The organism is Catenulispora pinistramenti (genome assembly GCF_018274385.1).
GTDB lineage: Bacteria > Actinomycetota > Actinomycetes > Streptomycetales > Catenulisporaceae > Catenulispora > Catenulispora pinistramenti.
On sequence record NZ_JAAFYZ010000041.1, the window covers coordinates 1 to 55819 of the forward strand.

General features: G+C 71.7%; 52 protein-coding genes and 1 pseudogene (1 of these 53 cut by a window edge). 17 read left to right on the forward strand and 36 right to left on the reverse strand.

Annotation, left to right across the window (positions count from 1 at the left end):
* The coding region (locus KGQ19_RS14515; protein ID WP_212009653.1) for a hypothetical protein at positions 1 to 423 on the reverse strand (423 nt) is incomplete at its 3' end.
* A 140-nt stretch (positions 424 to 563) separates the two neighbouring features.
* Here KGQ19_RS14515 and KGQ19_RS14520 point away from each other — a divergent pair.
* The gene (locus tag KGQ19_RS14520; RefSeq protein ID WP_212009654.1) at positions 564 to 1577 is read left to right on the forward strand and encodes an alpha/beta fold hydrolase; all 1014 of its coding nucleotides are present in this window, start codon (positions 564 to 566) and stop codon (positions 1575 to 1577) included.
* Between the two features lie 52 nt (positions 1578 to 1629).
* On the opposite strand, the gene KGQ19_RS14525 is transcribed toward KGQ19_RS14520, so the two are convergent.
* Positions 1630 to 2373: an SDR family oxidoreductase gene (locus KGQ19_RS14525; protein ID WP_212009655.1), complete on the reverse strand. Its 744-nt coding sequence runs from the start codon at positions 2371 to 2373 to the stop codon at positions 1630 to 1632.
* A 92-nt stretch (positions 2374 to 2465) separates the two neighbouring features.
* Between KGQ19_RS14525 and KGQ19_RS14530 the strand changes: the two genes are divergently transcribed.
* Positions 2466 to 3347: a LysR family transcriptional regulator gene (locus KGQ19_RS14530; protein WP_212009656.1), complete on the forward strand. Its 882-nt coding sequence runs from the start codon at positions 2466 to 2468 to the stop codon at positions 3345 to 3347.
* A 138-nt stretch (positions 3348 to 3485) separates the two neighbouring features.
* Here the strand turns inward: KGQ19_RS14530 and KGQ19_RS14535 are convergent, their stop codons facing one another.
* The 6 genes from KGQ19_RS14535 to KGQ19_RS14560 all read right to left on the reverse strand — a co-directional run bounded on the left by KGQ19_RS14535 (position 3486) and on the right by KGQ19_RS14560 (position 10216).
* Positions 3486 to 4457, reverse strand: coding sequence for a carbohydrate kinase family protein (locus KGQ19_RS14535; RefSeq protein WP_212009657.1), 972 nt, complete (start codon positions 4455 to 4457; stop codon positions 3486 to 3488).
* Between the two features lie 142 nt (positions 4458 to 4599).
* Complete coding sequence (gene melA, locus KGQ19_RS14540) at positions 4600 to 5928, reverse strand: alpha-galactosidase (protein ID WP_212009658.1); 1329 nt, start codon at positions 5926 to 5928, stop codon at positions 4600 to 4602.
* A 13-nt stretch (positions 5929 to 5941) separates the two neighbouring features.
* Positions 5942 to 6922 carry an SIS domain-containing protein gene (locus KGQ19_RS14545; RefSeq protein ID WP_230418651.1) on the reverse strand — a complete coding sequence of 327 codons (981 nt, stop codon included), beginning with the start codon at positions 6920 to 6922 and terminating at the stop codon, positions 5942 to 5944.
* A gap of 113 nt (positions 6923 to 7035) precedes the next feature.
* Positions 7036 to 7851: a carbohydrate ABC transporter permease gene (locus KGQ19_RS14550; protein ID WP_212009659.1), complete on the reverse strand. Its 816-nt coding sequence runs from the start codon at positions 7849 to 7851 to the stop codon at positions 7036 to 7038.
* Entirely contained in the window at positions 7851 to 8861 is a 1011-nt protein-coding gene (locus KGQ19_RS14555; RefSeq protein ID WP_212009660.1) for a carbohydrate ABC transporter permease, read from the reverse strand. Before KGQ19_RS14555 ends, KGQ19_RS14550 begins: the two co-directional genes overlap by 1 nt.
* Before the next feature lie 11 nt (positions 8862 to 8872).
* On the reverse strand, positions 8873 to 10216 hold the full coding sequence (locus KGQ19_RS14560; RefSeq protein WP_212009661.1) for an ABC transporter substrate-binding protein: 1344 nt from the start codon (positions 10214 to 10216) through the stop codon (positions 8873 to 8875).
* Between the two features lie 422 nt (positions 10217 to 10638).
* On the opposite strand from KGQ19_RS14560, the gene KGQ19_RS14565 reads away from it, so the two are divergent.
* Positions 10639 to 11454 carry a DeoR/GlpR family DNA-binding transcription regulator gene (locus KGQ19_RS14565; protein ID WP_230418652.1) on the forward strand — a complete coding sequence of 272 codons (816 nt, stop codon included), beginning with the start codon at positions 10639 to 10641 and terminating at the stop codon, positions 11452 to 11454.
* A gap of 207 nt (positions 11455 to 11661) precedes the next feature.
* On the opposite strand, the gene KGQ19_RS14570 is transcribed toward KGQ19_RS14565, so the two are convergent.
* Positions 11662 to 13083 (reverse strand): right-handed parallel beta-helix repeat-containing protein, encoded by a 1422-nt coding sequence (locus KGQ19_RS14570; protein WP_212009662.1) that lies wholly within the window; start codon positions 13081 to 13083, stop codon positions 11662 to 11664.
* Between the two features lie 180 nt (positions 13084 to 13263).
* Here KGQ19_RS14570 and KGQ19_RS14575 point away from each other — a divergent pair, with 180 nt between their 5' ends.
* Together KGQ19_RS14575 and KGQ19_RS14580 are read left to right on the forward strand one after the other, a co-directional pair.
* Positions 13264 to 14169 carry an endo alpha-1,4 polygalactosaminidase gene (locus KGQ19_RS14575; RefSeq protein ID WP_212009663.1) on the forward strand — a complete coding sequence of 302 codons (906 nt, stop codon included), beginning with the start codon at positions 13264 to 13266 and terminating at the stop codon, positions 14167 to 14169.
* A 144-nt stretch (positions 14170 to 14313) separates the two neighbouring features.
* Positions 14314 to 15636: a cation:proton antiporter domain-containing protein gene (locus KGQ19_RS14580; protein WP_212009664.1), complete on the forward strand. Its 1323-nt coding sequence runs from the start codon at positions 14314 to 14316 to the stop codon at positions 15634 to 15636.
* Positions 15637 to 15647: 11 nt separating this feature from the next.
* Here KGQ19_RS14580 and KGQ19_RS14585 read toward each other — a convergent pair whose 3' ends face one another.
* Positions 15648 to 16337 carry an SDR family oxidoreductase gene (locus KGQ19_RS14585; protein WP_212009665.1) on the reverse strand — a complete coding sequence of 230 codons (690 nt, stop codon included), beginning with the start codon at positions 16335 to 16337 and terminating at the stop codon, positions 15648 to 15650.
* 166 nt (positions 16338 to 16503) lie between these two features.
* Here KGQ19_RS14585 and KGQ19_RS14590 point away from each other — a divergent pair, with 166 nt between their 5' ends.
* Both KGQ19_RS14590 and KGQ19_RS14595 read left to right on the forward strand, forming a co-directional pair.
* Complete coding sequence (locus KGQ19_RS14590) at positions 16504 to 16971, forward strand: winged helix-turn-helix transcriptional regulator (protein WP_212009666.1); 468 nt, start codon at positions 16504 to 16506, stop codon at positions 16969 to 16971.
* Between the two features lie 111 nt (positions 16972 to 17082).
* On the forward strand, positions 17083 to 17568 hold the full coding sequence (locus KGQ19_RS14595) for a luciferase domain-containing protein (RefSeq protein ID WP_212009667.1): 486 nt from the start codon (positions 17083 to 17085) through the stop codon (positions 17566 to 17568).
* Here KGQ19_RS14595 and KGQ19_RS14600 read toward each other — a convergent pair.
* The gene (locus tag KGQ19_RS14600; protein ID WP_212009668.1) at positions 17562 to 18551 is read right to left on the reverse strand and encodes a hypothetical protein; all 990 of its coding nucleotides are present in this window, start codon (positions 18549 to 18551) and stop codon (positions 17562 to 17564) included. The two genes, KGQ19_RS14595 and KGQ19_RS14600, sit on opposite strands and share 7 nt — an antisense overlap.
* 60 nt (positions 18552 to 18611) lie before the next feature.
* Here KGQ19_RS14600 and KGQ19_RS14605 point away from each other — a divergent pair, with 60 nt between their 5' ends.
* Positions 18612 to 19805: an MFS transporter gene (locus tag KGQ19_RS14605; protein ID WP_212009669.1), complete on the forward strand. Its 1194-nt coding sequence runs from the start codon at positions 18612 to 18614 to the stop codon at positions 19803 to 19805.
* 9 nt (positions 19806 to 19814) lie between these two features.
* Positions 19815 to 20156: a ribosomal protein L7/L12 gene (locus KGQ19_RS14610; protein ID WP_212009670.1), complete on the forward strand. Its 342-nt coding sequence runs from the start codon at positions 19815 to 19817 to the stop codon at positions 20154 to 20156.
* Positions 20157 to 20200: 44 nt separating this feature from the next.
* On the opposite strand, the gene KGQ19_RS14615 is transcribed toward KGQ19_RS14610, so the two are convergent.
* From KGQ19_RS14615 to KGQ19_RS14640, 6 genes and pseudogenes are all read right to left on the reverse strand, one after another.
* Positions 20201 to 21046 carry an ACT domain-containing protein gene (locus KGQ19_RS14615; RefSeq protein WP_212009671.1) on the reverse strand — a complete coding sequence of 282 codons (846 nt, stop codon included), beginning with the start codon at positions 21044 to 21046 and terminating at the stop codon, positions 20201 to 20203.
* A gap of 109 nt (positions 21047 to 21155) precedes the next feature.
* Positions 21156 to 21764, reverse strand: a complete 609-nt coding sequence (locus KGQ19_RS14620; RefSeq protein WP_212009672.1) for a GNAT family N-acetyltransferase — start codon at positions 21762 to 21764, stop codon at positions 21156 to 21158.
* A 123-nt stretch (positions 21765 to 21887) separates the two neighbouring features.
* The gene (locus KGQ19_RS14625; protein ID WP_212009673.1) at positions 21888 to 22610 is read right to left on the reverse strand and encodes a GGDEF domain-containing protein; all 723 of its coding nucleotides are present in this window, start codon (positions 22608 to 22610) and stop codon (positions 21888 to 21890) included.
* An 18-nt stretch (positions 22611 to 22628) separates the two neighbouring features.
* Positions 22629 to 22805 (reverse strand): annotated as a pseudogene (locus KGQ19_RS14630) (DUF5999 family protein); the annotation flags it as partial.
* A 205-nt stretch (positions 22806 to 23010) separates the two neighbouring features.
* On the reverse strand, positions 23011 to 26001 hold the full coding sequence (locus tag KGQ19_RS51875; RefSeq protein ID WP_212009675.1) for an ATP-binding protein: 2991 nt from the start codon (positions 25999 to 26001) through the stop codon (positions 23011 to 23013).
* Positions 26002 to 26097: 96 nt separating this feature from the next.
* Positions 26098 to 26700 carry a sugar O-acetyltransferase gene (locus KGQ19_RS14640; RefSeq protein WP_212009676.1) on the reverse strand — a complete coding sequence of 201 codons (603 nt, stop codon included), beginning with the start codon at positions 26698 to 26700 and terminating at the stop codon, positions 26098 to 26100.
* 131 nt (positions 26701 to 26831) lie between these two features.
* On the opposite strand from KGQ19_RS14640, the gene KGQ19_RS14645 reads away from it, so the two are divergent.
* A complete protein-coding gene (locus tag KGQ19_RS14645) occupies positions 26832 to 28127 on the forward strand; it encodes a S53 family peptidase (RefSeq protein ID WP_212009677.1) in 1296 nt (431 codons plus the stop codon).
* 92 nt (positions 28128 to 28219) lie between these two features.
* On the opposite strand, the gene KGQ19_RS14650 is transcribed toward KGQ19_RS14645, so the two are convergent.
* Both KGQ19_RS14650 and KGQ19_RS14655 read right to left on the reverse strand, forming a co-directional pair.
* A complete protein-coding gene (locus KGQ19_RS14650; RefSeq protein ID WP_212009678.1) occupies positions 28220 to 28768 on the reverse strand; it encodes an AAA family ATPase in 549 nt (182 codons plus the stop codon).
* A gap of 24 nt (positions 28769 to 28792) precedes the next feature.
* Positions 28793 to 29668 (reverse strand): LysR family transcriptional regulator, encoded by an 876-nt coding sequence (locus KGQ19_RS14655; RefSeq protein ID WP_230418653.1) that lies wholly within the window; start codon positions 29666 to 29668, stop codon positions 28793 to 28795.
* Positions 29669 to 29762: 94 nt separating this feature from the next.
* Between KGQ19_RS14655 and KGQ19_RS14660 the strand changes: the two genes are divergently transcribed.
* Positions 29763 to 31016: an MFS transporter gene (locus KGQ19_RS14660; protein ID WP_307856422.1), complete on the forward strand. Its 1254-nt coding sequence runs from the start codon at positions 29763 to 29765 to the stop codon at positions 31014 to 31016.
* Here KGQ19_RS14660 and KGQ19_RS14665 read toward each other — a convergent pair.
* The 16 genes from KGQ19_RS14665 to uraD all read right to left on the reverse strand — a co-directional run bounded on the left by KGQ19_RS14665 (position 30922) and on the right by uraD (position 48738).
* Positions 30922 to 32505: a uracil-xanthine permease family protein gene (locus KGQ19_RS14665; RefSeq protein WP_212009679.1), complete on the reverse strand. Its 1584-nt coding sequence runs from the start codon at positions 32503 to 32505 to the stop codon at positions 30922 to 30924. The two genes, KGQ19_RS14660 and KGQ19_RS14665, sit on opposite strands and share 95 nt — an antisense overlap.
* 383 nt (positions 32506 to 32888) lie before the next feature.
* Positions 32889 to 33938, reverse strand: coding sequence for an allantoicase (gene alc, locus KGQ19_RS14670; RefSeq protein WP_212009680.1), 1050 nt, complete (start codon positions 33936 to 33938; stop codon positions 32889 to 32891).
* Positions 33935 to 35278 (reverse strand): allantoinase AllB, encoded by a 1344-nt coding sequence (allB, locus tag KGQ19_RS14675; protein WP_212009681.1) that lies wholly within the window; start codon positions 35276 to 35278, stop codon positions 33935 to 33937. The genes alc and allB overlap by 4 nt, the downstream gene beginning before the upstream one ends.
* Entirely contained in the window at positions 35275 to 36597 is a 1323-nt protein-coding gene (locus KGQ19_RS14680) for a glycerate kinase (protein WP_438801865.1), read from the reverse strand. Before KGQ19_RS14680 ends, allB begins: the two co-directional genes overlap by 4 nt.
* A 26-nt stretch (positions 36598 to 36623) precedes the next feature.
* Complete coding sequence (gene gcl / locus KGQ19_RS14685) at positions 36624 to 38345, reverse strand: glyoxylate carboligase (protein WP_368862100.1); 1722 nt, start codon at positions 38343 to 38345, stop codon at positions 36624 to 36626.
* An 11-nt stretch (positions 38346 to 38356) separates the two neighbouring features.
* Positions 38357 to 39262: a 2-hydroxy-3-oxopropionate reductase gene (locus KGQ19_RS14690; protein ID WP_230418654.1), complete on the reverse strand. Its 906-nt coding sequence runs from the start codon at positions 39260 to 39262 to the stop codon at positions 38357 to 38359.
* Positions 39259 to 40086 (reverse strand): hydroxypyruvate isomerase family protein, encoded by an 828-nt coding sequence (locus KGQ19_RS14695; protein ID WP_212009685.1) that lies wholly within the window; start codon positions 40084 to 40086, stop codon positions 39259 to 39261. Before KGQ19_RS14695 ends, KGQ19_RS14690 begins: the two co-directional genes overlap by 4 nt.
* Complete coding sequence (locus KGQ19_RS14700; RefSeq protein WP_212009686.1) at positions 40083 to 40472, reverse strand: allophanate hydrolase-related protein; 390 nt, start codon at positions 40470 to 40472, stop codon at positions 40083 to 40085. Before KGQ19_RS14700 ends, KGQ19_RS14695 begins: the two co-directional genes overlap by 4 nt.
* Complete coding sequence (locus tag KGQ19_RS14705; protein ID WP_212009687.1) at positions 40469 to 41776, reverse strand: XdhC family protein; 1308 nt, start codon at positions 41774 to 41776, stop codon at positions 40469 to 40471. Before KGQ19_RS14705 ends, KGQ19_RS14700 begins: the two co-directional genes overlap by 4 nt.
* Positions 41769 to 44108 (reverse strand): xanthine dehydrogenase subunit D, encoded by a 2340-nt coding sequence (gene pucD / locus KGQ19_RS14710; RefSeq protein ID WP_212009688.1) that lies wholly within the window; start codon positions 44106 to 44108, stop codon positions 41769 to 41771. The genes KGQ19_RS14705 and pucD overlap by 8 nt, the downstream gene beginning before the upstream one ends.
* Before the next feature lie 55 nt (positions 44109 to 44163).
* Entirely contained in the window at positions 44164 to 45531 is a 1368-nt protein-coding gene (locus tag KGQ19_RS14715; RefSeq protein ID WP_212009689.1) for an 8-oxoguanine deaminase, read from the reverse strand.
* Complete coding sequence (locus tag KGQ19_RS14720; RefSeq protein ID WP_212009690.1) at positions 45528 to 46001, reverse strand: (2Fe-2S)-binding protein; 474 nt, start codon at positions 45999 to 46001, stop codon at positions 45528 to 45530. Before KGQ19_RS14720 ends, KGQ19_RS14715 begins: the two co-directional genes overlap by 4 nt.
* Positions 45998 to 46870 carry an FAD binding domain-containing protein gene (locus KGQ19_RS51880; protein WP_212009691.1) on the reverse strand — a complete coding sequence of 291 codons (873 nt, stop codon included), beginning with the start codon at positions 46868 to 46870 and terminating at the stop codon, positions 45998 to 46000. The genes KGQ19_RS14720 and KGQ19_RS51880 overlap by 4 nt, the downstream gene beginning before the upstream one ends.
* A 75-nt stretch (positions 46871 to 46945) precedes the next feature.
* Complete coding sequence (pucL, locus tag KGQ19_RS14730; RefSeq protein ID WP_212009692.1) at positions 46946 to 47809, reverse strand: factor-independent urate hydroxylase; 864 nt, start codon at positions 47807 to 47809, stop codon at positions 46946 to 46948.
* Positions 47810 to 47812: 3 nt separating this feature from the next.
* The gene (gene uraH, locus KGQ19_RS14735) at positions 47813 to 48142 is read right to left on the reverse strand and encodes a hydroxyisourate hydrolase (RefSeq protein WP_212009693.1); all 330 of its coding nucleotides are present in this window, start codon (positions 48140 to 48142) and stop codon (positions 47813 to 47815) included.
* Positions 48139 to 48738, reverse strand: coding sequence for a 2-oxo-4-hydroxy-4-carboxy-5-ureidoimidazoline decarboxylase (gene uraD / locus KGQ19_RS14740; RefSeq protein WP_212009694.1), 600 nt, complete (start codon positions 48736 to 48738; stop codon positions 48139 to 48141). Before uraD ends, uraH begins: the two co-directional genes overlap by 4 nt.
* A 232-nt stretch (positions 48739 to 48970) precedes the next feature.
* On the opposite strand from uraD, the gene KGQ19_RS14745 reads away from it, so the two are divergent.
* Genes KGQ19_RS14745 through KGQ19_RS14765 form a run of 5 tightly spaced genes read left to right on the forward strand, consistent with a single transcriptional unit; the run spans position 48971 to position 53842 of the window.
* Positions 48971 to 50602 carry a PucR family transcriptional regulator gene (locus tag KGQ19_RS14745; RefSeq protein ID WP_212009695.1) on the forward strand — a complete coding sequence of 544 codons (1632 nt, stop codon included), beginning with the start codon at positions 48971 to 48973 and terminating at the stop codon, positions 50600 to 50602.
* Between the two features lie 12 nt (positions 50603 to 50614).
* The gene (locus KGQ19_RS14750; RefSeq protein WP_212009696.1) at positions 50615 to 51208 is read left to right on the forward strand and encodes a nucleotidyltransferase family protein; all 594 of its coding nucleotides are present in this window, start codon (positions 50615 to 50617) and stop codon (positions 51206 to 51208) included.
* Positions 51209 to 51238: 30 nt separating this feature from the next.
* Positions 51239 to 51757: a hypothetical protein gene (locus KGQ19_RS14755; RefSeq protein ID WP_212009697.1), complete on the forward strand. Its 519-nt coding sequence runs from the start codon at positions 51239 to 51241 to the stop codon at positions 51755 to 51757.
* A gap of 31 nt (positions 51758 to 51788) precedes the next feature.
* The gene (locus tag KGQ19_RS14760) at positions 51789 to 53147 is read left to right on the forward strand and encodes a YVTN family beta-propeller repeat protein (RefSeq protein WP_212009698.1); all 1359 of its coding nucleotides are present in this window, start codon (positions 51789 to 51791) and stop codon (positions 53145 to 53147) included.
* A 44-nt stretch (positions 53148 to 53191) separates the two neighbouring features.
* Positions 53192 to 53842 (forward strand): nucleotidyltransferase domain-containing protein, encoded by a 651-nt coding sequence (locus KGQ19_RS14765; protein WP_212009699.1) that lies wholly within the window; start codon positions 53192 to 53194, stop codon positions 53840 to 53842.
* A gap of 68 nt (positions 53843 to 53910) precedes the next feature.
* On the opposite strand, the gene KGQ19_RS51050 is transcribed toward KGQ19_RS14765, so the two are convergent.
* The gene (locus tag KGQ19_RS51050; protein WP_212009700.1) at positions 53911 to 54636 is read right to left on the reverse strand and encodes a TetR/AcrR family transcriptional regulator; all 726 of its coding nucleotides are present in this window, start codon (positions 54634 to 54636) and stop codon (positions 53911 to 53913) included.
* A gap of 140 nt (positions 54637 to 54776) precedes the next feature.
* On the opposite strand from KGQ19_RS51050, the gene KGQ19_RS14775 reads away from it, so the two are divergent.
* A protein-coding gene (locus tag KGQ19_RS14775; protein WP_212009701.1) for an MFS transporter crosses the window boundary here: on the forward strand, positions 54777 to 55819 show its 5' portion. 226 nt of this gene lie beyond the right edge of the window; the window shows 1043 of its 1269 coding nt (coding positions 1-1043); it begins with the start codon at positions 54777 to 54779; its stop codon lies beyond the right edge, outside the window.

The window sequence follows — 55819 nt, forward strand, 5'->3', positions numbered from 1 at the left end:
GGGATGGGGCGACGTCGATGGCATGCCGCTCGGCGACTCTCCGCGCGCCAGCTCCATGCTCCCCAACTCCCCGATCGCCGCTACCGTCGCCCCGCTCTGCGCGCAGACCCAGACCGCGGCGCCTGCCGCGACCGTCGCGGTCAGCGGGTGCGTGTTCGGGTGTGTCGGGCAGTGGGGCCAGACCGCCGGCGCGCCCGCCGACCAGAGTGCTTCAACCGCCCAATCCTGCACTTGGTCCGCGAGGTGGGCCAGGGGTTCTGGGCTCGGGCCGCCGAGCCAGCTGACGCCCTGGCCCGAGCCGTCGGGTGCGTAGAGCACGGTCCCAAGCTCCGCGTCCACGCGTATCTTCGGCAGCACCGCGTGCTGGGCACGCAGGTCGTGCAGGATCGTCTCCAGTGCCTCGGTGAATTCCGGGTCGTTCACGGGGCTCCGATCGCGCGGTGTCGGCTGGGCCTGGGGTCTTGCCGGAACGGCAAGGGCGTTTGGCGGGGCGCGGGCCAGGCGCGCATGATCGCCATCGTACGGGGCGCACCGCGTTCCGAGTCGTCCAGGAGGCAGAGGCCATGACCAGCGCGCGCCACGACCAGCCGGGCCAGCACGACCAACACGACCAACACCACCGGACCGTCACCACACCTGCGGGCCGGCGCATCCACCTGGTCGAACAAGGCACCGGGCCGCTGGTCCTGCTGATCCACGGCTTCCCAGAAGGCTGGTACTCCTGGCGGCGCCAGTTGCCGGTGCTGGCTGAGGCGGGGTACCGGGCCGTGGCGCTCGATGTCGTCGGCTACGGCCGGTCGTCGAAGCCCGCGGACCCGGCGGCGTACCGCATGGTCGAGTTGGTCGAGGACAACGCGGCGGTGGTGGCGGCGCTCGGCGAGCGCCGGGCGGTCGTGGTCGGGCACGACTGGGGTGCGACCATCGCGGCGAACACCGCGTTGCTGCGGCCCGACGTGTTCCGCGCGGTCGGACTGCTCAGCGTCCCCTATGCCCCGCGCGGCGGTCCGCGGCCGAGCGAGGTCTTCGCGCGGATGGGCGGCGATGATGAGTTCTACGTCAGCTACTTCCAGGAGCCGGGCCGCGCCGAGGCGGAGATCGAACCCGACGTCCGTGGCTGGCTTGCCGGCTTCTACGCCGCCTTGTCCGCCGAGACCATGCCCGCGCCCGACGCGCCGTCCCCGTACTTCGTGCCCCGAGACGGCGGGCGGCTCCGCGACCGGTTCCCCGCCGACCGCGTCCCGTCCTGGCTGGCCGAAGCCGACCTCGACGTCTACGCCGCGGAGTTCGAGCGCACCGGCATGACCGGCGCGCTCAACCGCTATCGCGCGATGGACCGCGACTGGGAGGACCTGGCCGTCGTGGACGGCGCGCCGATCCCGCAGCCGTCGCTGTTCATCGGTGGCGCGAAGGATGCCTCGCTGACCTGGCTGGCCGGGGCGATCGAGGCGTTCCCCACGACGCTCCCCGCCCTGAGCGCGACGCACATCCTGGACGGCGTCGGCCACTGGCTCCAGCAGGAGCGGCCCGATGAAGTCAACACGCTGATCATCGACTGGCTCGCGAGACTCGCTGACTGAACAGCGGCGACGATAGCGGTTACCGGCGGACAGCGACGCCGCCGGGAAGTGCTCAGAGCTGCGAAGCGCCGCCGTCCACCACAAGCTCGGCGCCGGTCGTGTACGTGGCGTCGAAGGCCAGGAAGGCGAAGGCCTTGGCGATCTCGATGGGCTCGCCGAAGCGCAGCATCGGGTTGTTCACCCGCATCTGCTCCTCCGCCTCCGCCCGGGCCGCCTCCGGCAGCACCTTGCCCAGGATGCCGGTGGAGATCGGCCCGGGGCTGATGGCGTTGACCCGGATCCCCCGCGGCAGCAGCTCACGGGCCATGCTGCGGGTCAGGGAACGCACCGCGGCCTTGGTGGCGGAATAGGTGCTGATCATCTCCAGCCCCTTGACGTTCGCGATCGAGGTGGTCAGCACCACGCCGCCGCCTTCGCGCAGCAGCGGCGCGAGCTTCTGCACGGTGAAGTACGCGCCCTTGACGTTCGTCGCGAACAGCTCGTCGTGCACCGCCTCGGTCGCCGCCTCGAACGGCACGAACCGGGTGATGCCGGCGTTCACGAACAGCGCGTCCAGCGTCCCGAACTCCGCCTTCGCCCGGTCGGCGAGCAGGTCGAGATCGTTCACGTCGGCGACGTCGCCGGCCACCGTCACCGCGGTGTCCCCGAGCTGTTCCCGGGCGGCGGCGAGCGCTTCCGGCCGCCGACCGGTGATCATCACCCGCGCTCCCCCGGCGACCAGCAGCTGGGCGGTGACCAGACCGAAGCCGCTGCTGCCGCCGGTGATGACCACGTTCTTGTGTGCGTATTCGTTCATGATCCGAGTCAACGGCACGCCCCCGGGGACCGTCCAAGACCTGTTCAGGATGGGGTCATGCGGCCCCGGCATGACCGACGTACGCTGGTCGGGTGGATCTCGACCTGCGGCTGGTGCGGTACTTCACCGTCGTGGCCGAGCACGGCGGGCTCGGCAAGGCGGCCGGCGCGCTGCACGTCGCGCAGCCCGCGCTGAGCCGGCAGATGCAGCGGCTGGAGCACCAGGTCGGCGCGCGCCTGTTCGAGCGCACGCCGCAAGGTGTCAGCCTGACGCAGGCCGGTCAGGAGTTCCTGCCCTACGCGCAAACCCTGCTGCGCACAGCGGAACGCGGCCTGTTGGCAGCCCGAACCGCACCCGCGGGCACGATCGTGATCGGGCACCTGGGCGACCTCGTGATCACCCCGGCGGTACGGGAGCTGCGCCGGCTGCACCCCGGCGCCCTGATCCGCACCCGGCATCTGGACTGGCGAGAGCTGGACGCGCTGTCCGAGCACCGTGTGGACGCGCTGGTGACGCGCTTGCCGTTGCCGATACCAGCGCCGATGGTCGCTGACCGGCTCCGTGTGACAGAGCTCTACGACGAGCCGCGGGTAGCGGTGCTGCCGGTCGGGCATCGGCTGGCCGCCAAGGACACGATCGCCGTCACCGACCTCGTGGACGAAGACCTGGTCGCGTGCGAACACACGCCGACGATCTGGGGTGTGAGCCGGAACGCGGCCGGGCCGATCGTGCCGCCGAGCGCCGAGGACGGTTACGAGGACAAGCTCGAACTCGTCGCGAGCGGTGACGCCGTCGCGATTCTGCCGGCCGGGGACCGACGCATCGCTTTACGGAGCGAGGTGGTGGCGGTCCCGGTCAGCGGTATCGAGCCGTGCCGGGTGGTGGCCGTGACGCACGCCGATGATGACTCGGTGCTGGCGGACGCGTTCCATCGGGTCCTGGCGCGAACGCTCCGGGACCCGATGGGGCTTTGAGTCGCGGGCCTCGTTGGTCTGGTTCTGCTCCTCCATGTACACGGGATTACGGTGCGCTAGGCAAGAACCGACACGCTATGCGGGAAATGGTTCATCTAGTCGCGCGGCACTACTGGAAGCAAGACATTTGCGATGAACTCAGGGAACGCCGGGCACGATCGCCGAGCCTGCCGGGTCCGCCGAGCCCGCCGAGCCCGCCGCGTAGGCGACCGCTTGCTCCCACGACGGTTGCGCGGCCGTGCCGCCGACCTCCCGCGTGGACAACGCCCCGCACGCGCAGCCGATAGCGAGTGCCTGGTCCAGGTCGTCGCCGTTCAGCACCGCGGCCAGGAATCCGGCGTCGAAGCTGTCGCCGGCGCCAACTGTGTCGACCGGGACGAGCGGGGTGAGGCGCGCGTTGTGGAGTTCGGTGCCGGTGCGGGCCGTCGCTCCGTCCCGACCGCGTTTGACGACCGGTGTGACAACGCCCGCTTTGACGAAGCCGGCCAGCGCTGCGTCCACGGTCGCGGTGCCGGTCAGGGCCAGGGCTTCGGCCTCGTTGGGGAGGACGTAGTCGCAGGCTTCGAGCAGGCCGGGGGTCAGGTGCCAGTGGCCGGACGGGTCGTGGTTGGTGTCCAGGGAGCAGGTGGCATCGGCGGTGCGGAACAAGTCGGGCAGGCGGGCGGCGAGGATCGGTTGGAGGAAGTAGGACGCGGCGTGGATGTGCCGGGCCGGGGGTAGCTGCCGCGGGTCGAAGGCGGCCGGGTCGAACGCGGCCAGGCAGCCGGGGGCGGTGAGGATGGCGCGGTCGCCGTCGGGGCCGTCGAGGCAGATGGTCAGCGCGGTGGGCAGGTCGGGGTGGCGGGTGACGGCGGCGATGTCGACGCCGGCCGAGGTCAGCACGTCGAGGACGAAGTCACCGGCGCCGTCGCGGCCCACGACGGCGGCCAGCGCGGTGGACAGGCCCAGGCGCGCGGCGCCGTGCGCGACGATGGCCGCGGACCCGCCCAGGGCCAGCGCGCCGGACGACACCAGGGTCTCGGCCTGGCCGTAGGGCGGGACCGGCGGGGCGCCGGCGAGCAGGACGTCGGGGTTCGCGTCGCCGACGACCAGGAGGTCGAAGGTGGTCACCGCGGTCCTCGCACGGACCCGAGATCCGGATCGCCCAGGCCGCCGCGCACGACCGCCATCAGATCCCAATCACTCAGGCCGCCACACACGACCGCCATCAGATCCGGATCGCCCACGCCGCCGCCCCCGGCTGCCATCCCCCTCACCGAGCGCCGCCCGCGGTCAACGGACTGCGCCGCAGCGGCTCCGGCAACACCTCGCGGTGCGCCTCGACCATCGCGTCGCACAACGTCCAGATCTGCTCGACGGTCAGCGCCGCGGCCGTTGCCGGGTCGGCCATCGCCGCGTGCCGGATGTGCCGCGGATCGCCCTCCACCGCCGCGGCGACCACCAGGTCGACCACGTTCAGGAAGTGCCGGTTCGGCGCCGCCAGCTGCACCGGTAGTTCCCCGACGTAGTGCGGGTGCACGCCCAGCCGGTCCAGGGTGGCCGGGACCTCGACCGCCGCGCCCGCGGGCAGGTTGGTGATCAGGCCGGTGTTGGCCGTGTTCACCTGGATCGTGCGCTGGGTGCCGGTGACCAGGCTGTGGATCACTTGCGGGGCGTACTCCGCGGCGTCGCTCTCCCACCCGTCGGCCGGCGCGGCACCCTCGGCCACCGCGGCCCGCAGCGCCGCGTACTCGGCCAGGTTCTCGGCGCTGATGGCCACGTAGTCGCCGACCGGGATCCGCAGCCGGGCGATCTCGCTGTCGTGCCCGAGGTACCAGGGCACGTATTCGGACGAGTGCTCGCTGGTCTCGGTCGGGTAGTAGCCCAGCCGCCGGTACATGTCGACGCGCACCCGGCGCGCCAGGTCCGGCCGGGCCGCGATCGCGGCGTCCAGCTCCGGGTACAGGTCCCGGCCCAGATGCTGCCAGCGCAGGATCCAGGCCTGGTGGTTGACGCCGGCGGACAGGACGTCGACCTCGTCGTGCGGGACGCCGATGATCTCGCAGAGCCCGCGCACTGTCCAGTACACCGAGTGGCACAGGCCCGCGACCTTCAACCGCGGCGCGATCCGGCTCAGGTACTGGATGTTCATGGCCATCGGGTTGGTGTAGTTCAGCAGCCAGGCGTCCGGGCAGACTTCGGCCATGTCCGCCGCCAGGGCTTGCAGCACCGGGAAGGTGCGCAGGGCCCGGAAGATGCCGCCGACGCCGAGGGTGTCGGCGATGGTCTGCCGCACGCCGGCGGCGGCCGGGACCTCGAAGTCGGTGACGGTGGCCCGGTGGCCGCCGACCGCGATCATGTTGACCACGACGTCGGCGCCGGCCAAGGCGGCGCGGCGGTCGGTGGTGGCGGTGACCGTCGGCTTGGCGCCGAGGGTCTGCGCGGCGCGGTCGGCCAGGGCGGCGGCGACCTGGAGGCGCTCGGGGTCGATGTCGTGCAGCGCGATGGCCACGCCGGACAGCTCGGGGAAGGAAAGGATGTCGTGCAGCAGCTGCCGGGTGAAGACCACCGAGCCGGCGCCGACGAAGGCGATGCGGAACACGCGGGATTCTCTTTCAGGATCGGGCGGCGGAGGAGGAAGCCGGGGACGCGGAAACCGAGGGCGACGAAGCCCGGGATGAGGAGTCCTGGGATGAGGAGGCCTGGGCCGCGGCGGCGTCGTGCGGGCGCAGGATCACCGAGCGGGTCAGGTGCCGCGGGGCGTCGGGGTCCAGGCCACGGGCCGCGGCCAGTTCCAGGGCCAGGCGCTGCGCCTGGATCAGCGAGGCGAGCGGGTCAAGGTCCTGCCGGACCCACAGCCCGCCGGTGACGCCGACCTGCTCGGCCAGGCCCTCGGGCGCGGCGCCGAACATCCAGACCGCCGACTGCTCGTCGGTGATCGCGATCGGGCCGTGCCGGTAGTCCATGGCCGGGTACGACTCGGACCACGCCAGGGCCGCCTCCCGCATCTTCAGCGCGGCCTCGGCGGCCAGGCCGGTGGTCCAGCCCGCGCCCAGGAACGTGAACTGGACGCGGTCGGCGGCCCCGGCCGGAAGCGGCTCGCTGACCGCCCGCTGAGCGTCGGCGATGGCGCCGGACAGGTCTTCGCCGAGATGCGCGCGCAGCAAGGCCAGCGTGGTGGTCGCGAACCGGGTCTGGACCACCGAGCGCTCGTCGGCGAAGTCCAGCACGACCGACGTGTCGGCGAGCGCCGGCGCCGGCGAGTCGGCCACGCCGGTGATCAGCGTGGTCGGCACCGTGGCGGCGGCCAGGACGTCCAGGATCTCGGTGGTGGTGCCGGACCGGCTCAGGGCCAGTACCCGGTCGTAGGCGCGGCCGGCGGGCAGTTCGGAGGCGGTGAAGGCGTCGGTCTCCCCGGCTCCGGCGGCCTCGCGCAGGCCGGCGTAGGCCTGGGCCATGAACCAGGAGGTGCCGCAGCCGACGACGGCGACGCGCTCGCCGGGCTCGGGCAGGCCGGCCGCCGACGGGGCCAGGTCGGCGGCCCGCTGCCAGCTGCGCGGCTGGTCGGCCAGTTCGGCGGTGACGAAGGAAGGCATGGGACTGGGACTCCGTTCGAGCAAGGTTTCTGGTTCGAGCAGGGTGTTCGTTTCGAGCAGGGCATCTGTTTCGAGCAGGGCGTCTGTTTCCAGCGCGGTGTCTGTTCGCCGGTTCAGCCTTTGAGCCCGGACATGCTCATCGTCTGGACGAACTGCCGCTGGGCGATGAGGAAGCCGATGATCAGCGGCGCGGTCGCCACGACGTTGCAGGCCATCAGCTCCTGCCAGTCGATGTGGTGCGCGCCCTGGAAGTTGACCAGGCCGAGCTGGATGGTGAACTTCGACGGGTCGTTGATCGCGATCAGCGGCCACAGCAGGTCGTTCCAGGAGTTGAGCAGCGTGAACACCGCCAGCGTGGCCAATGCCGGCCGGGCCAGCGGCAGCACGATGCGGAAGAAGACGCCGAAGGTCGTCAGGCCGTCGATGCGTCCGGCCTCCTCCAGGTCCTTGGGCAGCGACAGGAAGAACTGCCGCATCAGGAACACACCGAAGGCCGAGGTCAGGAACGGCACGAAGGCCGCGCCGAGGGTGTCGATCAGGCCCAGGTGCGAGAACATGAAGTAGGTCGGGATCATCAGCATCTGGGTCGGGATCATGATCGTGGCGACCAGCGTCACGAAGGCCACGGTCCGGCCGCGGAAGGACAGCCGGGCATAGGCGTAGCCGCCCAGCGAGCACAGCACCAGGTGGCTGACGATCGCGATGCCGGAGACGATCGCCGAGTTCAGCATCCACCGCCCGACCGGGGCGTCCCGGAACAGCCGCACGTAGCCGCTGATGTGCAGCGCGGACGGGATGAAGCGCGGCGGGAAGCGGTTGATGTCGGCGTTGGAGGTGAACGAGGCCAGGAGCATCTGCACCAGCGGCAGCAGGAACACCAGGGACAGCGGCATCAGGAGCAGGTGCCAGCGGCTGAATTTCCGGCTCATCAGAAGGCCTCGATCTTGCTGCGCCGGGCGTAGGCGAACAGCCCGAGGGTGATGATCAGGGTGCCGCCGAACAGCGTGTAGGCGACGGCGGACCCGTATCCGTAGCGGGACAGGTTGAACGCCTGGTTGTAGATGAAGTACACGATGGTCTGGCTGGCCCCGAGCGGGCCGCCGTGGGTGGTGGTCAGCACCAGCTCGAAGATCTGCAGGACCGAGATCGTCTCCCAGACGCCGACGAACACGGTGACCGGGGCCAGGCTGGGCAGGATCACGTGCCGGAACTGCTGCCAGCGGTTGGCGCCGTCGATCCGGGCCGCCTCCAGGCAGTCGGTCGGGATGTCCTGGAGCGCGGCGAGATAGACGATGACGGAGAACGCCAGGTCGGTCCACAGGTAGATCAGGGCGATGACCCACATCACCTCGTGCCGGTCGGCCAGGAAGCCCTGCTGCGGCAGGTGCAGGACCCGCAGCAGGTTGTTCGCCAGGCCGAACTGCTGGTCGAAGACGAAGTTGGCGAGGATGCCGGTGGCCGCGGCCGAGACCACCAGCGGGACGAACAGCGCGGTCCGGTAGAAGGAGATGAAGCGGATCTTCCGGTTCAGCGCGATCGCCAGGAACATGCCGAGGCACAGGACGACCGGGACGTACAGGACGGTGAACAGGACCGTGTGGTTCACCGCCGACTTGAAGTCTGCGTCCTTGAGCAGCAGGCGGTAGTTGTCCCAGCCGATCTGGCGGGCCGGGGTCAGACCGTTCCAGTGCTCGCGGGAGATCAGGAACGCCCAGGCCGCCGGGAACAGGGTCAGGGCCAGGATGATCAGGGTCGCCGGGGCGGCGAAGGACCAGCCGGTGAGGTTGGCGACGACGCGCCGGCGGCGCGCGGTCCACTTGGGTTTGGCCGCCGGGGCGGACTTGTCAGCGGACCCATCCGGCATGCCGGGACGGTCGCGCCGCCGGACGACGCCGGCGCCGGACTTCTCGTGATCGGAGATCAGGATTCCGTGTTTCATCGGCGCGACCCTCAATCCGCTTGAGCCAGCGCGACGTCGGCGGCCTTCGCCGCGTCCTTCAGCGCCGATTGCGGATCGCCTTGGCCTTGGAGCACCTTGGCGATCGCCTGGCCGACGGCTTGGGACAGGCCGACGTAGCCGGGGACCGTGGGCCGGGCCGTGGTGGCGTTCTTCAGGTTGTCGAAGAGCGTCTGCGCGCCCGGGTACTGCTTGGCGTAGTCCTGGAACTCCTGGCTGTCGGACTCGCTGCTGCGCAGCGGCAGGTTGCCGGTGGCCAGGTTGAACTTGGGGTCGACCTGGGCCGAGGTCAGCCACTGCGCGAACTGGTAGGACCAGTAGGCGCGGTCGGCGTCGTGGTGGTCGTACAGGGTCCAGATGTCCGGGCCGGAGATGGTCTGGTGGTTGGTGCCGTCGAAGGACGGCAGGTAGGTGACGCCGTAGTCCAGGTTCGCGGCGACGTTGTCCGAGAGCTGCCACGGACCGCTCATGATCATGCCGATCAGGCCGGACTTGAACAGGTCGGCGTACTTCTGGTCGTCCTGCGAGAGGTACACGGACTTGTCGTCCACGGCCATCTGCCGCAGGAACGTCAGCGCCGCCACCCCGGCCGGGGAGTCGAACTCGGACTTGGTGCCGTCGGAGTTCACGACCGTGCCGCCCTTCTGCCACAGCAGCGGCCAGAAGTGCCAGGTGGTGTCCTCGGTGCCGGAGACGGAGTAGGCGGTGCCGTAGACGTTCTTCGCCGGGTCGGTGAGCTTCTTGGCCGCGGCCCGGAAGTCGTCCCAGGTCCAGGTGTTGGTCGGCGGGGCCACCCCGGCGGCGGCGAACAGCTTCTTGTTGTACATCAGCGCCAGGTTGTCCACGACCGCCGGGAAGCCGATGACGTGGCCGTTGGGGGTGGCGGTCTGGCGGGCGGCCGGCGGGAACTCGTCCCACTTCACCGCCGGGTCCTTGACCTTGTCGGTGAGGTCCAGGGTGCGGCCGGACAGCTGCATCTGGGTGGCCCAGCTGCCGAAGTTGTAGGAGATGTCCGGGTAGGTGCCGCTGGTGAAGGCGGCGGTCAGCTTGGGCAGCAGCTGGTCGGTGGTCGGCGCGCCGGGCGAGATGTCGATGGTGACGTTCGGGTGCGCGTCGTGGAACTGCTTGGCCAGCCCCTCCAGCAGCTTCTCCGGGGCGACGTCCTGCCCGGTCCACACGGTGATGGTGACGGCTTTCGCCGGGTCCGCGGGCGCCTTGGAGGAGGACGACGAGGACGACGAGCAGGCGGACGTCAGCGCCAGCGCGGCGACGGTGAGGGCCGCTGCGGCCGGGCGCAGGACGGCGCCCGCCGTTCTTGCGCCGTTTCTTGGATGCACGGGAAGACCTCCAAGACGAGGGAGAAGGAGATGGGGGGTGGGGGTCATTCAAGGCCCGCGCACACCGAACTCACAAGATCCGCGCAGGTTTCGCTCACCACCGGTGCGCGAAGACGCGCGGATCCGGGCGGCGGCAAGTGCTTGGCAGCGTCCGGGGGCACGCGTAGCATCAGGGGGCGTCGCAGTGGAAAGGCGACGTCAGAGGTACGCCCATCCGGTATGCCGGCGCCCGCCGCGAGTCCGGACCGAGTCGCCAGGACCGCGCACGACGCGTGCGGTTTCCGAGGCGGGGTCGTGCCCACCAGCACTGTGGAGCTCACCGTGAGCCTCATCGATGCCCGCTCGTTGATCCATCCCCGGCTATCAGTCAGTCGGCGATCAGTCAGTCCCGGACCGCGTTCGTTCGGGTAGCGGATCCGGCGATGACTGAGTCTCAATTGCAGAACACGCACACACCGACCATGCACCGCTCCGACCGCGTCACGGCGATCCTGGACCGGCTGGCCTACGGCGGCACCGTGGACGTGGCCACGGCCGCGCGCGAACTCGGCGTCTCGGTGGCGACCATCCGCCGCGACCTGACGCTGCTGGACGACCAGAACCTGCTGGTCCGCACGCGCGGCGGCGCCGTGGGCCGGGACATCGCCTACGAACTCCCGGTCCGCTACCGCGACAACCACGGCCGCGCCGCCAAACAGGCCATCGCCCGCATGGCACTGCGCGCCCTGGCCCCGGGCCGCCACGTGGTCGCCGTCAACGGCGGCACCACGACCAGCGAGGTGGCCCGCCTACTGGCGACCCGCACGGAGCTGACGGTGGTCACCAACGCCCTGAACATCGCCGGCATCCTGGTCAACCGCCCGAAGGTGAAACTGGTGGTCACCGGCGGCGTGGCCCGCTCCAACTCCTACGAGATGGTCGGCCCCTGGGCCGAGACCATCGTGGGCCGCTTCAACGTCGACACCGCCTTCATCGGCATCGACGGCATCAGCGCCGCCAGCGGGCTGTCCACCCACGACGAGGTCGAGGCACACACCAACGCGGTCATCATCGGCCGCGCGCAACGCGTCGTGGTGGTCGCGGACGGATCGAAGATCGGGCGCACGCACCTGGCGCACGTGGTCGGCCTGGACGCGATCGACCAGCTGGTGACCGACTCGAGCGCGGACCCGGCGGAGTTGCAGGCCATCGCGGCTCAGGGGGTGGCGGTGCGGATCGCTGAACCGGCGCGGCGGTGAGGTAGCGCGGCGGTGAGGCGGCGGTGCGGATAGCTGAACCGGCGCGGCGGTGAGAGGGCAATACTTCAAGCGCGGCGGCAGGTGGCGAGGCGGCCTGTGCGGCGCGCGATAGCAGGTAGCTGATGATCGGCGATCAGCTGGCTGCGATCGGTCGCCAGCCCTGTTTCAGGGCTGGCGACCGATCGACCTTCGCCGTCGCCGTCCCGCTCAGCAGCTAGCGCTGAACTCGCTGTGCGCGTCCAATCCGGTCGCCGCCCGGTAGGCCGCGAAGCCGGTGTACGTCTTCGCCTGCCAGCCCCACCGCGCCGTGGTGGCAGTCGCCGCGGCGGCCGAGTAGCGGTTGCTGTCGACCGTGTCGCCCTTGCCCGAGGTGGAGCGCGCGACCGTGCCGATCAGCAGCGTGCCGGGGCCGGCGGCGCAGATGGTGTTGCCGGTGATCGTGTTGCCGCTTTCGTGGAACTGGATCAGGAACTCCGGTGAGCCGTCGTGGTCGGTGTTGTTGTCGCGCAGCATGTTGTCGGTGAACGTGTTCGCGGACGAGGTGCCGGTCTGGACGCCGCCGCAGTCCTGTTGGCCGTCGCAGTAGCCGCCGGTGGTGATGCCGACGTAGCGGCTTTCGGTGACCGTGTTGTGGTCGACGTTCACGTGGTCGGCGGCGCCGCGGGCGTTCTCGGCGGCCACCTCGATGCCGATGTCGTCGGCGTGCGCGGTGTTGCCGGTGATGGCGATGCGGGTGCCGCCGTCGACGTAGAGGCCGTCGGCGCAGTTACACCAGCCGCTGGCCGACCAGTAGGCCGGGTTGCCGGCGGACTTGATGTTCTCGACCACGTTTCCGCTGATCACGCCGTTGCGGGCGCGGTTGAGATCGGTGTAGCGGTAGGCGGGCGGCAGGGTCTGCTCGTAGCCGATGGCGTCGATGCCGATGTTGTTGTCGTCGTGGATCCGGTTGCCGGTGATACGCCAGCCGTCGACGTTGCCGTTGACCACGACCGACTCGCTGGCGCCGAGGACGAGGTGGTCCACCTCGTTGTCCGCGATATTCAGGGTGCTGATGGACCGCTTCGGGTTGTCGCCGTACGCGGCGATCCCGTGCGCGTTCATCTCCATGCTGCCCAACGTGCCGTTGTCGTTGCCCATGGCGTGCACGTGGTTGCCGCTGACGGTGACGCCGGCATCGCCGCCGTGCACGTAGATGCCGATCGGCATCGCGGTGATGTCGCTGGTGCGGTAGCCGGTGATGTCCAGGCCGTGGACGGTGACCGAGGTGCTGTCGGCGATGTCGACCATCGCGGAGCGGCCGCCGGTCGGGACGGCCAGCTTGGACCCGTCCAGGACGGGGTGCTCGCCGGGAGCGGCGGTGACGGTGATGTCGGTGACGCCGTGCAGGCTGATCCGCTGCGCATACGTACCGCCGCGCACGACGACCGCACCGCCGCCGGAGGAAGACAGCGCGGTGATCGCATGCTGGATGGTGGCGAACGGCGCGCCTTCGGTACCGGCCGCGGAGTCGGATCCGTTGGCGGCGACGTAGTACGTGGAGGTGCCGGCCGCGTGTGCGGTCGCCGACAGCAAGACGGCTGCCGGGCCGAGCGCGCAAAGGGCCGCGAGGGCCAGGGCTGGTGGCTTCATACCGCCCAGAGCGTGCGGTCCGGGCCTGGCGGAGTCAACGAAAACTCAACCGGATTGAGCGATTCGGCCCAGTCGCTCACCGCCGCTGCGTGTTTCCCGCGCTCACCTCGACGCTGCGCGACGGCCGCTGCTAAGAATCGGCCCGAACACGAGAACGCCCCCACTTCTCGAGGAGGAATCATGTCCCTGACTCCATCCGCCAAGCGCCTCGCGGCGGCGGCTGCCGGCCTGGCCCTGGCCGCCGTCACGACCGCCGTCCTGGCCCCGTCGGCCGGCGCCGCGCCGTCCACGGTCAGGCCGGCGGCGAGCGCCACGCCGGCCCTGCCGAGCCCGGTCTCCTGTTCCGACTGCTGGCAGCCGGACGTGCAGACGTCCTGGAACTGGGTCATCTCGACGGTGCCGACCGCGCCCTACCGCAATGTCCAGATGTACGACGTGGACGGCTTCAACAACACCGCCGCGAACGTCTCCGCCCTGCACGCGGCCGGTATCAAGGCCGTCTGCTACCTGTCCGCCGGCACCTATGAGAACTGGCGCCCGGACGCCTCGCAGTTCCCGTCCTCGGTCCTGGGCAGCGGCAACGGCTGGCCGGGCGAGAAGTGGCTGGACATCCGCGAGATCCAGAAGTCGAATAGCGTGCTGCGCACGATCATGGACGCCCGGCTGGACATGTGCCAGCAGAAGGGCTTCGACATGGTCGAGCTGGACAACGTCGACGGCTACGCCAACAGCACCGGCTTCCCGCTGACCGCCGCCGACCAGCTCTACTTCAACGCGACCCTGGCCGACGACGCCCACTCCCGGGGCCTGAGCGTGCTGCAGAAGAACGACAACGAGCAGATCCCGCAGCTCCTGCCCTACTTCGACGGCGCTCTGAACGAGCAGTGCAACCAGTACAAGGAGTGCACCACCGCGCAGAACGGCGACTACGGCTACGACCAGTACGTCGCCGCCGGCAAGCCGGTGTTCCAGGCCGAGTACAACCTGGCGACGTCGAAGTTCTGCTCCGCCGACAACTCGAACGACTTCAACGGCGTGCGGTTCGACCTCAACCTGGACGACAAGACGTTCGAACCCTGCCGCTGAGGCAGGGCGAAGGCAGACTCAAGGTCCACTGGCGCTAGGTAGGGCAAGGCAGCGTTAAGGCTGGAGGTAAGGCTGGAGCCAAGGACACGCTCGCATTCCCTTACCTCCGCCCGAATCCGCACCTTATGTCAGTAATCTCACGGTATGCTGCCCCTGATCGTCTCCAGCCTGGCCGTGATGCTGGCCTGGACCTTCGCCGCCCGTCGCCTGGCCCGCTGGCACATCTCCGGCCCGCTGGTCATGGTGGCGGGCGGCGTCGTCGCGGGCCTGATCGTCGGGGACGGCTTCGCCTCGAAGCTGGACACCCACATCGCCGAGCGGGTCGTCGAGCTGGTGCTGGCCGTGCTGTTGTTCGTCGACGCCACCGTGGTCCGCGACGGGTTCCTGGCCGGCGAGCGGGGCGCGGTGCTGCGGCTGCTGTGCGTGGCACTGCCGTTGATGGTGGCGGCGGCGTTCGTCGTCGGGGTGCCGCTGCTGCCGACGCCGTCGTGGGCGGTGGTGTTCGTCATCGCCTGCGTGGTGATGCCGCTGGACTTCGCCAGCGCGCCGCACCTGCTCAAGGACCGCGACCTGCCGCTGTGGGTGCGGCACGTCCTGGCGATCGAGAGCGGCTACAACGACGGCCTGTTCTCCCCCGCGTTCGCCTTCGGCATCCTGGTGATCGGTGAATCAGGGCACGGCGGCGCGCCGACCACCGCGCTGCGGCAGGCCTTCCCGGCCGCGGCCTACGCGGTGCTGGTCGGCGTCGGGTTCGGCGCCGTCACCGGCCTGGCCCTGCGCCAGGCCGAGCGGGTGCGCTGGTCGAGCTCGGAGTCGGTGGGGATCGCGGCGCTGCTGCTGCCGATCGTGACGTACTCGATCGCGGTGGCGGTGGGCGGCAACGGCTTCGTGGCGGCGTTCCTCGCGGGCATCGCCTACAAGCTGGGCCGGGCCGGGCTGCGACGTTCGGACGACGCCGACGTCACCGACACGGACACCGGCACCGGCAACAGCTCCGGGACCGGAACCGGCACCACCAACACCACCACCGGCATCTCCGAACACGAATTCGCCACCGTAGAGGCGCTGGGCACCGTCGCGTCGCTGATCGTGTGGTTCGTGTTCGGCGCGGTCGCGGTCCTGGTGTGCCGGACCGGCGTGCCCGGTTCGGTGATCCTCTACGGCGTGCTGGTGCTGACGGTGGTGCGCATGGTCCCGGTGTATCTCGCGATGTTGGGCACCAGCGCGTCGTGGCTGGACCGCACGCTGCTCGGCCTGGTCGGGCCGCGCGGCACCACCTCGATCGTGTTCGGCCTGCTCGCCTTCAACGCCATCCGCGACGAGGACGCGGACCTGGCGTTGAGCACGATGACGATCGTGCTGGTCGGGAGCCTGGTGTTACACGGGGTGGCGGTGCCGGTGGCTGCCCAGCGGCTCCGCAAGAGTACGGTCAGCTCCCCGGACGGCGACGAACCAGCGCCAGCGTAGGGGTTCCCCGGTCAGCCGAGCCGGCCGGTGGTCAGACCGGCCAGTCCGGCCCGGACCGACTCGGTGGCCTCGTCGGCGAAGACCTCGCTCGCCCCGGCTTCGAGCGCGTCCAGGACGCGGCGGACGATGTCGCCGGGTGCTGATTTGTCGACGCCCTTCAGCTCGGCGATCATCGGGGTGTCGACGTAGGCGAAGTGCGCGCCGAGGACCTGCGTGCCCTGGCCGTCCAGTTCCAGGCGCAGGGAGTTGGTCACGCCCCAGAACGCGGCCTTGCTGGAGCTGTAGGCGCCGGGCCAGGACAGCCAGCTCATCACCGAGTGGATGTCGACGACGGCGCCGCCGCCGTTGGCCGCCAGGAGCGGGGCGAAGGCCCGGACCAACGCGAGCGGGCCGAAGACGTTCGTCTCGTAGGTCTGACGGATCGCGGCCATGTCCTCGGCGAGCAGCGAGCGCGGGCCGCTGATCCCGGCGTTGTTGACGAGCACGGTGACGTCGCGCGCCGCGGCCGCCGCGGCTTCGATGGCGGCCGGGTCGACGACGTCCAGCCGCAGCGGGACCACGCGCGAGTCCGACCAGTCGTGGTCGCGGCGGGCGGCGGCGTAAACCTTGGCGGCCCCGCGGGCCAGCGCCTGGGCGACGAACTCCTGGCCCAGACCACCGGTCGCACCGGTCACCAGGACCACACTGTTCTCAAGCTTCATGACGGCCTCCTGTGGCCCTCGGCCTGCGACGCAGGCGTTTCCACACGTGCTGGGGGCACGCACCCCGCCGATACTCCAGTGATACTTCGGTAGACTGAAGCCAGCTGGTACCCGCCAGCATCTGACTTCAGTGGACTGAAGTCAACTCGAGGGAGGCCGAGCCGTCATGGAACTGCACCCGCCGCTGGACGACCGCACCACCTGGTCCCCGATCGGCGACTGCCCGGTCGAGAAGGCGATGGGGGTGATCGGCTCCCGCAACTCGATGCTGATCATGCGCGAGGCCTTCTACGGCACCACCCGCTTCGACGACTTCGCCCAGCGCGTCGGCATGGCCCCGGCCACGACCTCGGCGAACCTCAAGGCGCTGGCCGAAGCCGGCCTGCTGGCCCGCCGCCCCTACCGCGACCCCGGCGGCCGTGCACGCGAGGAGTACCTGATCACCGAGTCCGGCCGCGACCTGATGCCCGCGCTGATCGCGCTGTTCCGCTGGGGCCAGAAGCACGCGGGCGGTCCGGCGACGCTGGACCTGGCCCATGTCGGGTGCGGGCAGAGCGTAGAGGTGTCGGTGACGTGCCGGGAGCACCACGAGGTGGGCTTCGAGGAGGTCGAGCTGATAGATCGGGGCGATTAATCCGACCGTGGAACAGCCGCGCGTGCCGGATACTCCGCCGCGATGCCGCCACGAGCACACCGCGTGGAAATCAGTGGTGCCGACTTCAGGTCGGCCAATACGTTCGCTGCCATGCTGTCCACTGCGCGCCCGGGCGAGCGCCCGGCAACCTCCGACGACGGTCCGCACCGCCAGGTGGACCAGCGATCGAGCCCTGATCTTTGGGGCCGGCTGGTCGCGCGGACCTTCGCCTTGCCCGATGTCGTCGAGGGCCACAGCCAGGTCTCACCGGCCTCGTCCAGAGCGGTCTTCCTGACTGACCGCCACGAGGAACGCGCTCCGGAGACGTCGCTGGCGCCCGGAAAGCGTCTGGAGCCGGTGCACCTGCACGGCGTCGAGGACACCAGCGTCCACCTGGTGCTTCCACCAGAGCGCGGCCGGGAACTGGAGAGTCTCGGGTGGGCCGAAGCCCATCAGTATGCCGACTTCGGGACCGAGTTCATGCTCTACGGCCCTCGTTCCGCCGACGAACTGGACGCCGTGGTCTCGGTCATCGCCGAGAGCCTGGCCTTCGCACGCGGGCCGGCGCTGACCGATTTCCCCCGCCCGCCTCAGTAGTCATCTTCCCGACTCCCCCGCGAAGCGCTCTCCACAAGCACGTCTCCGGCGGCGGTCCGGTAGTAGAGCACTGATCTGCCCGAGCGCCGGCGCCGGACCAGGTCCGCGTCCAGCAGAACCTTGAGATGGCGGCCGACCGAGCCCAGTGGCTGGCCGGTCAGCGTCACCAGGTGGGTGGTGCTCTTCGGCGCCGTCAGCAGCAGCAGGATCGTCGCGCGGTTCGGGCCGAGCAGGCGGGCCAGCGGCTGTGGGGCGGTGGTCGTGCCGACGTCCGCGAGCGCGCCGGTGCACGGGTAGATGATCGCGTAGCGGGGGGTGGTGTCCCAGGTGACCCAGCCTCGGCCGGGGGTCACCGGGGCGAAGTAGAGGCGGGCGCCGGTGGTTTGGCGGGGTGGGAAGTCGTGGAGGTTGATCTGCAGGCGGCCGTCGCCGAGCCAGCGCATGCCGGGGCGCATGTCGTTCAGGGCCGCGGCCCAGCCCGCCTGGCTGAGGTGGGCGGTGCGGGAGACGATGTCCGCTTCCATCAGCCGGCGGCGGCGCTCCCAGGTCGGCGCGACGGTGTGGGTCCAGACCCAGGCCAGGACGTCGGCGAGGCGGTCGGCGAGGTCCTGGCGGTCCAGGCCCGCCGGGAGCGGGCCGCCGGAGGAGACGGCCAGCTGCTCGCGGGCCGCGTCGGGCGGGGTGCCGCGGACGATGTCCAGCTCCTGCTCGAACGTCCGGTCGCCGATCGGCACCGGCGCCAGCAGGTCCGCGATCCAGTGCGTGCGGGCGCCCATCGCCGCGTCCAGGAGCGGGCCGGTCAGCGGGTCGGCCTCGACCATGGCGCGGTAGGCGGCGCGGTGTACGTCGAACCAGGCCTTCTCCGCCGGGTGGGAGGTGGTCGCCCGGTAGAGGGTGTGCAGGCATGCGTGGGCCTCGGACAGCGGCGAGACCACGAAGCGGCCGCTCGCCAGCGTGTCGGTGTCGACCAGCCACCAGCCCATGGTTTCGCCTCCACGCGAAACTGTACCGGCGGTGGCCCGGGCGCTCACACACTGACGGGCATGCGGACCTACCGGCAGCTCTTCGCGACCCCCGAGTTCCAACCCCTGTTCCTCACCAGCCTGGCCCAGATCGCCGCCCAGACGGTCAGCGGCCTGGCGCTGAGCACGCTCGTCTACGCCGCCACCGGCTCCCCGCTGCTGTCCGCGCTGAGCATGTTCGGCCCCAGCCTGGCGCAGGTGATCGGGGCGACCGCGCTGATGTCGGCCGCGGACCTGATCCCGCCGCGCGCGGCGATGTCCGGGCTGGCGCTGGTCTTCGCGGTCGCGACCGCCGCGCAGGCGATCCCGGGGCTGCCGATCGCGGCGTCGTTCGGCATCCTGTTCGTGATCGGCGTCCTGGCCTCGGTCGGCGGCGGCGTGCGCTACGGGCTGCTCAACGAGATCGTGCCGAAGCAGGGATACCTGATCGGCCGCTCGGTGCTGAACATGGCGGTCGGCACGATGCAGATCTGCGGCTACGGGCTCGGCGGCGCGCTGCTGGCCGCGTTGTCGCCGCGCGCCACGCTGCTGGTCGGCGCGGGTCTGTACCTGGCCGCGGCCGTCGTCGCCCGGTTCGGGCTCAGCGGACGGCCGCAGCGGGCGACCGGACGTCCGTCGGTCACCCAGACCTGGCGGAACAACGCGGCCCTGTGGGCCTCGGCGCCGCGCCGCTACGTCTTCCTCGCGCTGTGGGTCCCCAACGGGCTGATCGTGGGCTGCGAATCGTTGTTCGTCTCGCTGTCGCCACGCCACGCCGGGGTGCTGTTCGCCAGTGCCGCGTTCGGGATGCTGCTCGGCGACATCACGACCGGCCGGTTCCTGCCCGCGCGCTGGCGGCGGGTCCTCGGCGCTCCGCTGCGGCTGCTGCTCGCGGTGCCGTACCTGGTGTTCGCGCTGCACCCGGGGATACCGGTGGCCGCGGTGGCCGTGATGCTCGCGTCGATCGGCTACGCGGCGAGCCTGCTGTTGCAGGAGCGTCTCATGGCCCTGACTCCGCACGAGCTCAGCGGGCAGGCGCTCGGGTTGCAGTCTTCGGGGATGCTGACGATGCAGGGGGTGGGGGCGGTCGTGGCCGGCGTGCTCGCTCAGTGGTCCTCGCCGGCCGCGGCGATGACGACCATGGCGGTGTTGTCGGTGCTGGTGACGTTGAGTCTGGCTCGGGGGCTGCGCGCCGAGGCGCCGACCACCGCGCAGCCGCGCCTGGCCGGCGTGTAGCTTGGGGCCATGGATTCCGGGGACCGGATAACGGTGGAAATGCGGCTGGCCGCGATCGAGGAGAAGCTCGACCTGGTCCTGGCCCATCTGGGCCTCGACGGGGATCCGGGCTCGGACCTGTACGCGCCGCTGACGGCGGCCACGACGGCGGCGGGCGCGAACGGCTCGGCGGTGTGGGCGCCGGGTTCGGCGATCGAGACGGACCCGCAGCTCGCGGCGCTGATTCAGGCGGGCAAGAAGATCCAGGCGATCAAGGTCTATCGGGAGGCCACCGGCGCCGGATTGAAGGACGCGAAGAACGCGGTCGAGGCGCTGGAGCGGAGTATGCGCGGGGACGGGCGGCGGCGGTAGCAGTGCCGGCAGCCCGCCCATAGAACCGCTATCCGCTAGAACCGCTACTCGGCCAAGTGCCGCCGCCGCAGTTCGCCACACAGCCCGACCAGGGCGCGCGCCCGGGCGAACTCGGTGGGGGTGAAGTCCAGCGTCTCGCGGGTGACCAGGAGGGTTCCGCCACCGGGATCGGACAGCGTGATCAGGGTCCCGGTACACGCCGCCTCCGGGACTTCGCGCGGGTCCCAGGTGACGGCGCACTGGCCGAACAGGTCGTGGAGCGCGGCCGGTAGGCCGGCGTCCCCGGCGGCCAGGCGGGCGGCGAGGGTGAGCACCCGGGCGGGGGCATCGGTGAGGTCGTCGCGGGCCGCGCGGTCGACGAGCGACACGTCCGCGCCGCCGGAGGCGATGGCCGACGCCAGCGCCTCGGCGTCGATCGTCGCGGGCACGTCGAGCAGGAACTCGTCCAGGACTCCGGTACCGAGTGGGTGGACCTGCAGGCCGACGATGTTGGCGCCGAGTGCGGCCAGCCGTTCGCAGACCGCTGCCAGAGAGCCGGGCCGGTCGCCCAGTGCGGCGCGCACGCGCCACAGGTTCAGATCCTCGCGCCACTCCCCCAAAGCCGCGTCGAGACCGTCGTCCGCCGGCCGTACCGAGACGAACGGCGTGTGCGCACGCAGCCGTCCCGGTCCGTAGACGCGCCACCACCATTGCAGCACCGAGGCCGCCAGCAAGGCCGCACCGAGCGCGATCAACAGGGTCCAGCCGTAGTGCCGGCGCCCGAGCACCTCGGTGAACAGCCCGGCGGTGCCGATGGCGAGGAAGAGCACTGCCAGCTCGATGATCTCCCGGCGCCAACTCCATTCGGGACGACGGCGGGCACGGCCCGGTTCCTGGCGAGAAGTCCGCATGCCCCGACTGTGCCGGTCGGTTGTTGCATGATCAGGTCCGGATCGTCACGGTTGCGTGAATCCGGCGGTGAGGCCGACGGGGCCGATGGGGCCGACGGGACGGGTCGGCTCAGGTTGTCGCACGCCCCAGGAACGTCAACCCCGGATCGTCGATCGGGATCTCATGGAAGCCCATCCGGTCGTAGAAGGCACGGGCCGCCGTGTTCGCCGTCGACATCACCAGGTGCACCCGCTTCGCCCCGGCCTGGTCCAGAGCCGCGAACAGCGTGCTGAGCAGTGCCCTGCCATGCCCCTGTCCTTGGTGGCTGGGCAGCAGGTCGATGTGCAGATGCGCCGGGTAGTCCGCGAGTTCCGGGACGATCCTGCGCTCGGGGTGGTGCAGCAGCTCGGTCATCACCGCGTCCAGCGTGCCCGGCTCGCCGCCCGGCAGCGGATGCCGCGCGCCGACCATCGGCAGCCACCTGTCGCGCAGTTCGCGCACGAACCGCTCGCTGTCACTGGTGCCCAGCACGTAGCCGACCGCCCGGCCGCCGTCATCGAGCACGAACGCGAGGTCGGGTTCGAGGGTGACATAGGGGGCGGCGAAGACGTCCGGCAGCAGATCCTGGTCACGGTAGATACCGCGCGCGTCGCCTCCGGCGTATCCGGTGCGCATGCAGATGTCGTAAAGGGCGTCCCGGTCTTCGGGTCGATAGAGGCGGATCGTAGGCGAGGACACGGATCGAAGCCTCCTGTTGACCTTTAGGACGAGAGCGGCTTCACCGTAGCGTTCGGGACTGACAACGCGGGTCGGCAGCCCGCCTACCAAGACCGCCCACCAGAACCGCGGCCGCGCACGCCGTCAGCGGGTGGCCTGCTCCGCGATCAGCCCCGTGACCCGCACCCGGTCCGGGTGCATCTCCTCGACCGTCTTGTGCCGGTGCGACCACGGCTGGCGCAGGTCCGGGGTGTACAAACGCGGCACAGCGCAGCCGTAGCGCTTGGCGTGGTAGAGCGCGATGTCCGCCCGCCGGAGCACGTCGGAGAAGGTGTCACCGGATTCGGACACCGCTATGCCGGCCGAGGCGCTGGGCACCAGCGTGACCGAGCGGATCTCATCGAGTTTCAGGTACTGCGGGGCGCCGAGGACTCCGACGATCGCGGTGACGTCGCGCAGCACAACCCGCGGGTCGGCCGAGGGCAGCAGCAGGACGAACTCGTCGCCGCCGAGGCGGAAGGCCCGGGCGCCGACGTCGCGGCAGGCCGCGGCCAGGCGTTCGCCGACGGCGACCAGGTGGGTGTCGCCGACCTGATGGCCCCAGGTGTCGTTGACCGTTTTGAAGTCGTCCAGGTCCAGCAGGGCGGCCGCGGGTGGTCGGCCGGCCCGGGCGGCGTGCTGGTAGTGCTGGCGGGCGGCGGTGCGGTTGGGCAGTCCGGTGAGCGCGTCGTGGTCGGCGAGCCAGCGGGCGTGGGCGGCCTCGCCGGTGGCGCGGCGGACCCGGCGGCGCATCGCGGCCAGCCCGGCCAGGAAGCCGGAGACCGCCGCCGCCGGCGTCGTCAGACACACCATCAGTTCGGAACCCACCGCTGCTCCCCCCGGATCTCAGCTCGTGCGGTGCGGCGCGACGGCCCGGCCGTCGGGCAGCAGTTCGCCGGTGTCCTCGAACTGGACCACCCCGTTGCACAGCAGCCCCCATCCCTGTTCGGGGTGGCTGGCGACCAGGTACGCGGCCTCGCGGTCGGAGTCATCGGCGGTCGGGCACGGCGGCTGGTGCTCGCACGTGCGCTGGGCGGGAAGGACTGCGCCTCGGCGCGCGGCTTCGGGGTCCTTCATGGCGATCATCTTTGGCCTCCTGCGTGGCCGGCCGTCTGCACCGGGTGTGGCGAGAGCGACGAGGTGTTTTGCGTTACACGCCCCCACCCACGAGGCTCGCGGGCCCTCTCGTCTAGATCAATAAGTATCCCATTTTGCAGGGATACGTAATTTATTCAAGGGGTCGGCGGCCCTGATCACGCAACGCTTCGGCGACATCACCCCTGGTAGTCCCCAGTTTCCGCAGAACCCGCGCGACGTGCTGCTCGACAGTGCGCGGGGAGAGGAACAACGCTTCGGCGATGTCGTGGTTGGTCGCGCCGCGGGCCACCAGGGTGGCGACTTGCCGCTCCCGGGGCGAGAGTTGGTCGCCGTAACCACGCCGCCCGCGCCCCGAAGGCCGGGAAAAGCCCAGCTCGGCCATGGTGTGTCGGCAGCGGGCCGCATCGTGGACGGCACCGAGCCGGTCATAGCCGGCCAGCGCCTCGGTCAGCCGGGCGGTGGCCGCCTCACGGTCGCCGGCCGCGCTCCACGCGGTACCGGCTTGTTCCGTCACGCGGGCCCGGTCGTAGGGGCGGCCGATGTCGGACCAGAGCCGGCGGGCGGTGTCGAACTCCAGCGCCGACGCCGCCGGATCGGTCGCCAGCAGCAGCACGCCGCGCGCCATGTGCAGCTCGGCCGTCGCGGCCGGCGCGTCCTTGCCCTGCAACCCCGCCCCGACGTCGGCGACCAGTTGCGTGGCGGCATCGCGCCGCCCGCGAGCCAGCGCCGCCTGGACCGCGACCGGCACCAGACCGGTGCCCCGGGCCCAGGCTTCGGCCCGGCGCAGCGTCGCGAGCGCCGGCGTGGCGATCGCCCAGGCGTCCTCGCCGGCGGCCGCGGCCAGCCGGACGGCGATGAGCCCGGCGGCGGCCCGCAGCTCGACGGTCACCTGGGACTCCAGCTCGCCGTAGGCCGCGGCGGCCGTGAACAGTTCAGCGGCCCGGTCCCGCGCGCCGCGCGCGGCGGCCAGCAGGCCGACCGTCAGCGCCTCGTCGGTCTTGGCCATGGCGATGTCCGGATACTCGGCCCGCAGCGCGGTGAACCGGTTCTCGATGTCGGCCCAGTCGCCGGCCAGGGCGTCGAGCCGGAGCAGCGCGATCCGGCTGTAGGACTCCATGTGCGGGAAGCTGACGCGGTGTGCCAGGTCGCGGCTCTCTTTCAGCATCCGGGCAGCGCGCCGGTCGTGGCCGAGTTCGACGGCGATCTCGCCGGTGTTGTACAGCGCGCGGATGGTCTGCCGCATCTCCTCGTCGTCGTCGCTGGACCGGGGCAGCTGGTCGGCGCGGGCCCAGACGCCGGGATCGCCCTGCCGGGCCAGCAGGGTGAGCCGGGTGGCCTGGACCGCGGCGTGCACGGCCGGGCCGGGGCTGAGCGCGGCCTGGGCCTCGGCGCGCTGCACCCAGGCCCAGGCCTGCTTCGCGCCGCCGTCGCGTTCGTTCATGGCCAGCGCGATCAGCGCCCGGGCGGCGCGGTCGGGCTGGTCGGCCAGTTCCTCGGCGGCGCGCGCCAGCTGCTGGAAACCGGCCCGGTCGCCGGCGTGGCCGACCATGAGCAGCCCCAGCGACAGCCGGATCTCGCCGCGGGCCCGGGTCGGCAGCCGGGGATCGGCCAGGATGCGGCGCAGCGCCCGGGCATCGGTGCGGTAGTCGACGCCGGTCACGGCGATGCCGGCCAGGGCCAGGGCGGCGCGGGAGCGCAGGTCGCCGGAGATGCCCGGCTGTTCCAGGATCCGGTGCAGCAGCGCGGCGGCGGTGCCGGAGTCGCCGAGCGAGATCGCCTGGTCGGCGGCGGCTTCGGCGCGGTCCAGCCAGGCCTTGGGGTCGCCGAGCATCAGGGCGTGGTGCGCGATCTGGACCAGCGGCGGCGGGGACTCGGTCTCCAGGACGGCGATCGCCTGCCAGTGCAGGCGGCCGCGCAGCGGGCCGGGCATCTGTTCGTAGGCGACGCGCTGGGCCAGGACGTGGCGGAAGAAGTAGCGGTTCGCGTCGGTCTCCTGCAGGACCGCGGTGCGCAGCGCTTCGGTGAGGCCGCGGGCGGCCTGGTCCGGTTCCAGGCCCGCGACCTGGGCCAACAGCTGTTCGGTGGCCGGGACGTCCAGGACCGCGGCGGTCTCCACGACGGTCCGGGCCGGCGCCGACAGCGCGTTCAGGCGCTCGGTGAAGGCCTCGCTCAGCCCGCGCGGCACTTCGGCGCGTTCCAGATCGGCGGCGAGGTCGACCCCTCGGCCGGGGGCTCCGCCTTGCTCCCGGTCGCCTCGGTCCCGGTCGCCCCGGTCGCCCCGGTCGCCGCCCGGACCGCGTTCGCCGCGCTCGGCCAACGTGATCAGGTCTTCTTCGGCGGCCAGCGGCAGGCCCTCGCTGCGCTGGTAGAGCACGCTGCCCAGCTCTGGAGTCACCCGGGTCCCGAGTGCGGCGTGCGCCAGGGCCAGCACGTCCGGTCCGGACAGCGGGCCCAGGTGGATCGCCACCGCGCTGACGCCGGGCTGCCGCCGGAACGCCGAACCCAGGACCGATCCGCCGGGCGGCAGGTCTTCGTCGCGGTAGGTGAGGACCAGGCTCAGCTGCTCGGGCATGTCGCGGGTGAGCAGAAGGAGCAGTTCGCGGGTGGCCTCGTCGATCCAGTGCGCGTCCTCGATCACCAGGACCGCCGGGCCGAGTGCGGCCAGGAACGAGCGCAGGCCGAAGACCTGCTGGAAGCGCTTGGCATGGGCGTCGGCCGGCGGCGGGGGCGGGGCGGGAAGCCGCGCGGCCAGATCGGGCAGAAGCGGGGCCAGCACGCCGGTGCTGGGCGGGAGGTCGGCGCTGGGCGGCAGCCAGTCGCCGGCCTTGCGCAGCGCGTCGATGACCGGGCCGTAGGGGAACGGTTCGCGCAGCGGGTGGCACACCCCGGTCAGGACCCGGCTGCCTTCGGCGGCCAGGGCGGCCGCCGCCTCGTGCACCAGCCGCGACTTGCCGATCCCGGCCTCGCCCTCGACCAGGACCACGGCCGGCGGGTGCCGCACGGCGGCGAGCAGCAGGCCGGTCTCGCGTCGGCGCCCGACGAAGGCGAAACCGGCCCCCGACCACGGCCACCGCGTCTGGGCTCCGGTGTCGGGGTCGGCATGCCGGGAGGTAGCGGCCACGTGTGATCACCCGTCCAGATTCCCTCCAAAGTAGATCAAGAGCCGGTTTTCGGCCATGCCGGCCGCCTTTCGGCCGGGCCGGTCGCCGTGGCTACCTCAAGCCTGGGCGGTGCGGCTCTTGAGGTCTTCGTCGGTGATGGCGCGCAGCACCCGGGCCGGGGTGCCGACCGCGACGGCCATCGGCGGGACGTCCCGGCTGACGACGCTGCCGGCCCCGATCACCGAGCCGCGGCCGATCCGGACGCCCGGCAGGACCACGGCGTTGCTGCCGATCCACACCTTGTCCTCGATCACGATCGGCTCGGAGAACCGGCCGAAGTCGGCGCGCCGCGCGGGGTGCACCGGGTGGCCGGTGGTGGTCAGGGTGACGCTCGGCGCGATCATCACGCCGTCCCCGATCCGGATCTCCACGTCGTCGACGAAGGTCAGGTTCACGTTGCCGAAGAAGTCGTCGCCGATGTGCACCTTGCTGCCGAACCCGGCGTGGAACGGCGGCAGCAGCACGGTGCGCTCCCCGACCGAGCCGAAGATCGCCTCCAGCAGGGCCCGGCGTCTGTCCGGCTCGCCGGGCGCGGTGCGGTTGTACTCGAAGATCTCGTCGGTGCGGCGTTGCGGGGCTTGGAAGGCTGCCTCGGTCTCGGTGTAGACGAGCCCCTTGGCTATCCGCGCCAGGACTTCTTCCTCATTGTTCTGCGACACAGCCGAACACTCCGTCCCTTGCTTCACTATGTGGATCATCGGTGCGGTCGAAGAGGATTGACTCTCTTTGGTAAGGCTCGCATATTCGCCAAGGGACGGTTGTTCCCGCCCATTCACCGTCGGGAGGCAATATGTACGATCGCGTTCCCCTGCTCGTCGCGAGATTCCTGCGGCGCTCCGGCACCCGCATCGCCGCCCTCGGCGCGGCGTTCGCCCTCGTCCTGGCATTCACCGCGCCGGCCAGCGCGGACACCGGCGCCGCGCGGGCGAGCGCCACTCGCGCCGCCCTGCCGGCCCTGGCCCCGATCATCCCCTTCGGATGTGCCAAGGCCGAGCCGGGCCGGGCCCACTGCCTGGGGCGGGGGCGGCTCGCGCCGACCACCACCGGCAGCCCGACCAGTTCCGGGCTGAAACCGGCCGACCTGATATCCGCCTACAAGCTCAGCGGCACCAACGGAGCCGGGCGGACCGTCGCGATCGTCGACGCCTTCGACGATCCCAACGCCGCCTCCGACCTCGCGGCCTACCGCAACGCCTACGGGCTGCCGGCGTGCACCGCGGCCAGCGGCTGCTTCCAGAAGGTGAACGGTAGCGGGCAGGCCTCGCCGCTGCCGGCCGCGGACTACGGCTGGGCCGAGGAGGAGAGCCTGGACCTGGACATGGTCTCGGCGATCTGCCCCGGCTGCCACATCCTGCTGGTGGAGGCCGCCGGCGCGGACACCGCGTCGCTGACCGCCGCCGAGGACAGCGCGGCCACGACGCCGGGCGTGGTGTCGGTCTCCAACAGTTGGGGCGCGGCCGAGGACAGCTCCACGCTGGCCGCCGACCCGCACTTCGACCACCCCGGGGTCGCCATCACCGCCAGCAGCGGCGACAGCGGGTACGGCGTCAGCTGGCCGGCCGCCTCGCCCTACGTCACCGCGGTCGGCGGCACCAGCCTGAGCACGGCGTCCAACGCCCGCGGCTGGACCGAGACCGCCTGGTCCAGCGCCGGCAGCGGCTGCTCGACCCAGGAGCCGAAGCCGGTATGGCAGCAGGACACCGGCTGCGCACACCGGACGGTCGCGGACGTGTCCGCCGTCGCCGACCCGAACACCGGGGTCGCCGTCTACGACACCGCGAACAGCTGCGGCGGCGGGGCCTTCTGCGACCTGCTGCTGTCCCTGGGCCTGGCCACCGGCGCCGACGGCTGGGTGCAGGTCGGCGGGACCAGCGCGTCCTCGCCGATCATCGCCTCGGTCTACGCGCTGGCCGGGAACAGCGCCACGACGAACTACGGCTCCTACCCGTACTCGCACACCGCGTCGCTGTTCGACGTGACCAGCGGCTCCAACGGCACCTGCACGCCGACGTACCTGTGCACCGCCGGTCCCGGCTACGACGGGCCGACCGGGCTGGGCACGCCGAACGGCACCGGCGCGTTCTGATCCGCACCGGCTGAACCGGAAGTGGTGCCGCGCCGCCTGGGATCCCGGGATCGGCGCGGCACCGCCGCAGATCCGGACGCGGCGCCCAAGCGTCAGGGGTTCGCCGGGTGCGCCGGGAGCGCTTCGCGTCCGGCGGCCAGGATCGCGTCGGCGATCTGGGCAACCGGGCGGGTGCCGTCCAGGACCAGCGCGCCGAAGCCCCGGTAGGTGGACTCCATGTTCTCGTTGTATCCGAGCGTGGCCGCCAACTCCTCCGGGTGTTTACCGAAGGCGTTCGTGGTGCGGGTCAGCAGGCGGTGCCGGAGCGTCTGATCGTCGACCACCAGACAGACCACGACGTCGAACAGGTCCCACACCTGTACCTCGTTCTCGACGGTGCCGAAAAGGTACGCGACCGTTCCCCGGGATTCCTCGGCAAGAGCCTCCACCTTCGGGCGGCCGATCTGCCAGCCGAAACCGTCGAGCCAGCCGGGCGGCGCCGGATACGGCGGGTCAACGACAACCTCCCCGGTGACCCGATCCACCCACTGGTTGTAGCCGTCCCAGTCGGCGTCGATCGCCCGCTCGCCCCGGCCTTTCAGCAGGCTGCAGACCGTCGACTTGCCGACCCCCGCGTTGCCCGTCACCCACACCAATGCCACCACCGCAGTTTCGCACGAGGCCGGTCACGGCTCAGGCCACTGGCTCTCGATGAACGCCAGGAACCGCGCCGCCGCCGGGGCGAGGGCGTGATCGGTCCGCCACGTCAGGCCGATCGTGCGGCCCGCGGCCCGGGTCGACAGGCTGATGCCGATGGTGCCGCTCAGGCCGACGAACTGCTCGGGGACCACCGCCACCCCGAGGCCGGCGGCGACCAGGCCCTCGATGGTGGCCAGGTCGGCGCTCTCGAAGGAGATCCGGGGGACGACCCCGGCCTCGGCCAGGAGCCCGTCCAACAGCGTCCGGAAGCCGAAGCCGACCGGGGTGGTGACGAGTTCCTCGTCGGCGAGTTCGGCCAGGGCGATGCGCTTGCGGTCGCGCAGCCGGTGGCTCGGCGGCACCACGACGACCAGCCGTTCGCGTTGCAACGGCAGCCAGCCGAAGTCGCCGGTCGGGCGCGGGGAGGTCACCGCCAGTTCGACGGCGCCGGTGCGCAGGTCGTCCCGGATGTGGTGGGCCGCCTCCTGGGTGAGCAGCACGCGGACGGCCGGCGCGTGCCCGTGGAAGGCCCGCAGCAGCCGCGGGACCAGCGAGGTGGCCATCGAGTCCAGGAACGCCAGCCGCACCACGCCCCGGTCGGGGTCCAGGCGCGCGGCCAGCTCGGTCGTCAGCTGCTCGTAGCGGGCCAGCAGCTCCCGGGCCGCCGCGACGACGAGTTCGCCGTTGGGATTGGGCGCGACACCGTCCGGTGCCCGTTCGAACAGCCGGGTCTCCAGCTCGGTCTCGACGCGCGCCAGCGCCCGGGACAGCGTGGGCTGGCTGACGCCGAGGATCGCGGCGGTTCCGGTCATGTGCCGGTGGTCGGCGAGCGCGACCAGCCAGCTGAGATCACGCAGCAGCATCCCCGCCACGATACGCGAGGCGATACGGATTACGCATCGAGAAGGCCCGTCTCTGCTATTGGACGCATGACGGCCGCGGAGTCACGATCGTTGGGTGACCACCCTGGCTCAAGCCGACACCGTCCCAGCCGAGCACGAGGGACACCTGCCCGGCACCCCCGAATTCCGCCGCGTCCTGACCGCCCTGTTCGCCGCGGGCATAGCCACCTTCGTCCTCCTTTACGACACCCAGGCGCTGCTCCCCGACCTCTCCCGCGCCTTCCACGTCTCGCCGGCCGCGAGCACGCTCTCGGTCTCGGCGGCCACCATCGGCCTGGCCCTGGCGCTGTTAGTGTTCGGGCCGCTGTCCGAAGCGGTGGGCCGCACGGTGCTGATCCGGTTCTCCATGGCCGCCTCGGCGGTGCTGGCGATCATCTGCGCCGCCGCCCCCGACTGGGATTCCCTGATCGCGTTGCGGCTGCTGGCCGGCGTGGCGCTCGCCGGGCTGCCGGCGGTGGCCACCGCGTACCTGCGCGAGGAGATGCACCCGAGCGCCCAGGCGCGCGCCGCGGGGATCTACATCGGCGGGACCGCGATCGGCGGGATGGCGGCCCGGATCGTGACGGCGCCGATCGCCGAGTCGGCCGGGTGGCGGTGGGCGCTGGTGGCCGCCGCCGCGGTCTCCACGGCCTGCGCCGTGGTCGTCGCGGTCACGCTGCCGCCGTCGCGGCACTTCGTTCCGACCCGGCTGCGGGGCCGGACCGTGCTGGCGATGCAGCGCCGGGCGCTGGCCGACCCGGCGCTGCTGGCCCTGTACGCGCTGGGTGCTTGTGCGGTCGGGGCGCTGGTCGCGGTGTTCAACGCCGTGGGGTTCCGGCTCACCGGCGCTCCGTTCCATCTGGGCGTCGGGCTGGTCAGCCTGGTGTTCTTGACGTATCCGCTGGGGACGGTGAGCTCCACGGTGTCCGGCCGGCTGGCCGACCGGCTGGGGCGGCGGGCGATCGCGCCGATCGGCTGTGCGGTCGCCTTCGGCGGGGTGCTGCTGACGCTGACCGGGTCGCTGCCGGTCGTCATCGTCGGGATCGCCGCGCTGACCGTCGGGTTCTTCTGCGTGCACGGCCTGGCCAGCGGCTGGGTCACGGCGCGTTCGCACGCGTCGGGAGCCAGTCCCAGCCAGGCCGCGGCGTTCTACCTGTTCGCCTATTACATCGGTTCGTCAGTGTTCGGCAGCCTGGGCGGGCGCGCGTGGTCGGCCGGGGGCTGGCCGGGCGTGGTCACGGTAGCGGGCTCGCTGCTGGGGATCGCTGGAGTGCTAGCCCTGTTGCTGCGTCGGATCCCGCCGCTGGTCGCGCCGCGAACATCGGGCTGATCGCCGGGCTCGTCCCCGGCACCGCCCCCGATACCGCCCCCGACGCGGCCACCGATCGCGGCACCGGGATCGTCGAGCCGCCGCCGAGGTGGTTGAACACCAGGTTCAGCGAGAACGCCACCACCACCGCGATGGTGATCGGGCTGCCGAAGACGATCTGGGCCCAGCTCGGGAACTTCTCGAAGAAGATCGAGTTCCCGAAGCGGTCCATGGCGTAGGCGGGGAGCAGCGACAGGCCCAGGGAGGTCGCGACGATCAGCAGGTTGTGGTTGCCCTGGAACTCGGCCTTCTTCAGGGTCTGGATGCCGACGGCGGTGACGGTCGCGAACATCACCAGGGCCGCGCCGCCGACCACGAACTCCGGCACCGCGGCCACGAACGCCCCGACCTTCGGGATCACCCCCATCACCACCAGAAAGCCGCCGGTGACCGCGGTGACCCAGCGGGAGCGCACGCCGGTCATCTGGACCAGGCCGACGTTCTCGGCGAACAGCGTGTCGGGGAAGGAGTTCATGGACCCGCCGAGCAGCGCCGACAGGCCGTCGGCGGCCAGGCCGCGGGTGATGTCCGCACCGGTGAGCTCCTTGCCGGTCATCTCGGCGACCGCGAGCATGTCGGCGGTGGACTCTGTGTAGGTGACCAGCATGACGATGCACATCGAGATGACCGCCGCGGCGTCGAACTTCGGCGCGCCGAAGTGGAAGGGCGCGGCCAGGCCCAGCCAGTCGGCGTGGCCGACGCCGGACAGGTCCCAGGAGTGCGTGCGGGTGCTCCCGGACCAGCTGTGCGTGAACAGGGCCAGCACCGCGCCGACGGTGATGGCCAGCAGCGGGGCGATCTGGCCGAGGAAGCCGCGCAGGGTGCGGGCCAGGATGAGGATGCCGAAGACCACCGCGAAGGCCACCATGATGTGCGAGACCTGGCCGTAGTGCGGGTCCTCGGTGTCGTGGCCGGCGATCATCGCCGCGGCCGGGCCGATCAGCGAGAGCCCGATGACGGTGATGACGATCCCGGCCACCAGCGGCGGGAAGAAGCGGATCACCTTGGCGAAGGGTCTGGCGATCAGCAGGCCGAACACGCCCGAACACAGCATGGCGCCGTAGACGTAGGGCAGGCCCTTCTCGCCGCCGAACTTGGCGGCGATGGTGATCATCGGCGGGATGACGGTGAACGTCGCGCCGGCCACCACCGGCAGCCGCACGCCGAACAGCTTGCCGACGCCGACCGCCTGGATCAGCGTGGCCACCCCGGCGACCAGCAGGTCGGCGTTGACCAGCAGGGCGATGGTGGCGGCGGACAGCTTCAGCGCGCCGCCGACGACGAACGGGACGGCGATGGCGCCGGCGTACATGATGAACAGGTGCTGCAGGCCGAGGATGGTCAGCCGGGGCGCCGGCAGGACCTCGTCGACCGGGTGTACCCGGGGTTTGGCCTGTGGTGCGTCCGGGGGTATCGCAGTATCGCGCGGGCCGCTTTCGGATGTGCTCATGGAGGGGCTCCCTTGGCGTGAGGGGTTTATCGCTGAGCCGTGCCCCATGCGGTAGTGCCCTTGCCGAGCTACCGGTGCGGTAGCGTCCGAGCCTGCCGTTGTACCGATGAGGATGGTGCTGGTGCGCGCTGGTGTTTCTGAGGAACGGGGGGCGAAGCCGACATCCGTTCCGGGCGAGTTTTTCGTGAGCTGTTAACCCATTGGATGCGAAGCTAGTCCGCCGCCTGATGCCCAGTCAATGAAACTCATCGGATTTCTCGATAGCGGAGCAGGATTCGTACCTTCCCACAATGCAGTTTTCTGCGAAACCCGAAATGGGCATGGCGATACCCTCGCCGTCGCATTTCTGACGGCGAGGGAATGCCATACCCGGAGGATCTGTGCTATGCGTTGTCCTGCCAGCGGGCCTGGACGGCGGCGAGGCCGGAGTCGGTGAGGGTGCCCAGGACGCGCAGGCGGGCCACGCCGCCGTCGGGGCGTACTTCCAGGCGCAGGTGGGTCACGGGGCGGGCGTCGTCGAGCCGGAAGCGGTGCCGGTAGTCCGGCAGCATGCTGCTCTGGCCGATCACCTCGAACCAGTCCGAGCCCGCCGGCTCGCCCGGCCGGTCGGCGCCGAGCAGGACGATGTGGTCCGGCGCGTTGCCCTTGTAGTTGGCGGTGTCGATCTCGATCACGGCCGGGACCCCTTGGGCGGCCAGCCGGACCTCGATCCAGTCCCCGACGCCGTCGCGGCGGCGGGCCGTCTCCCAGCCCTCGCCCATGACCCGGGACTCCCCCGGTTTGATCAGGTTCTCCGGCGCGGAGAAGAACATGTTGGAGGCGGCGACGATCTGGGCGCCGTTGGTCAGGGCGGCCAGATCCACCGGGACGCCGGCCAGGAACCGCGGGTCCGGGACGGGTTCGCCGTAGACGCGGAAGCGGGCGATGCCGCCGTCGGGGATCATGGCGAGCCGGACGTGGGTGAAGCGGCGCTCGGCACCGCCCGCGGCCTCGACGGCGAAGTGGTGCTCGCAGTCCCCGGACAGCGGGCTGACCGGCACGATCTCGGTCCACTCGGCGGCCAGCAGATCGGCCGGGGTCGGGAAGCCGGGGACGCTGGCCGCTTCGACGCGGGCGTGCGGCGGGTAGTTGCCGATGAAGAACGCGGTGTCGACGGTGACGCCGCGCACCACGCCGGGGATGCCGAGGCGGATGATCGCCGAGTCGTGCTCGGTGCCCTGCACACCCGGTCCGCCGGGCCGTCGGCGCCGGGTCTCCCAGCCGTCCACGACCTGGCCTTTGTGGCCGAAGGTGTGGGGGCTGAAGGTCGGCAGTTCGGGGCGGATCAGCGCCTCCTTCTCGCCGAAGAACTCGTCGTTGGCCCACACCACCGCGCCCCCGACGTCGCGGGCGGCCAGGTCGGTCAGGCGGGTGAAAGACGGGGTGTCGCTCATCGGACCTCCGGGGGTGTGAGGAAGCATCCGCGCGGGACGCCGGTGATCGGCTCCCCGCGCAGGTAGGCCGCGCGCACGACGCCGTGCAGTTCGCGGCCGGCGTAGGGGGTGACAGGGTTCTTGTGGTGCAGGGCCGCGGGGTCGACGGTGAACGCGGCGTCGGGGTCGAAGACCACCAGGTCGGCGTCGCAGCCCACAGCGATACGGCCCTTGGCCGGCAGGCCGACCAGATCGGCGGGCCCGGTGGCCATCCACTGCGCGACGTCGGCCAGGCTCCGGCCCCGGGCCCGCGCGCCGGTCCACACCGCCGACAGGCCCAGTTGTAGCGAGGAGATCCCGCCCCAGGCCGCGGCGAAGTCGCCGGAGTCGAGGTGCTTGAGGTCGGGCGTGGCGGGCGAATGGTCGGACACGACGACGTCGATCACGCCGTCGGCGAGCGCCGCCCACAACGCCTCGCGGTCCTGGGCGCGGCGGATCGGCGGGCAGCACTTGAACTCGGTGGCGCCGTCGCCGATCTCCTCGGCGCTGAAGGTGAGGTAGTGCGGGCAGGTCTCGGCGGTGATGCGGACGCCGCGGGCCTTCGCGGCGGCGATACGCGGCAGAGCCTCGGCCGCGGCCAGGTGCAGGATGTGGACCCGAGCGCGGTATTCGTGCGCGGCGTCGATGACGGCGGCGATGGCGCTGTCCTCGGCGGCGGCCGGACGCGAGGCGAGGAAATCGTGATAGCGGGTACTGGAAGGCGCGGCGGCAAGGGCTTCGGCGTTCTCGGCATGGACGATGAGAAGCCCGTCGAACCGGGCGATCTCCCGCAATGCTTTACGCATTTCCGGAACGGTCAGCGCCGGGAACTCCTCAACACCGGAATCGGCGAGGAAGCATTTGAAACCGAACACGCCCTTCTTGTGCAAAGAACGCAACGCGGCAGTGTTACCGGGTATCGCACCACCCCAGAATCCGACATTGACGAAACACTTCCCGTCGGCCGCTTTGCGCTTGACGTCCAACGCGGGCCCGTCCACCGTCGGCGGAATCGAGTTGAGCGGCATATCGACCAGCGTGGTCACGCCCCCGGCCGCCGCCGCGCGCGTGGCGGAGGCGAAGCCCTCCCACTGCGTACGGCCGGGCTCGTTGACGTGCACGTGCGTGTCGACCAGGCCGGGCAGCAGCGCGGTGTCGGCGAGGTCGAGCTCCACCCGGCCGGTGTAGGGGGCACGGTATTCGCCGACCGCGGCGATGCGGCCGTCCCGCACGCCCACCGCCGCCGGGCGCGGACGGACGGCGTCGGGCAGAACGGCGCGTGTGGAGCGCAGGACGAGGTCGAACGGATCATTCGCGGTCATACGGCGGCCCCGGTGAGCGCATCGGCGGCGATGACGGCCGCGAGCTGTTCGAGGAGCGGACCGGCGTCGAGGATGCAGCGCTCAAGATCGGGCTCGATGCCGCTGAGCGTGTAGGCGGCGCGGATCCCGGCGGCTTCGAGCTCGGCGGGGGTCAGGGTGCAGACCCCGGCGACCGCGACGACGGGAACGCCCGCGCGGGCAGCGGCTCGGGCGACACCGGCCGGGGCCTTGCCGCGCAGGGATTGGCGGTCGAGGGAGCCTTCGCCGGTGATGACGAGGCGCGCGCCATGGGCCTTGGTCGCAAAGTCGGCCAGGTCCAGGACGATGTCGATACCGGGTTCCAGCCGCGCGCCGAGCAGGGACATGGCTGCGAAACCGATGCCGCCTGCCGCGCCCGCGCCGGGGACTTGGGCGAAATCAGCCGGCGCATGGGCCGGGCTGTGGGCAGGGACCTGGCGCGAACCAGCATCCACATCTGCCGGGCCCGAGCCCGTGACCGAACCACGCGCACTAGCCAGGCTGTGGGCAGCGATCTCGCGCGAACCAGCATCCGCATCTGCCGAGCCCGAGCCCGAAGCATGCGCACCATCAACCCGCGCACCAGCCGGGCCGGGGCCGAAGCCCCGACCCCCGACCGCGCCTTGAACCAAGCGAGCCCAGTTCGCCAGCGCCGCGTCAAGCAGCGCGACATCTTCTGCCGTCGCACCCTTCTGCGGCCCATATATCGCCGCAGCGCCATTCGGCCCCAGCAGTGGATTGTCGACATCGCTGGCCACGATCAGCTCCCTGACCGCGGCCAGCTCGCCCACATCGATCCGCGCCAGCCGGGCCAGCGCCGCACCGCCGCGCGGCAGTCCCTGCCCCGCCGCGTCGAGCAGGCGCGCGCCGAGCGCCTGGACCAGGCCCGCTCCCCCGTCGGTGCAGGCGCTGCCGCCGAGCCCGAGGATGACGCGCGTGCATCCGGCCTCGAGCGCCGCGCGGATCAGCTGCCCGGTGCCGTACGACGTGGCTGACAGCGGGGCCGCCTCGCCGCGCGGCAGCCTGCGCAGGCCCGAGGCCTCGGCGACCTCGATCACCGCCGTGTCGCCGCGCACCGCGAAGCCCGCTTCGATCGGTGCGCCGGTCGGGCCGGTCGCGCGGGTCAGGACCCGCGCGAAGCCGGCTTCGACCGCCGCGGCGACCGTGCCCTCGCCGCCGTCGGCGACCGGGATCGTGCGGATGCCCAGGGCGGGCGAGGCGCGGCGCAGTCCCGCGGCCAGATGGGATGTGGCCTCGGCGGCGCTCAGGGAGCCCTTGAACTTGTCCGTGGCCAGCAGGATGTGGCCGGCGCTGGACTGCGGCATGGTCACGGCTGCGACTGCGGCTCGGGCAGCGGCTCGAATTCGCGCACCGCGTCGATGGCCGGGCCGTGCGGGGTGTTGGCCTCGCGCTCGATCATGATCTCGACCAGGACCGGGCGGTTGGTGGCCGCCGCCTGCTTGCGGGCCCACTCCAGGGTGGGGCGGATCTCGTCAGGGGCGAACACGCGGCGTCCCGAGCATCCGTAGGCCTCCATGATCTTGACGTTGTCGGTGCCGTACTCGTCGTAGTGGATGTCGACCTGGTAGTTCATCTCGTAGCCGATCGAGGCCTGGCGGATCAGGCCCAGGTACTCGTTGTTCAGCATGATCAGCACGAACGGGACGTCGTACTGCGCCCCGACCGCCAGTTCCTCCACCAGGAAGTGGAAGCCGTAGTCGCCGACGATGCCGACCACCTCGGCGTCCGGTTCGGTCTTGCGCAGCGCGGTCTTCACCCCGATCGCGGCCGGGATCTCCCAGCCCAGCGGTCCGGCCTGGCCGCAGACCTGGTAGCGGCGCGGCTGGTAGGCCTTCTGGTGCTGGCCGCCCCAGATCTGGTAGAGGCCGATCGCGGTCACGAAGTAGGTGGAGGCGTCGAAGAGCTCGTTGATCTCCTTGTAGACCCGCGGCGCCTTGATCGGCACGGAGTCGAAGTCCTCGCGCCGGGTCAGCGAGGTCTTCAGCGAGGTCACCCGCGAAGCCCAGGCGGCCGGGCCGCGGCCTGCGACGCCGCGCGCCTTGGCCGCCGCCAGCAGGGCCCGCAGGAACAGCTTGGCGTCCGAGACTATCCCCAGGTCGGGCTCGAACACCCGGCCCAGCTGGGTCGACTCGATGTCGACGTGGATGAACTTGCGGTCGCCCCGGTAGACGTCGAGGGTCCCGGTGTGCCGGTCGCCGAAGCGGGCGCCGACGGCGAGTACGAGGTCTGATTCCAGGAACGAGGCGTTGCCGTAGCGCTGCGAGGTCTGCACGCCGGTCATGCCCGCGTACAGCGGGTCGTCCTCGTCGACCGCGCCCTTGCCCATCAGCGTGACCTGCACCGGGATCCCGAGGTAGGACACCAGCTCGCGCAGTTCCGGCGCGGCGTCGGCGATGATCACGCCGCCGCCGGCCAGGATCAGCGGACGCTCGGCGGTCAGCAGCAGGTCCAGCGCCTTCTCCACGCGCGGCGCGTGCGGCTCCACGACGGCCACCGGCAGCGGGGAGTCGAGCGCGGCGTCGTACTCGATGAACTGCTTGGCGACGTCCAGCGGGATGTCCACCAGCACCGGCCCGGGACGGCCCGAGCGGGCGATCCGGAAGGCCTCGCGGAAGATCCACGGCGCGGTCGCCGCCTCCTTGATCTGCACCGCCCACTTCGTCACCGGCGTGGCGCAGCCGACGATGTCGACGGCCTGGAACGCCTCCTTGTCCAGGGCCGTGGAGACGGCCTGGCCGGTGATGCAGACCATCGGGATCGAGTCGGCCATCGCGGTGTACAGGCCGGTGATCATGTTGGTCCCGGCCGGCCCGGAGGTGCCGATGGCCACGCCGACCCGGCCGTTGGTCCGGGCCCAGCCGTCGGCCATGTGCGTGGCGCCCTCTTCGTGGCGCACGATCAGGTGGTCGATCCCGCCTTCCTCTTCCATCGCCTTGTACAGCGGCAGGATGGCGGCGCCGGGGCAGCCGAAGGCGGCGTCCACGCCCTCGGACTTCAGGACCTGCACCACCGCGTTCATCACGGGCATCTTCATGGGAGTCAGTTCGCCTTTCGTGCGGCACGGCCAGATCGACCGGACAGGTTCTCGGCCACGGCCAGCAGCGCGGAGTGGTCCCGGTCGCCCAGGCCCTGCGCGCGGGCGGCCTGGATCAGCGCGGCGACCAGGCTGGTCATCGGCAGTGCCACCTCGGCCTGCCGCGCGGCGTCCAGGGCGATGCCCATGTCCTTGTGGTGCAGGTCGATGCGGAAGCCCGGCTTGAAGTCGCGGGCCAGCATCGAGGCCCGCTTGAGCTCCAGGATCCGGGAGCCGGCCAGGCCGCCGGCCAGCATGTCCAGACCCGCGGCGGCGTCCACGCCCGCGGCCTCCATCAGCACGATCGCCTCGGCGACCAGCGCGTACGTCCCGCCGACCACCAGCTGGTTCGCGGCCTTGACGACCTGCCCGGAGCCGGCCGGCCCGCACAGCGCCGCGACCTTGCCGACCGCGTCGAACACCGGACGCGCGGCGGCGAAGGCGTCGGGCTCGCCGCCTACCATGATGGACAGGACGCCGTCGATCGCGCCCTTCTCGCCGCCGGACACCGGGGCGTCCAGCACGCGCACGCCGAGCGCCTCACCGGCCGTCGCGACCGCGATCGAGGTCTCGGGGCGGATGGTGGAGAAGTCGATGAACAGGGTGCCGGGCTTGATGGACTCGAACACCCCGCCGCCGCCCAGGACCGCGGCGGCCACGTGCGGATGCGCGGGCAGCATGGTGATGACGATGTCGGCGCCGTCGATCGCCTCGGCGATGGAGGCCGCGCCGGTGCCGCCGGCGGCGGCGAGCTTGGCGACGTTGGGGGCGTTCAGGTCGTAGCCGGTCACCTCGAACCCGGCCTTGACCAGGTTCGCGGCCATTGGGGACCCCATGATCCCCAGGCCGATGAAGCCTGTCTTCGTGCTCATGAAAGAGATTCCATCCATTCGAAGCTGTCGGTGGTGATGCCGGTGGACGGCTTGTACTCCAGCCCGATCCAGCCCCGGCCGGACTCGGCGGTGTAGCCGGCCTCGGTCAGGGCCTTGAACAAGGCGGAGAAGTCCAGGGCGCCGCTGTCGGGTTCGCCGCGGGCCGGGATGTCGGCGATCTGCACGTGCCCGAACCGGCCGGCGTGCGCGGCGATCGTGGTGAACAGGTCCTCGTCCATGCGGGCCAGGTGGTAGAGGTCGCACAGGAAGGCCAGGTTGCTCGCGCCGGTCGCGGCCGAGACCCGGTCGATCTCGGCCAGCGCCGCCGCGGTGGAGGTGATCGGGTACGCCGGGGACTCGATCGCGTTCAGCGCCTCGATCAGCACGGTCGCGCCGATCCGGTCGGCGGCGGCCGCCGCCGCGCCGAGATTCTCCAGCGCCAGGTCCTGCTGCTGGAGTTCGGAACAGCCCTCGATCCGGTTGCCGTACAAGGCGTTCAGGTTCCGGCAGCCGGTGCGCTCGGCGATCCCGACCGCGACGTCGATGCCGTCCCGGAACCGCTCGCCGTGTTCGGGGACTGATACCAGCCCGCGCGCGCCGACCGACAGATCGTCGGGGAAGTTCAGCCCGACCAGGCTGACCCCGGCGTCGTCCAGCGCGGCCGTGAACGCGTCCACGTCCCGGTCGGACGGCACCGCCTCGGTCCCGAACGGCCACCAGAACTCCGCGGCGGTGAACCCGGCGGCGCGGGCGGCGGCCGGGCGTTCCAGCAACGGCAGTTCGGTGAACAGGATCGAGAGGTTGATGTCGAAGCGGAGCGTCACTGGGCTGCCTCCAGGCTGGCCTTGTACGCACGCCAGTCGGCGTGGTGGGAGATGTCGCGGTAGGTGTGGGGTTCGGTGTAGGCCCGGCGCCGGACCATCGACAGGGTGCCGCCGCCGTCTTCGAGTTCGATGACGCCGAGTTCGAGCTCTTCGGGCTCGGCGGGCAGCAGCGAGCGCTCCAGGACGTCCCAGGGCACGTCGTAGAGCTCGCCGACGACGCTCACGCCGCCGGACTGGACCGCCTCGATCGCCGGGAATGCGTCGCCGACGGAGTAGAAGCGGTACTTGGCGGCGGTGCGGACGACGCCGACCAGCGGGGAGTCCTTCAGGAGGTGGTTGAGGGGGCCGCCGCGCATGGCGGCGCCGTTGAGGAACATCAGGGTCATGCCGGGACTCCGCTCTCAAGGGGTGGGACCGCCGGGGCGTGGTGGATCGCGGTGCTGACGTCGGCCAGGGCGCGCCCGGTACCGCCGTGCCGGGCCGCGACGATCTCGGCAGCGATGGACAGCGCGGTCTCCTCCGAGGTGCGGGCGCCGAGGTCCAGGCCGATCGGGGCGTGCAGGTTCGCGATCTCGGCGTCGGACAGGCCCGCTTCGCGCAGCCGGTCCGCGCGCTGGGCGCAGGTGCGGCGCGAGCCCATGGCCCCGACGTAGGCGATGGGCAGCCGCAGGGCCTGGACCAGCAGCGGGACGTCGAATTTGGCGTCGTGGGTGAGGACCGCGACGACCGTGCGGGCGTCGACGCGGGTGGTCTGCAGGTAGCGGTGCGGCCAGGCGACCACGACGTCGTCGGCTTCCGGGAAGCGGCGGCGGGTGGCGAAGACCGGGCGGGCGTCGCAGACGGTGACGTGGTAGCCGAGGTACTTGCCGACGCGGACCAGCGCGGCGGCGAAGTCGATGGCGCCGAAGATGAGCATGCGGGGCGCGGTGACGAAGGACTGGATGAACACGGTCACCGGCTCGCCGCAGTCCTGGCCCTCGCCCTCGGTGCCGACGGCGATGGTGCCGGTGGCGCCGGACTCGACCATCGCGCGGGCGTGCCGGGCGATGACGCGGTCGAGGCCTGGGCTGACGGCGCCGGTGGCGGACCAGGGATCGCCGTCGACGGCGATCGAGGCGCCGGGCGGGCCCCACAGGATCTCAGGGGCCTGCGGGCGGACCGCGAGCGAGCGGCCGACCAGGTCGGCGGGGCCGGCGATGACCCGGGCCAAGGCGATCGGCTCGCCGGCGACCGTGGCGGACAACGCCGCACCGACAGCCGACTCCGGCCGCGCGGTCAGGGCACTGCCCCGGCCATCAGCGGCGGGCGACTCCGGTCGCGCGATCGGCTCGCCGGCGCTCATGGCCTCAAGTTCTGAACCGATCGCGGGTTCACGATCCGGAAACACCGGCTGGATGAACACCTCCAGCTCCCCGCCGCAGGTCAGCCCGACCGCGAAGGCGTCGTCATCGCTGTACCCGAACGTCTCCAGCACCGGCCTGCCGTGTTGCAGCGACTCCACGCACAGCTCGTACACCGCCCCTTCAACACAGCCGCCGGACACGCTCCCCACCGCCGTGCCCTCGGCATCGACCGCCAACGCGGCGCCGAGTTCGCGCGGGGCGCTGCCCTTCACGGCCACCACTGAGGCGATCGCGTAGGGCTTGCCGGCCGCGTGCCAGGCGTGCAGGTCCTCTGTGATGTCACGCATCTGTCGGAACCTCCGTCAGGTCCTCCGGTCGGATCGGCACCCGGCGCAGGTCCAGCCCGGTCGCGTCGCGGATCGCGGCGGCGATCGCCGGGGTGGAGGACAGCGTCGGGGGCTCGCCGGCGCCGCGCAGGCCGTAGGGGGCGCGGGGGTCGGCGTTCTCCAAGATCTCCATCCGCATCGGCGGCATGTCCAGGATCGTGGGGATCAGGTAGTCGGTGAAGGAGGGGTTGCGGACCTTGCCGTCGCGGACCTGGATCTCCTCCATCACCGCCAGGCCCAGGCCCTGGGCGGAGCCGCCGTGCAGTTGGCCTTCCAGCGACAGCCGGTTCATGATTTTGCCGACGTCCTGGACCAGGTCCAGGGCGACCACCTTGATCAGGCCGAGCTCGATGTCCACGTCGACCACCGCGCGGTGCACGGCGAAGGCCAGCTGCGTGTGCGAGTTCCCCTGGCCGGTGAACGGATCCATGCGGTCGGTGCGGTGGTGGTGGTACTCGCGGGTCTCCTCGATCGGGCCGGCGGCCAGCACCTCCTCCAGGGTGCCGATCACGCCTTCGGCGTGCGACACGATCTTCCCGCCGACCAGCGACAGGTCGTCGTAGTCCCGGCCGTGGTCCTCGGCCAGCCGGGCGAACACCGCGGCCCGCACCGCCTCGCACGCGGTCTTCACCGCGCCGCCGGTCATGTACGACTGCCGCGAGGCCGAAGACGATCCGGCGTTGCCGACCGAGGAGTCGGCCGGGTGGATGACCACCTGTTCCACGCCCAGTTCGGTGCGCGCGATCTGCGCCTCCAGCGTGATCAGGCCCTGCCCGACCTCGGCGGCGGCGGTGTGCACCAGCGCGCCGACGGTGTCGCCGAGCAGCTCCAGGCGCACCCGCGCGGTGGAGTAGTCGTCGAAGTCCTCGGAGAAGCAGATGTTCTTCACGCCGATGCCGTAGCCGACGCCGCGCACGACGCCTTCGCCGTGGGTGGTGTTGGCGGTGGAGCCGGGCAGGTTGCGCAGGTCCGAGGTGTCGGCCGGGGCCGGCATCGGCAGCGCCTTGAGCGTCTCCAGCATCTCGGCGACCGGCGCCGGCGCCTCCACGACCTGGCCGGTGGCCAGCTTGTCGCCCTGGGTCACGGCGTTGCGCTGGCGGATGGTGACCGGGTCCAGGCCGAGGGCGGCGGCCAGCTTGTCCATCATCGACTCGTAGGCGAAGCAGGCCTGGACCGCGCCGAAGCCGCGCATCGCGCCGCACGGCGGGTTGTTGGTGAGCGCCCCGTAGGAATCGATCCTGATGTTCGGGACGACATACGGCCCGACGCCGAGCGAGGCGGCGTTGCCGACGACGTTGGAGGTGGCCGAGGTGTAGCCGCCGCCGTCCAGGACGATCTCCACGTCGGCGAACACCAGCTTGCCCTCGGCGGTGGCGCCGTAGGTGTACTTCATCGAAGCCGGATGCCGGTGCACATGCCCGAAGAAGGACTCCTCGCGGTTGTAGACCATCTTCACCGGCTTGCCGATCCGCAGCGCGAGCATCGCGGCGTGGATCTGCATCGACAGGTCCTCGCGTCCGCCGAACGCGCCTCCGACCCCGGACAGGGTCATCCGGACCTTCGCCTCCGGCAGGCCCAGGCAGGGGGCGACCTGCAGAAGGTCGTTGTGCATCCATTGGGTGGCCACGTAGAGGTCGACGCCGCCGTCCTCGGCCGGAACCGCGAGCCCTGATTCGGGACCCAGGAACGCCTGATCCTGAATGCCGACCTCGTATTCGCCGGAGACGACGACGGCACACCGGGCGCGCACCGCCGGATCGTCGACGTCGGCACCGACCCGGACCGGCTGGTGCCGCACGAGGTTGCCGTCCGGGTGGACGCGCGGGGACTCCGGGTCGAACAGGGCGCGGCGCGCGTCGACCACCGGTTCGAGCACCTCGTAGTCGACCTGGATCAGCTTCAGGGCCCGCCGTGCGGTCTCCGGGTGGTCGGCCGCGACCAACGCCACCGGCTCGCCCTGGTGCCGGACCTCGCCGATGGCCAGGACCGGCTGGTCGCGGACGTCCAGGCCGTAGAGCTTGCAGCCGGGTACGTCCTCGTGGGTGAGGACGGCGTCGACGCCGGGCAGGGCCAGCGCGGCGGCGAAGTCGATGGAGCGGATCAGGGCCCTGGGATGCGGGCTGCGCAGGGTCGCGCCCCAGACCATGTCGTCCATGAACAGGTCGGAGGAGTAGGCGAACTCGCCCTTGACCTTCAGGGGGCCGTCGGGCCGGGTCGGGCTGTCGCCGACGCCGCCGGTCGTGGCGGACTGATTGAGATCGCGAGGCGCGCGATCAGGGGCTCGCGTGGGCATCAGGACACCTCTGGCAGGAGTCGGTTCACGGCGCGGATGACCGTGCGGGGCGGCATCAGGACACCTCCATCAGCGAGCGGGCGGCGGTGCGGCAGGCCCGGGCCAGGGCGTCCTCGTCGGCGGTGGCCAGCGCGCCGTCCCGGACCACCGGGTTCCCGCCGACCGCGAGCAGCCGCAGCGGCGCCGGCGGGCCGAAGACCAGGGCGGCGACCGGGTCGGCGATGTCGGCGTGCCCCAGACCGTTGAGATCCCACAGCGCGACGTCGCCGAGCTTGCCGACCTCCAGCGAGCCGATCTCGGCCTCGCGCCCCAGCACCCGCGCACCGCCCATCGTCCCCAGCCGCAGCGAGGCGCGGGCGTTCAGCGCCTCGGCCGGGTTGGAGGACAGGGCACGCAGCCGCGAGACGTACATCGCCTGCCGCAGCTCCTCCACGAGCATCCCCGACTCCTGCGACGCCGCCCCGTCCACGCCGAGCCCGACCGGGGCACCGGCGGCCAGCAGATCCTTGATCCGCGCGTGGCCGGAGCCCAGGCGCGCGTTGGAGGACGCGCAGTGCGCGGTGCCGGTCCCGGTGTCGGCGAAGCGGCGGATCGCCGAGTCCGACAGGTGCACGCAGTGCGCCAGCCACACGTCCGGGCCCAGCCAGCCGAGCTTGTCGGCGTACTCCGCCGGTGTGCAGCCGTGCGTGGCCAGGCAGAACTGTTCCTCATCGAGGGTTTCGGCCAGGTGCGTGTGCAGCCGGACCCCGTGCTCGCGGGCCAGCGACGCACTCTGCACCATCAGGTCGCTGCTGACCGAGAACGGCGAGCACGGCGACAGGCCGATGCGCAGCATCGAGTCGAACGAGGGGTCGTGGTGGCGCGTGATCGCGTCCTGGCTCGCGGCCAGGATGTCGTCCAGGCGCTCCACCACCTCGTCCGGCGGCAGCCCGCCGTCGGAGGCGCCGCGGTCCATCGAGCCGCGCGTGGGGTGGAACCGCAGGCCGATCTCGCGTGCCGCCTCGATCTCCGCGCCGAGCAGGTCGCCGCCGTGGCGCGGGAAGACGTAGTGGTGGTCGGCCGAGGTGGTGCAGCCGGTCTTGGCCAGCCAGGCCAGGCCGCCGCGCGCCGCGGCGCCCAGGGTGTCCTCGGTCAGCCGGGCCCAGATCGGATACAGCTCGACCAGCCAGCCGAACAGGGCGTCGTCCTGGGCCAGGCCGCGGGTGATCCACTGGTAGAGGTGGTGGTGGGTGTTGACCAGGCCGGGGGTGGCCAGGCAGCCGGTGCCGTCGACGACGCGCGCCCCGTATGCGTGGGGCGCGGGCCCGGATCCGACGGCGGTGATCCGGCCGTCGGCGATGACGATGTATCCGGACTCGTATTCGGTGCTCACGGCGTCGACCGTGGCGATCGCGGCGTTCTGGATGACGATGGTCCCGCTCATGCCACACCGGCCTTGATAGCGGCCGCCTCGCGGACGGCGTCGAGGATCTTCTCGTAGCCCGTGCAGCGGCACAGGTTCCCGGCCAGGGCCTCCCGGATCTCCGGATCGGTCGGGGCCGGGTTGTGCTCGATCAGCGCGTGCGCCTGGACCAACAGCCCCGGGGTGCAGAAGCCGCACTGGACGGCGCCGGCCTTGATGAAGCAGGCCTGCACCGGGTCCAGTTCGTCGCCGTCGGCGAGGCCTTCGACGGTGCGCACTTCCCGGTCCTGCACCTGCCCGGCGGCCACCAGGCAGGAGCAGACCGGGACGTCGTCCAGGTAGACGGTGCACGACCCGCATTCGCCCTGCTCGCAGGCGTTCTTCGAGCCCGGCAGGCCGACGCGCTCGCGCAGGACGTACAGCAGGCTCTCGCCTTCCCAGACGTCGTCGGCCTCGGCCCTGCGGCCGTTGACCGTGAAGGTCACTCTCATGTCAGTTCCTCGCTGCTCTGATGCTCGCGCCAGGCCCAGGTCAGGGTGCGGCGGCCCATCACCGAAAGCGCGTGCCGGCGGTAGGCGGCGGTGCCGCGGACGTCGTCGATCGGCGCGGCCGCGGCGGCCACGAGTTCGCCGAACCGGGTCGCGATCCGCGGATCGAGGTCGGCGCGGCTGTCCCAGGGCAGCGCGTCGGCGGCGAACAGCTCGGCCTCGAACGGGCGGCGCGGGGTCGGGGCCGCCGAGCCGATGCCGGCACCGACCTTGCGGGCCGCGACGTCCAGCGCCACGGCGAACGAGCACACGGCGATGACCATCGCGTTGCGGGTGCCGATCTTCGAGAACTGCTGCGGGCCCTTGGCCGGGGCGAGCAGGACCGCCTTGATCAGCTCGTCCGGGGCCAGGGCGTTGCGTTTGACGCCGAGGTAGAACTCGGTGGCCGGGATCGTCCGCACGCCCCGCTCGGCGCTCTCCACCTCGATGACCGCGTCGGTGGCGACCAGCACCGGGTGCGTGTCGCCGGCCGGGGAGGCCGCGCCGAGGTTGCCGCCGACGCCGCCGCGGTTGCGGATCTGCGGCGAGCCGACGGTGCGCGAGGCCATGGCCAGGCCGGGCAGGTCGGTGCGGAGTTCGTCGATGATGCGGGTGTAGGGGACGCTCGCGCCGAGCCGGATCGTGCCGCCGGAGTCCGGTGTCCACTGCCGCAACGCCGGGATCCGGTTCAGGTCCAGCAGGGCGCCGGGGCGGCGCCGGTCGAAGTTGAGCTCGACCATGACGTCGGTGCCGCCGGCGATGGGGACCGCGTCGGGCCGCTCGGCGCGGGCGGTCAGCGCCTCGGCCCAGGTGGCGGGGCGTAGGAAGTCCACTGATGTGCTCCGGGGGTGCTGAAGGGTTCTCGGGGCTGGGCCGGGGCTGGAAAGCCGGGGCTTGGAAGCCGGGCCTCAGGTCCAGGCCGGGCCGGCGTCGGGGGCGTCGTCGCGGCGGACGTCGCCCTCGATCAGGCCGTAGGGCCGGTCCGCGGCCAGGAACGTCTCGTTCGGGTTGTCCAGGCCGAACGGGGCCGTGTCGTAGCGGAAGTGGTGCTTGTTCGGCAGTTTCAGCCGGACCTCGCACAGCTCCGGGACTTCTTCCAGGACGCGGGTGCCCATCTCGAACAGTGTCTGCTGGAGCGAGCGGCTGTGCGTTCGCACAAACGCCTCCAGCAGCGCGTTCTTAGCCCGTTCGTAGGACTTGCCCCAGTCGCCGGATTCGCCGGTGTGCCGCCACTGCGCGTGGATCTCGGTGGCCAGGATGCGGTCATCAGCCTCGACCAGCGTGGTGTATTCGTCCTTGACGTAGCCCCAGAACTCCGAGTCGGTGGAGTTCAGGACGGTGAGGTCCTTCAGGCCGCTGACGACCCAGACGGCGGTGCCGTCGTAGTGGACCGTGCAGGTCCGGGTGCCGCCGCCGGCCCGCAGGAAGGAGTGCGGGCCCTCGGCGATGCGCTCCCAGGGGTGTTCGGCAACCGCGACGCGGGCGTGGGCGATGCTGGGCTGGGAGTCGACGAAGTGCCGGGCCAGCAGCAGGGCGTAGTCCTCGATCTCGACGGCGCCGTGGCGCTGGGCGAAGGCGAAGCACGTGTTCTTCATGGTGTCGGTCGGCAGGACCCCGGAGTTGTCCCCGGTCAGGTGGGTCGCGTCCAGGTCGCCGGACAGCGCGACGGAGACGGTGAGGTCCTTGATCTGGTGGACCGGGCCCTCCTTGGTGATGCGGACGACCCGGTTCTCGGCTTTGCCGTAACGGTTGTCCCCCAGGACGATCGACATCGACTAGCTCCCTCGATAGGTCGAGTAGGCGAATGGGCTGAGCAGCAGCGGCACGTGATGGTGCGCGTCCGGGTCGGTCACCGTGAAGGCGATCGCGACCTCGGGGTAGAAGTAGTGCTCGACGCCGGCCGCCTGGAAGTAGGCGGCGGTGTCGAAGACCAGGCGGTGCGGGCCGCCGAGCAGGTCCGGGGCGAAGCGGATACGGCCGTCGGCGTCGGTGCGCTCGCGGGCCACCGGCAGCCAGCCGTCGGGGCGGGCCACGTCCAGGCGGACCGGGACGCCGACCGCGGGGCGGCCTTGGACGGCGTCCAGGACGTGGGTGGACAGGCTCATTTCGCGACTCCCGTTACGTCGGCAGCGGATTCGGCGCTGTCTTGACCTCCGGCCTTAACGCCGGGAGAAGAAGACCCGGCGGTCTGCGCGACGCGCTCCAGGCGCAGCAGCACGATCTCGGCGAGCTCGGCGCGCACCACCTGCTGCTCGGTGGCGGCGTCGTGGTCCAGGCGCCGGCGCGCGGCCGCCAGGATCTCCTCGGCCGACCGGCCCGCCGCGCGGATCAGGAAGACGTGGCCGAAAACCTGCTCGTATTCCGCGTTGGCCGCGGCCACTTCCCACAGCACCGACTCAGCGCCGCCGGCCGCCGCGGACTGCTCGGCCCGCGACCACTGCGCCTCCCGCGACTGCCCCGCCGCCTTGTCGCCGATCCGCGGATGCGCGTCGAGCGCCTCCAGCACGTCCGACCACCGGAGCGCCTTGATCGCCGCGCTCGCGGCCGCCGCCAACTCGGTCCAGCCGCCGTACGGACGTCCCGATGCCATGGCGGCCACCCAGCGCCGGCTGGCACAGCAGGCCGACAGCTCCTGCCTGGCTTGCTCCGCGGACCAGGCGTTCAGCGCGGTCACCGCCGCGCGGCGTGGATCACCGGGCATCAGCGCCTCCTTTCCGGCTTCGTGGTGCCCAGCGGCACGATGGTGAGTGAACCGCCGCCGGCCCGGTCCCGGCCACGGGCCGAAACCATGAAGGAGCAGTCCGTCGGCGGCCGGGGTTTCGGAGGATCGTCCAAAGACGCCGCTCACAGACCGTTCCTAAGCTGCGCGCAGCGGAGGTAGCCTCGTTTCGATCAAGACCGCCCCGAACGCCGGCAGGAAGGGGGAGCGGCCCATGCGACTGCGTGACCTGCTGGCCACCCCGATGCCCGGCCTGGAGCTGCTGACCGGCGCCGACGCCCTGTTGGAGCGGGAGATCAGCTGGGTCGCGACGACCGATCTGCTGGACCCGGGCCGGTATCTGAACGGCGGCGAGCTGGTGCTGACCGGCCTGGTCTGGCGGCGCGAGCCCCGGGACTCCGAGCGGTTCGCGCGGGCCGTGGCCGAGGCCGGGGCGGCGGCCGTCGCCGCCGGTGACGCCTCCGGCGCGCCGATCCCGCCGGACCTGATCCGCGCCTGCCGCACCCACCGCACCCCGCTGTTCCGGGTCCCGACCGAGCTGGCGTTCGCCACCCTCACCGAGCACCTGGCCCGGCAGCTGTCGGCCGAGCGGGCCGCCGACATCGGCTCGGTCCTGGAGCGGCACGGCCGCCTGGTCTCGGCCTCGGCCGCCGGAACCGCGCTGGCCCCGATCCTGGAGCTGTTGGCACAGGACGTCGGCATGCCGTGCTGGGTCCTCACCCCCGCCGGACGGCCGGTCGCCGCCTCGCATGAGCCGATGCCGCCGGCGGAGACCGAGGCGACGGTCCGCGAAACGCTGCGCGCCGGACAGCTCCCGGCCCGGATCCGCCGCCGCTCGGTGTTCGCCATCAGCTCCGGCTCCCCGCTCACCGACTGGTACCTGGTCTTCGACGGCGACTACGAACGCTGGGACCCCCGCCGCCAGGCACTGGCCTCGAAAGCGGCGGCGGTGCTGGCCATCGAACGGGAACGGCTGGCCGCGCGCCGCGAACCGCTGCGGCAGCTGGGCGCCGAGCTGGTACGGCTGGTCGCCGAGGACGGCGGCGCCGCCGAGATAGCCGCCCGGGCCGACCTGGTCGGCGTCGGCTCGGACACCGAGGTGCAGGCGCTGGCGCTCGCCGGTCCGGCCGGCCAGTCCGGGGCGATCCTGCGGGCGCTGCTGGAGGACGTCGCCGAGGAGGTGCGGCTGCGGCTGCCCGCCGCGCTCAAGCCCGGCGCGCCGGGCTCCGGACCGGGCTCCGGACCGGGCTCGGGACCCGGCTCAGGACCCGGCTCAGGACCCGGCTCCGGCTTCGGATCCGAACCCGACTTCCCGATCGCCGAGTTCACCGACCACGCGGTCGCGCTGGTGCCGTGCCCGCCGCCGGACATGGCCGCGCAGCTTCGCGACCTGCTCGGCGCGATGGCCGCCGGTCTCGGACGCGAGCGGCTGGCGATCGGCGTCGGCAGCCGCCGGGCCGCCGGGCTGCGGGCCACCGTCGACGAGGCCCGGCACGCGCTGCGGATCGGCCGCGCGCGCAGCGACCAGGTCAGCGTCATCGGCCACGAGGAACTGGCCTCCCACGTGCTGCTGCTGTCGGGGCTGCCCGAGGACGTGCGGGTCGCCTACTGCGATCGGCTGCTGGGCCCGTTGCGGGCCTACGACGCTTTGCACCGCTCGGATCTGGAGGCCACGCTGGAGGCCTTCCTGGCGTGCTCGACGTCGTGGACCCGCTGCGCGGAGCAGATGCACGTCCACGTCAACACCCTGCGATACCGGGTCGCCCGGATCGAGGAGCTGACCGGGCGCAGCCTGGCCGATCTGGAGACGCAGGTGGATCTGTTCCTGGCGCTGCGGTTGCGATAGATGGATGACCAGATGGACGAGGTGAGGGCCGGCATGCGGATCGGCATGCGGATCGGCGCGGTGATCCTGGCGGCCGGCGGCGGGCGGCGGCTCGGCGGACGCCCCAAAGCGCTGCTGTCCCACGGCGGCGAACTGCTCGTCGAGCGGGCGGTGCGCACGGCGCGCGCCGGCGGCTGCGGCGAGGTGGTCGTGGTTCTGGGCGCCGAGGCCGCCGAGGTGCGGCGGCGGGCGGACTTGACCGGGTGCGTCGTGGCGGTGAATCAGGACTGGGAGACGGGGATGGGTTCCTCGCTGCGCGCGGGGTTGGCGGCGCTGCCCGCCTCGTGCGACGCGGCCGTGATCCTGTTGGTGGACCAGCCTTTCGTGACGTCCGAGGCGGTCCGCGCCGTCGTCGCCGCCGGTGCGGAGGTCGCCGCCGCGACCTACGCCGGACGGCGCGGCCATCCGGTGCTGATCGCCGCGCGGCACTGGCCCGAGGCCTCGGCCGCGGCGGTGGGCGATCGGGGCGCGCGGGACTTCCTGGCCCGGCACCAGGTGGTGTCCGTACCCTGCGACGGTTCGCCGGCCGACATCGATGTCCCCGAGGACTTGATGCTGCTTGACTGAGAGCAGACACCACAAAGGCAAAGGACACTGATGGCGCGCATCAGAACCCTGAAGGACGTCCACCCGACCCGTCGCGGGATCGTGCTCGCCTGGTGGGCGTTCACCGTCACCTTCGGCGGGCTGCGGCTGCTGACCTGGGCCATCCACGTGCACGTGGGCGGTTTCGGCAACGTGACGGCCGGCGGCGTGCACATCCACCACTATCTGTGGGGGATCCTGATCCTGATATGCGTGGCCGCGGCCGGGGTCGTAGAGCGGTCGCCGCAGTGGCACGCGTGGATGGGGTTGTTCTTCGGGATCGGGTTGGCGCTGGTGGTGGACGAGGCGGCGCTGCTGATCGAGTTGAAGGACGTCTACTGGACCGGGGCCGGCGGGGTGAGCATAGCGATCGCGCTGATCCTGATCGGGCTGGCCGGGAGCGTCTTGGCGCTGATGTGGGTCCGCGGGGTCGAGGAGGAGAAGGAGGAGAAGAGAGAGAAAAGCCCTACCGGCTCGCCAGGCTCCGCCCCCTCGCCAGAGCAGCCCGATCGCGATAAAACAGGACTCTGAGTTACCCGGCAGCGCCCCCGAAGGAGCCCGCGTGACCCCCACCCTGCTTCCGCGCTCCAGCCGCTCCACCCACTCCAGCCGACCACGCGTGGCGGCCGCCGTCGCGTTCTGCCTGCTCGCCGCCGGGACGCTCGCGGCGCTGACCGCCGCGCCCGGCCACGCCGCCGGCGCACCGCTGCCGCCGGGGACGTACGTCTACGTCGCGAACTCCTCGTCGGACTCGGTCTCGGTCATCGACACCGCCACCAACACCGTGGTCGACACGGTCCCGGCCGGCATCTCGCCGACCGGCGTCGCCGCCTCGGCCGACGGGCGCCACGTCTACGTCACCGACTCCGGTTCGGGCGCGGTGCGGGTCATCGACACCCAGGCCGCTTCCGGGCCGGCGGTGGTGGCGATCATCCTGGTCGGCGTCCAGCCGCAGTCGGCCGTGCTGTCCCCCGACGGTTCGCGCCTCTACGTCGGCAACGACGTCTCGGGCACGGTCTCGGTCATCGACACCGCCGCCGACTCGGTGATCGCGACCGTCCCCTCGGGCTCCGGCGCCGAGGGCCTGGCCGTGTCGCCGGACGGCTCCCGCCTCTACGTCGCCAACACCGGCAACCACTCGGTCACCGTGATCAACACCGCCGACGACACGGTCACGGCCACCGTCCAGGTCGGCGCCAGCCCGGTCGGACTGACCGTCTCCCCCGACGGCAGCCACGTCTACGTGCCCGACTACGGCGACGGGACCCTCACGGTGATCGACACCGCGAGCGACACCGCCACGGCGAACGTGCCGATCGGCGGCAGCCCGCACAGCGCCGTCGTCAGCCCGGACGGCGCGTCCGTCTACGTCACCGACGCCGCCTCCGGGACCGTGTCAGTGGTCGGCACCGCGACCGACGCGGTCACCTCGACGTTCAGCGTCGGCGCCGCACCGCACGGCATCGCGCTGACGATGGCCCCCGGCGGCGGCTCGGCCTACGTGGCCGACTTCGGCGCGTCGGACGTCTCGGTGGTGAATCTGAGCTCTGACACGCTCACCGCCACGGTCCCGGTCGGGACGAACCCGGTCTACCTCGCGGCCTCGGTGATCCCGCCCGCCCCCACCGCACTGACCGCCGGCACCGCGACCCTCACCCTGCTCCCACTCGGCGAGGCGGACCTCAACGCCACCCTGACCAGCGCCGGCGTCCCCCTGGCCGGGCAGCGCATCACCTTCACCGACACCGCCGGCGGGTTCCTGTGCCGAGCCACCACGGACCAGGCCGGACGAGCGGCGTGCAGCACGGCGCCGGGACTACTGGACTCGGTGGGCGTGCTGCTGACCGGCTACCGGGCCTCGTTCGCAGCGGATCGGTACTACTCGGCGTCGGCAGCCCACGGGGACACGGCACTGCTTTAGCGTTCCCTCCACACACGGATTTCCGGTGCGGTAACTTCCGTGCGGTGACCCAACCACCGCCGGAAGGCCGCACCGACCTGTCCCCCGCCGAGCTCGAAGCCCTCGACACCCGCTGGGCCCACGCCTGGACCCCCGCCGAAGTCGCCTCCCGGCTGGCCGGCGTCACCACACCCTGGTACGTAGCCGCCGGCTGGGCGCTGGACCTGTTCCGCGGCAAGCAGACCCGGCGCCACGGTGACCTGGAGATCGCCATCCCGGCCGCGGACTTCCCCGAAATCCGCGACCGGTTCGCTGACTACGTCTTCGACGCCGTCGGCGACAAGCGTCTGTGGCCGAACCCCTCACCGGAGGACCTGGCCGCCACGCACCAAACCTGGTTCCGTGACCCGTCCACCGACAACTACCTGGTCGACGTGTTCCGCGAGCCGCACGAAGGCCGGACGTGGATCTGCCGCCACCACCCGACGATCCGGCTCCCGTACGACGACATCATCTGCCACACGCCGGACGGCATCCCCTATCTGACCCCTGAGCTGGTGCTGCTGTTCAAGGCCAAGCACACACGACCGAAGGACCAGGCGGACTTCGCCGCGATCGCGCCGGAGCTCGAACCGGCTCGGCGCGCGCGGCTGGCCGAGCTCATCGGGCAGGTGTATCCGGGGCATCGCTGGCTCGCCGAGCTCGCGGAGCTATAGCCGCCTGCGGTTCACGAGCTTTCGCGGGGCCACTGCATGAGGTGGTTCAGAGCACTTCCCTCACCCCGCTACAGGACACTGACCCGCAGCTCCAGCACCAACTCGCGCGCATAGGCCTCGACCATCGCGACCAGGTCGATGTCCGCCGGGTCCAGCAGCCATTGGGTGTGCAGGCCGTCGATGAACGCCACGATCTCCACCGACTTGGCGTGCGGGTCCACGTCGCGCCGCATCTCCCCGGCGGACTGCGCGCGCCGGATCATGTCGGCGATCGCGTGGCGCAGGCGCCGGTAGCGCTCGGCCAGTTGCTCGTGTGCCGGGTCGTCCGGGTCCAGGTTCTCGGCGACCAGTACCGCGAACAGGCGGACCAGGTGCGGGTCGGCCTGGTTGCGGCGGGCGAAGCCGGGCATGCCTTCGATCGCCGCCAGGCCGCCGAGGGCCGCCAGGTCGGCGACGATCGCGCGGCTGTCGGCGTCGCGCTGCTCGATCACGGCCCGCAGGAGCGCCGTCTTGGTCGGGAAGTAGTAGAACAGCGCCGGCTCGGTGATGCCGATCCGCTGCGCGATCTCCGCTGTGGCCACGCCGCGGTAGCCGCGCTGGGCGAACAGGTGCGCCGCGACATCCAGGATCTCGGCACGCCGACGCGCGCCGCGGGCCGTCTTGCCGGCAGCGCCAGCACCGGCCGTCTTGCCGCCGCCCGCGGCCCGCGGCGTGCGCGAGCTGCGCGGCGTGCGCGATCCCCGCACGTCGCGTTCCTTCTGCTCACCGCGTTCGCCGTCCGGCACGTCCGTCACGCGTTCATCTCTATCACCACCGGTCCCGACATCGCGGCGGCGGTCGGTCAGGTTTCTCGCGCGTTGCCCTTGCGTCACACCCCCAGGATAATTTTTACTAAGCACTAAGTAAACAAGACTCGCCCTCCGGAAGGCCCGCCATGAGCGCTGTCGCCCTCGACGGAAGCTCCACCCCGGTCGCGATCCAGGCCCCGGCCGGCCGTTTCACCGCGCTGTACGTGGCCGCGGTGTTCGGCAACGCGCTGGCCACGATCACCGTCCTGACCTCCTCGCTGGCCACCCGCATCGACCACCTGGACCACGCGCACAAGGACGGCGCGCTGGCCGTGGTCGTCGCGGTCGCGGCCGTGGTGGCGCTGCTGGTGACGCCGGTCTCCGGCCGGCTCACCGACCGCTGCGCCTCCCGGCGCGGGATGCGCAGGCCGTGGATCGCCGGGGGTGTGGCCGTCGGGTTCGCCGGGCTCGTGGTGATGGCCGCGGCGCCGAGCATCTGGCTGCTGGCCCTCGGCTGGTGCGTCGCGCAGGGCGGATACAACGCCAGCGGGGCCGCGCTCAGCGCCGTGCTGCCGGACCAGTTCCCGGCGGCGGTGCGCGGCCGGATCGGCGGCTTCGTCGGGCTGGCCACGGCGGTCGCGCCGGTGGTCGGGACCGGGATCGCCGTGGTCTTCCAGCCCTCGCCGGCCGGGATGTTCCTGGTGCCGGGTGTGATCGCGGCCGCTCTGACGCTGCGGCTGGCGCAGCGCCTGCCGGACCGGCAGCTGCCCGCCGGGACCGTGCTGCCGCGGCTCACGGCCGGGACGATCGCCCGCAGCTACTGGGTCTCGCCGCGCCGCTTCCCCGACTTCGGGTGGGCCTGGCTCAGCAGGTTCCTGATGATCGGGGCGTTCGCCGCGATCCAGCTGTATCTGAAGTACTTCCTGCAAGACGAGCTGCACTACTCCTCCGACACCTCCACCGGCCTGGTCGGCGTCTCGACGGTGGTGATGGTCGTGTTCATGGTCGGCGCGTCGGTGTACTGCGGGCGCCTGTCCGACCGGCAGGGGCGCCGCAAGGTCTTCGTCGGTGTCGCGGCGGCGCTGTTCGGCGTCGGTGCGGTCATCGCGGCGAGCGCCCCGAACCTGGCCGTCTTCGAGGTCGGACTCGCCGTCGCCGGCGCCGCGCTGGGCACGTACCTGGCCGTGGA

Excerpts from the sequence above, each read along its gene's own strand:
- KGQ19_RS14555 (WP_212009660.1), bottom strand. The coding sequence starts at position 8,861 with ATGAAACACGGAATCCTGATCTCCGATCACGAGAAGTCCGGCGCCGGC.
- KGQ19_RS14590 (WP_212009666.1), top strand. The coding sequence starts at position 16,504 with ATGGAACTGCACCCGCCGCTGGACGACCGCACCACCTGGTCCCCGATC.
- uraH (WP_212009693.1), bottom strand. The coding sequence starts at position 48,142 with ATGAGCCTGTCCACCCACGTCCTGGACGCCGTCCAAGGCCGCCCCGCG.
- pucD (WP_212009688.1), bottom strand. The coding sequence starts at position 44,108 with ATGCCCACGCGAGCCCCTGATCGCGCGCCTCGCGATCTCAATCAGTCC.
- KGQ19_RS14545 (WP_230418651.1), bottom strand. The coding sequence starts at position 6,922 with ATGCCTTCCTTCGTCACCGCCGAACTGGCCGACCAGCCGCGCAGCTGG.
- gcl (WP_368862100.1), bottom strand. The coding sequence starts at position 38,345 with ATGCCCGTGATGAACGCGGTGGTGCAGGTCCTGAAGTCCGAGGGCGTG.
- KGQ19_RS14600 (WP_212009668.1), bottom strand. The coding sequence starts at position 18,551 with ATGGGCTGGTGGCTGGTCGACACCGACACGCTGGCGAGCGGCCGCTTC.
- KGQ19_RS14520 (WP_212009654.1), top strand. The coding sequence starts at position 564 with ATGACCAGCGCGCGCCACGACCAGCCGGGCCAGCACGACCAACACGAC.
- KGQ19_RS14615 (WP_212009671.1), bottom strand. The coding sequence starts at position 21,046 with ATGCGGACTTCTCGCCAGGAACCGGGCCGTGCCCGCCGTCGTCCCGAA.
- KGQ19_RS14580 (WP_212009664.1), top strand. The coding sequence starts at position 14,314 with ATGCTGCCCCTGATCGTCTCCAGCCTGGCCGTGATGCTGGCCTGGACC.
- KGQ19_RS14645 (WP_212009677.1), top strand. The coding sequence starts at position 26,832 with ATGTACGATCGCGTTCCCCTGCTCGTCGCGAGATTCCTGCGGCGCTCC.
- alc (WP_212009680.1), bottom strand. The coding sequence starts at position 33,938 with ATGAGCGACACCCCGTCTTTCACCCGCCTGACCGACCTGGCCGCCCGC.
- KGQ19_RS14720 (WP_212009690.1), bottom strand. The coding sequence starts at position 46,001 with ATGAGAGTGACCTTCACGGTCAACGGCCGCAGGGCCGAGGCCGACGAC.
- allB (WP_212009681.1), bottom strand. The coding sequence starts at position 35,278 with ATGACCGCGAATGATCCGTTCGACCTCGTCCTGCGCTCCACACGCGCC.
- KGQ19_RS14575 (WP_212009663.1), top strand. The coding sequence starts at position 13,264 with ATGTCCCTGACTCCATCCGCCAAGCGCCTCGCGGCGGCGGCTGCCGGC.
- KGQ19_RS14745 (WP_212009695.1), top strand. The coding sequence starts at position 48,971 with ATGCGACTGCGTGACCTGCTGGCCACCCCGATGCCCGGCCTGGAGCTG.
- KGQ19_RS14755 (WP_212009697.1), top strand. The coding sequence starts at position 51,239 with ATGGCGCGCATCAGAACCCTGAAGGACGTCCACCCGACCCGTCGCGGG.
- KGQ19_RS14715 (WP_212009689.1), bottom strand. The coding sequence starts at position 45,531 with ATGAGCGGGACCATCGTCATCCAGAACGCCGCGATCGCCACGGTCGAC.
- KGQ19_RS14700 (WP_212009686.1), bottom strand. The coding sequence starts at position 40,472 with ATGACCCTGATGTTCCTCAACGGCGCCGCCATGCGCGGCGGCCCCCTC.
- KGQ19_RS14655 (WP_230418653.1), bottom strand. The coding sequence starts at position 29,668 with ATGCTGCTGCGTGATCTCAGCTGGCTGGTCGCGCTCGCCGACCACCGG.
- KGQ19_RS14595 (WP_212009667.1), top strand. The coding sequence starts at position 17,083 with ATGCTGTCCACTGCGCGCCCGGGCGAGCGCCCGGCAACCTCCGACGAC.
- KGQ19_RS14605 (WP_212009669.1), top strand. The coding sequence starts at position 18,612 with ATGCGGACCTACCGGCAGCTCTTCGCGACCCCCGAGTTCCAACCCCTG.
- KGQ19_RS14665 (WP_212009679.1), bottom strand. The coding sequence starts at position 32,505 with ATGAGCACATCCGAAAGCGGCCCGCGCGATACTGCGATACCCCCGGAC.
- KGQ19_RS14690 (WP_230418654.1), bottom strand. The coding sequence starts at position 39,262 with ATGAGCACGAAGACAGGCTTCATCGGCCTGGGGATCATGGGGTCCCCA.
- KGQ19_RS14550 (WP_212009659.1), bottom strand. The coding sequence starts at position 7,851 with ATGAGCCGGAAATTCAGCCGCTGGCACCTGCTCCTGATGCCGCTGTCC.
- pucL (WP_212009692.1), bottom strand. The coding sequence starts at position 47,809 with ATGTCGATCGTCCTGGGGGACAACCGTTACGGCAAAGCCGAGAACCGG.
- uraD (WP_212009694.1), bottom strand. The coding sequence starts at position 48,738 with ATGCCCGGTGATCCACGCCGCGCGGCGGTGACCGCGCTGAACGCCTGG.
- KGQ19_RS14570 (WP_212009662.1), bottom strand. The coding sequence starts at position 13,083 with ATGAAGCCACCAGCCCTGGCCCTCGCGGCCCTTTGCGCGCTCGGCCCG.
- KGQ19_RS14565 (WP_230418652.1), top strand. The coding sequence starts at position 10,639 with ATGACTGAGTCTCAATTGCAGAACACGCACACACCGACCATGCACCGC.
- KGQ19_RS14585 (WP_212009665.1), bottom strand. The coding sequence starts at position 16,337 with ATGAAGCTTGAGAACAGTGTGGTCCTGGTGACCGGTGCGACCGGTGGT.
- KGQ19_RS14705 (WP_212009687.1), bottom strand. The coding sequence starts at position 41,776 with ATGCGTGACATCACAGAGGACCTGCACGCCTGGCACGCGGCCGGCAAG.
- KGQ19_RS14525 (WP_212009655.1), bottom strand. The coding sequence starts at position 2,373 with ATGAACGAATACGCACACAAGAACGTGGTCATCACCGGCGGCAGCAGC.
- KGQ19_RS14610 (WP_212009670.1), top strand. The coding sequence starts at position 19,815 with ATGGATTCCGGGGACCGGATAACGGTGGAAATGCGGCTGGCCGCGATC.
- KGQ19_RS14750 (WP_212009696.1), top strand. The coding sequence starts at position 50,615 with ATGGACGAGGTGAGGGCCGGCATGCGGATCGGCATGCGGATCGGCGCG.